Genomic DNA, 57671 nt, shown 5'->3' on the forward strand with positions numbered 1-57671 from the left:
GTATTAATTAATTCTACAGGTGCACTTGATTTGAAAGCTATTCCTAAAACATTAACCATTATTGGCGGAGGAGTTATTGGCACTGAATTTGCTGTTCTTTACCAAGATCTAGGAACAAAAGTTACTATTATTGAAGGCCTTCCTGAAGTTCTATCTGTAATGGATGGAGACATTAAAGAATTTGCTCATAAAATGTTGGTGGATAAAGGTATTAATATTATATTGAATGCAAAAGTTCAAAAATTCGAAAATGGGTCTATTGTTTATGAACAAGACGGAAAAGAACATAAAATTAAATCAGAAAAAGTTCTTGAATCTGTAGGTAGAAGAGCAAATAATTTGGGTCTTGATAAAACACTCGGAATTAAACTGGGTAAAAGAGGTGAATTCTTAGTTAATGATACATTACAAACTTCAATTCCTAATATATTTTCAATTGGTGACTCAAATGCAGTAATCATGCTAGCACATGTAGCTTATAAACATGCTCATGTGGTTGCAAACTTTATTGAAGGTAAACACACAGAATGAGATATTAACAGAGTCCCTTCTTGTGTATATACTCATCCAGAACTTTCTTCAATCGGAAAAACAGAAGAACAATTAAAAATTGAAGGAATCGATTACATAAAATCAGTATGACAAAATGTTAATGTGGGTAGAGTTCTGACTGATACAAAAAACGCCAAAGGGTTTACTAAGCTACTGATAGGAAAAAAATATGGTGAAATTCTTGGTGCACATGTCGTTAATAATAATTCATCAGATATGATTTCCGAAATAGCTACATTAATTGAGACTGAGGGAACTGTTTATGAATTGGCCGCCACAATTCATCCACACCCATCTACTTCTGAAGTTATTTATGAAGCTGCAATCCATGCAGTTGATCAATTAAACAAATTAAGAAAATAAACCATAATAAATATAAATTATCCTCATCTAATGATGCGGACTTTAATAATTAATGCTTTTTTTAATCATTTTCACAAGAAATAAAGATAAAATTAGGTTATGGATAAAAAAATAAAATTTTATATTATTAAATCTTCAAAAATATCCCGTATTAATATGGACATCATTAGCGAAATAAAAAAACAATACCTTTTAGATATTCATATGGATGAATTTGAAAATATAGATGAAGTTATTAAAAATAAACCTCACATAATATTATTCGATGGGTTATTTGAAAAGAAACTACAAACTGAGTTAGTACAAAGAATTCACGAATCCAAATCAAATGCTAGGATTTTAATAAGTCAAAAAAATATAAGCGAAAAAAATGAGGTTCGTTTATTTCAAAAAAATGTTGATTATGTTTTTAATTCCAACTATGGCGACCAATATTTCATTCATAAAATAAGATCAATTCTCCGTCGCTATTCATCTAGCTATTATCTCGAACAAGAAATATCATTTGAAAATTTAATTATTAATTTAATATCAAAAGTTGTATCCGATGATGGACAAACAATTAATCTCACTAATACCGAGTTTAAATTACTAACATTCATGATTGATGGAAAACCATATCTACAAAAAACAATTATTAATGAAGTATGAAAATATGATGAGGACACAACAAAGCTTGTATCCCAATATGTTCATCGGCTTAATAAAAAACTGATTAATTACAAAATATTAAGAAACAGTAATAGAGAATATTATATTAGCCAAAAAACTGATAATAATTTAAAATAACTCAATCAATAGTTATTTTAAATTGTTCTTATTAAGTTTTGTTATTAGAACCAAATAGTGTTATTTTATCTTTAACGGCTTGTACCATAGCATCCACACCAGGAGCAAGAAGTTTTCTTGGATCATAGTTTTTGCCTTGATCAGATTTCCCTGATCTAACAAATTCTCTGATTGCAGCAGCATTTGCTAATTGTAATTCTGTATTAACATTTATTTTGGCAACACCCATTGAAATGGCTTTAGTAATTTGATCAGAAGGTATTCCTGTTCCTCCATGTAATACTAACCCTCTTTGAGCTTCGACTTTTAGTTTTGATAGCACACCAAGGTTTAACCCTTCTCATCCTTCTGGATAAGGTCCATGAATATTATTAATTCCAGCAGCGATCATATCAACACCCAAATCAGCCATAATCTTAACTTCTTTAGGATCAGCAACATCGCCAGATCCTTGAACTCCATCTTCTTCACCGGCTAGTGTACCAACCTCAACCTCAACTGAAGCATCTTGCTTAGCTGCAAGCGCAATTATAGTTTTGGTTTTTTCAATATTTTCTTCAATGGGGAAATGTGATCCATCAAACATAACTGATGTGTATCCAGCTTCAAGAGCTTTCTTGGCGCCTTCGAAAGTTCCGTGATCTAAGTGAATAGCTACAGGAACGGTAATACCCATTGAATCATGCAAGTTTTTTACAAGATTTTTTACAGTTTTAAAACCACCCATATATTTAACGGCTCCCTCTGAGGAACCAATGATAACTGGCGACTTCATTTCTTCGGCAGCTAATAAAATGGCCTTAGTTCATTCTAAATTATTAGTATTTATATGTGGAATAGCATAATGCCCTTCATAAGCCTTCTTAATCATCTCTTTTGCATTAACAAATGCCATATTTCTCCTTGTATCAATTTTTGACAAAAAAATTATACCATTTGATATAACTTTTATATTTTATAATTCTTCCACCGCATTTGCTTTCATAGCTTTTACTTCGCCATATGTAAAGTCTTTTACTAATGCAAATTTACTTTCGTCAACCATGACGTAATCACCACTAATAGTTAATAGAGTATATAGTTCACCAATTTTAGAATCTTTAATCTCTTGCAGAAGGCTCTTTGGATCAGCTTTCTTTCAATCTGCTTTTTTTTCAGCAAAAACATATTTTCATATTTTTGCATACTCCATAGGTTCACCATTCTTGCTTTCTAAAAATTCCATTGTTACTTCTAATGTTGTCTTCATAATATGCACCTCTTTTGATTTATATTATATATTATTTTTGCACGTCAAATATCATTATTACAATCTATTAAATATTGTTAATGAAAATATAGTAAATAATTATATTCATATAATTATGTGTTACAAAAATAAAAATAATTTAAAGAAAAGACTCCGCAAGGTCCCCTCAACTCGTTTGTTACAACTAGGTAATTCGGTCAATATTATTATAGACTATTTTATTAAAATGATTTTTATGTCAGCAGGATTTTCATCAACAATTCGTTTATTCCCTTCTTTCTAATTTCATATTCATGAATTTTAAACACAGTTACCAAAATAAATTTAGTACCAATTTTATCAATGGTGAATTTGGCTTTTCTACTAAATCATAAATTTCTTTTTTTGCCATGATTTTATTTTAAAATTTCATGAAGAAATTGCCCAAAAATATGTCAGATAACTATATTATTTGAAATTCTTTAGAATCAATATAATCAAGTTGAGGCATCATTGCTATATTCATTGTTTTATCAATTGTATTTTCATTTAGAATTTCTTTTTGATCCGAAATTATTCCATAAATTGTAAAAGGAGTTTTGCAACCAACGAGTAATGTAATCTAGAATATCAATCCTTGTAGCTTATCCTTAAGTTGCGTTTGATTGTTGCAATTAGAACCCTTAATTGCATATAATCATTTACACTGCAAAATTAACAAGATTCTTATATAAATTAATCTTGGATTTCCCTATTTTTGTCCACTTAACTTCTGTTAAGGACTTTATGCCGTGATAGGCTTTTATTTTTTTATAGCTGTGTTTACTTCAATAATTTTATCTTTTTGTACTATTCACCCACCAATAACAAGTGGTTTCACTTGATAAGGTAGATGATTTGACTCTTCTAAAAATAATAGTTTTCTATTCTTTATAATATACATGGTATGTAAAATGTCATTATTTGTCATTTGTCATTTGTATTTGGTAAAATATATTTATGAACTGACCAATTGAATTGATTAATGAAGCTAATAAAATATTAGATAGGCTATATGATGACAATGTCTCACCATCAAAAAATAAAGCTTTAAGATTTTTTAATAAAAATCCTGATAATATCAAAATTATAATTTTGGGACAAGATCCTTACCCAACACCAGGTGTAGCAAACGGAATAGCTTTTGCTGTTAATAAAGATATTAAAGAACCTCAATCCCTCAAAAATATATTTAAGGAGTTAATTGAGGTTAGAGGTAGTTTCAAAACCGATAAAACTCTTAAGCATTGAGAAGATCAAGGAGTATTGATGCTAAACACATCTTTAACTGTTGAACATGGTCAACCTAATTCACACACAAAAGCTTGAAAGCCCTTTACAAATAAATTAATTAAGTGGATGGATAATAATCTGAAAATCACATGAGTTCTTTGGGGAAATGAAGCAAAAAAATATGCACCATTATTGGTGAATAAAAAAATAATGGACGCCCACCCATCACCGTTGTCAGTAAGACACAGAATTAAAAATACATTTAAGGAACTAACAAATATAGATTGATAAACTTACTAATTATGTCTAATGGAATTGAATAAAGCATTTAATGATTTCATGTTCACAGCAGTTCATGGAACAATGATATCAGCTTGGGTTTTAGCTTGTGAAATATGTTTGTGGTAAGCTGGTTTAACATCTTTTTCTCAACGATTAATAATATCACTAATTTTTCTTTGTCTTTTATTAACATCTCTCATAACTCTTCGACCTAGTCTTGTATCAGATGGAGTATCAACAAATATCTTAAGTGTTGCTAACTCCATTAGTTCAAGATCTTTGAAAGTGAATAGCCCTTCAAAAATAATTACTCCCTTGGAATTAATTGTTTCATAACCATCTCTAGCATGTTTAGAAAAACAATATATGGGCATCTGAACATCATTACCAGAAAGCAAGTCCTTAATTATTTGTTTTTGTAAATTCATATCAAAGGCTTTCGGTGTATCATAATTAGTTTTTGGACTACCCACTGGCAAGTAGAAGTTATCTTGCGAGACTAGCAAAGCATCATTACCAAACTCTTTCTTTATGGCTTTAGCAACTGTAGATTTGCCTGATGCAGAGCCACCAGTAATAAGAATTAATTTTGACATTAATGTAATTATAAGGAAAAATACAAAAGATTAATAATTTTACTAATTCATTAAAAAATTTATATAACTTTTATAATTATTTATATTCATGTTGTTATCTGTTGCTTTTTATATATTCAAGAAATTCTCTTGCTTCCTTTAATGACTTGCACATAAAACCAGAAGATGAATAATGGCCACCTCCACCCATGTGTTTTGCAAATAAAGAGACATCAATATTTCCTTTTGATCTCAATTCACCGCGATAAATATTAGAGCTAACTTTAGTGACACCTAAATATATTTCAAATCCTTTTTCATTGGAAAACAAAGCAGTCATTTGCCTCAAGTAATCATTAGGAACAATTGTTTCTGTTAATAGGGCACAAATATCATTTTGGACAACTAATTCTTTCCGTAAATTATTGATTGAATTATTCTCATCGGTTGTTAATGCAAGTTTTTTTATTACATCTTTTTTATTTTGTACCAAATGTTCAATAGCTTCTCAAGTATTGGTGGATAAACTTCTCTGGGTCATTTCTTCTGTATCGGTTCATATCGCCACCCACATGGCCTCAGCAGCTCTTTTTGGGATTGTTAAATCTAACTGTTTAGCCATTTCATAAAGAATTTGCCCTGTTGCTGGTCATTTATCTCCACCAATCTCCAATTTTCATTTATTTTCATGATGATGGTGATCTATTTTAATAGAATTAATTGTATTAACTCTTTGATCATGAATTCTGCTTATAGTTGATGTGTCAACAACTATAACTTGAGATGAATTAAAAAACTTATCGGACACTTCTTCTGACTCATCCAAGAAGGAAATAAATCTAGGGGCTTTTTCTCCAGAAATCTTTACTTCCTGGACATTCGTGTTATCCAATATTAGATGTTTCAAAGCAGTGGCAGATCCGGTAGTATCTCCGTCAGCATCTATATGTGACAAAATAGTAATGTTTTTATTTGTTTTAATTTCATTTCATATTTTTTCATACATTTTATTCATACATAAATTATAAAGAAAATAATTTTGGTAATTAGGATTATATTGAATACTTCTCATAAATATGCTTTAAAGCAGATTCCTGAACTATTTTTTCTTTGGCCGCTAAAAATTTATATATTTTCTTCTGAATGTTTTTGTAGGAATCGCTTTCTTGTGAAATATTATTAAGCATTTTCTTATCTTTTGCATTAATAATTTCAAACTTTTTCTCAGCTTTAACTTGTTCTTTTTTGTATTCTGATGCAAATTGTTCTTTAGCGTTTTGCAATTTATCTTTGCCATTTCCTATCTTAACTAACTTCTTACTTACTAAATTATTGTAGTCAACTCAATTTTTTTTCTCAGAAAATTTTAAATTAAATGCCATACAATTCATCAATGATTTCTTCTTGTTTGTCCTTCTTAAAAATTTGTATATGATATTTCTATTTGGAAAAATTCTTCCAGTCATAAGAACTTTTCTGCCAAGAGAAGATATTTGCTCCAGAATTAAAATCATTACAATAATAACAATTATAAACGATGACAACTGACTATAATAAGCAGGATCTGCTGCATAAGTTGCTACAGAATACCCAAATATCGACATCCCGATAGTACCAATTTGAACCGTAGATTTAAGATTTATTTCTACTCTATATAAAGCATTAGATAGTATTTGGGGCATCGCTTCTTTAATTAAGGCCCATCTTGTTACTTGTAATTTTGTAGATCCCATTACTTTTAATGATTCAGCAGGGCCAGAATCTAATGATTCTATTTTTTCATATGTTAGCTTTCCAAGCATCCCTATAGAATGAATTCCCAGTGCAAGAACCCCACCAAACATAAAGTTATTATCTGGAGAAATTATAAAGATAAAGATAATAGCATACACAAATGCAGGAATAGATCTTATGGTGATTATTAATATTTTAAACACTCAAGAAAAATATGGGCCAAGAATATTTTTTGACGCTAACGAACCAAAAACAATTCCAAAGAACGTACCCATAATTGCTGCTAGTGCTGCTATTAAAAGCGCATTAAAAGCAGCATTTATTGGATTTAACGTGCCAACTATTTTAAATAAAGATCAGTCTGGCTGAAATAAGTCGCCCACAAGAGATTTAAAATTTCCAAGACGCTCTGGTGTGGCCATAGCTCATTTGATTTGAATAATCGAGTAAATTAGCACCATTATAAATAATAAACCAAAACCTAACTTCACAATTCAAAATTTTGGGGCAGATTTATAGATATGGTCAATAGCTACTTTTTTAGAATCATTTTTATTGATGGACACTTTGTTAAATGTTTTTTCAATAATATACTTAATAAAGATTTTAGAAAAAATTTCGATCAATACTATTGTTACAATTAAAACAAGAAGAACTATTGTCATATGCCCTCACATTCCAACATCACTGTATCTATCGCTTAAAAGCATACCAATTGTTGAGATATTGATGACTCCAAGAATGGTTGCAAAACGTATTACAATTTCAAAAGCATAAAGGCCATATGATAAAGCCTTTTTCATAAGAAATGGCAACACCGATTGTCTCAATGCTCTAAATCTTGAGTTGCCAAATGCTTGCAGTGCGTTGAATGTTTCCATATCAAGTGTATCAAGTTCTTCAAAAAGTCATTTAGTCATTATTGTTGCAACAAAAACACCTATTGCAAATGTTGCAGTCAATGTAGGCGAAAACATTTGAAACATGATAAATGCAATTACTAGTGGGGGTATTGCCCTCATAATAGACATCACGAATCTAAATGGAGTATATATATATCACTTCTTGACAATATTTTTAGAACTCAATAATGCCAATGGTATCGAAACAATAATACCCAACACTGTTCCGAGCACGGAATAAATAAGTGTGTTTAATAATAATCTTAATGAGTCTCCTAGTGTCTGAGCAATTGTAATGGTTTGTAATCCAATATGTTTATCAGAAAAATCAAAGAATTTGGATAAATTATGAAAAAAAACTGATGAATTCACAAACTTAGGATTAGAAATATAAAAAAGAAATATTACTAAACATGTTATCAAAAGCGAAGACAAAATTACTGGTCAAGCGCTTTTTTTAATTACTCTTTGATCTTTTATTCTAATTGGTTTGTTATGAAAAAAATCAATAATGCTACTCATTATTTAATTCCTTTGTTTTTTTAACTTTTTTTCTTTGCTTTGCTTTTTTTGGTTCTTTAACGACTTTTCTTTTTCTTCAAATTTCTTTTAATTCTTTTTCATCGAAACCTTCTAGTTTACTACCATATATTTTTTTAAGAACCTTTAAATCGACTTTTGTTGAAAGACCATCAAAAACTATTTCACCATTTTTAACCCCAATTATTCTATCGGTGTATTGCAGAGCTAAATCAACATGATGAAGATTAATTATGATTGTTTTGTTTTGTTTTGTGTTAATTCTTAAAAAAGAATCCATAACTGATTTAGCCATAATGGGATCAAGGGCCCCGACAGGTTCATCAGCTAAAATTACTTTTGCTCCTTGAGCAATGGTTCTAGCAAGTGCAACTCTTTGCATCTGCCCACCAGAAAGATTTTCAGCCCTTACATAAGCATTTTCCAGAATGCCTACTTGAGCAAGAGAATCCAACGCAAGCATTTTTTCTTCCTTTTTGAAAATGCCCAATAGAGCCCTAACCTGGTTTATTTGGGCCAATTTAGCTGAAAGGACATTCGTGATTACTTTAGATCCATATAGTAAGTTATACCTTTGGAATACCATTCCAATGTGGGTTTTGTATTCTCTTTCCATTTTACCCTTTAGTTTCTTAACAAGGTATGCATTTTCTTTTGTCTGATTTTCAATGTTACCAATGATTATGTTTCCACTAGTTATTTTAGATATTTTATTAATTGATTTTAACAACGTTGTCTTACCGGCTCCAGATAAACCTATTATCCCAACAAATTCACCTTCAAGAATTTTTAAATTTATATTTCTTAATGCATCATATCCATTGGGATATATAAGCCCAACATCTTCAAACTGAATGTTTCATTTTTTGATGTTCATATTATTAAAATTTCTTTTAATTATTTTGTGAAGTGTGAATTAAATCACAGTTCAGGAAATAGATACGATGATGATGAAGTTATAGATGTATATCCATATGTCACAGTTCCTAAATCAGATAGCGGCATTGAAAAATTGGATTTAGCTTTTACAGCTTCGGATATTTTTCTTGTTATTTCAGAATCAGTTTTACCGTAAATAACTGATTCATACGATCCCGCTTTGTAAATATCATTAGTTCTGTCTGTATAAGTATGTCTAGCAAATAGTGCAGCAAGCACAAAATCATGCAAAGGGTCATTTGTATTTGTTACGGCAGCATTAAAATTAGCTTCTCATGACGGGAACTTGGGAGCACGATCAACAAAATCACTTTCTCCAGATAATGTGTTAGGATCTATATCTTTAAGATCTGATAAATATAAAGAACCAAATTTATCAAGTGCTTGAACAGCAATTGATGAGTCACCAATAGTTGACGTAGGTTTTTTAAGAGTATTTCCTTCTTGAATCATTGTTCCAACAATCGTAGATCTACTAGCTTGTAGTAAAAAATTAGTTGAAGGGGCAATTGTGGCTCATGTATCTACTGGCAAAAATGCAAGATCAATTTGCCTAGATTCTAATTGACGTGCAGCTACGCTATAATTTGCAGATGCAGCAATTGGATTATCTTTTCCAGTTGCATTATCAAAGAAACTCTTCAATGCTACTGCAACAGATTGAACGTCAGTGGGGTTCTTTGATGGAATCATTTGTACTGAGAATCTAGCCTTAGTAGTGCTTAGGGCGTTTTTAACATCTGAAATAGTGGATGTTGAAGTCAAAAGCCTTAAAGCATTTAAATTAGTTACTGAAAAATAATCAGAATCATCATCAGCTGGAGAAGCAGAAATTTCTGGAGCTTCACCCTTTAAAGCATTTGCTTCTTTTGCTACACCATCTTCTAGATATGTAATTTTTGTGTTTTTGTCAAGAGATGTGTAATCATTATGAGAATATACTTTGAATAATGATTTAACTTCACCATCTAGTAAAACTTGGAGTGATGACTCATCAGCTGATAGTCTAACTAATTGCTTAAAAATAATTTGAAATGCCTTTTGATCAGCTGGTTTCATATCACTTCTTGCTTGAAGACCATCATTTGCTATTCTTTTGTGGACGACACCTAAAACTGATACTTTCTCGTCTCCGCCATCCCTTATATTTGCTCTTAAGTCAGAATACCCTCCGGCAAGACTTAATGTTCCTAAAGCGACTTTCCCTATTGAGTCAGCATATCCTGTTGTTAACGTACCTTCAATGTCTTTCATTGTTACACCTAAATTTGATGAACCACATGATAATACCATTGCAACAGGTGATACTATTACACCTATTGTTCCGACCGTCGATAATGTTTTTCTTCCAATCACACTTTCCTCCTTTTAAAATTCTCTATTTCTCTGCAGTATTCCCTACATTTGCATTATACAAAATATTTTTAAATTATTTTATAAAAATAACACATTGTTAAATTTAATGTTAATAAAATCAATTTTACCTATAAAAAAGTTAACTTACCATTGTACAAATATCTTTTAAAATTGATAGTACATGTATAAATATTTTTTATTGATAAAGAATTCATTAGGAATTTATGATATGTATTTTCTATAAAACTAATGACTCTACCAATAGAGAAAAACTGCATAAAATTACTCCTCACAAGAAGTTTTTTAAATATTAGTCTATTCTTCTGGTTTTAAAGTATTCAGTTCTCAAATTAACATCGTAAGAACTAACATATGCCCTTGGAAGAGCTTTATGAAGTTTTCTTAAGACATAATCGGATTCTCTTTTATTAACAGTTAAAACAAATATACTGGACCTACTTTTTTTTAAATTCTTTTTGATTTTATATGAGTACCATGTTCTCTTATCAATGATTGTTCCTAAAATAAGTTTCTTAACAACATCAGCTTGAGAAGTTTGAATTTCTATTTTTGTAATTTTTGTTCTTGGTGCAATAACATTAATCAAAGTGTTTTGAAGAATGATATAAAGAGCTGAAGCGAATAGTTTTACCGATAGGAGTGCTTCTAATCAATAGATTCTGTCAATAATAATTGAGTTAAATATAATACCCGTCAAAACAATAACTACTGCAATACCCATTCCAACTTTACCTAATGATAGTTTATATTTTTCTGATAAATAAGTAACAATAAACTTTGAACCACCAGAAGAAGCCCCCACCACAAATGTAAGCGCAATACCAAACCCATAAATAAAGGCCCCGATTATCCCTGCCATATATCGAGACGCATCCTTCCTAAACATATCTTGTGAAACGAGATCTCCATCTAAATTAGTTTCTCCAACTTGATAGATTGGATATACTTGAATAGCATTATGAATTATAGGCATTTGCATAATAAATGAAAATAAGGATTGTACCAAAATGAAGTACATAGTTAAAAGTGTGTATTTGAGCCCTATGTATTTAAATCCAAAATAAGCCAAAGGAACATTAATACTAAAAAAAATGATATATCCTAATCATTGATTAGTTTCAACATATGGAACGGCATATAAAATTATCTCTTGAATACCCCTTAACCCTCCGGAATATAATTTAGCTGGGTGAATAAATGAATCCAGCGAAAATGTTACAATTAAGGCCGCAATTGTAATAACAAAAATTCTAAAAGCCATCGACGACCTAATCGGTGCGTACATTACGGTAGAATAATTCTTTTTAAGCGTTTTTATAGGGTTTTTTCGTGATACGGTTTTTCTTTTTTTAGAAGGTTGGCTTTTCTTAATGGAGTTCGTGGCTATTGATGTCTTTGGAGTTGAAACATTTTTTTTTGCTTTAGGTTGAGTTTTAATATTTTTTTCATTTGTTCTGATGTTTTTAGAGATGCTTTTGGTGTGTTTGGGTGTGTTTTTGTTATTTTTCATATCTATAATTATAAGGAAATATTGATTTTGTGATATCTTAAGATAAAAAAACAATAAAAATGGGAATTATTCAATATAGTTATTATTATTTTTCTTATGAAATATCATTAATAATTACAATTTATTTTGTGCTAACTCTTCTTTTATTAATCTTAGAACATCAGTAACAACATCAAGATTTTGTTCTGAGAACCCTGCAGAATTAAAATGGCCGCCACCATGCAACATCTTGGCAAATTTAGAAACATCAAAATTGATTTTTGATCTGATAGAACCCCTAAACATATGTTTATCTGTTTTAACCATACCAAAATAAACATCAAATCCTGACATATTCGATAACTCTCCAGTAATTAATCTAAGATAATCGTTATCAACTTCAGTTTCATCATAATATAAGTACCCCACATTATTACTAATGACCATTTTCTTCTTGAGAGATTTTGTTAACTGCATTATCTTTCTAGGAGCTTTTAATGAATTTATAATCATTTTTTTATCAACATCTAATGATTCTAGAATCTTTTTGGTCTTATCTGTAAAATTCCTTTGAGTTAGACCTTCAGTATCAGTCCAAATAGCTACAAAAATTGCAGCCCTTGTTCTTTTAGATATATCAAGGTTATTTGCTTGTGCTAAGTTATAAAGAACCTCACCAGTGGCTGGTCAATGATCTCCACCCACACCTAATAATCACTCTTCTTCTTCGTGATGGTGATCAATTTTGATGGCTTCCTTAGTTACGAGCCTTTTATCAAAAACTCGCTTCTTGTTAGAAGTATCGACCACAACAATCTGAGAATTATTAAAATACTCATCACTGACAATATCATTCTCATCAAAAAGTGATAAGTATGCCGGTACTTTTTCACCAGATATTTTAACATCAATACCACTTGTGTTAGTTAAAATCAATTGCTTTAAAGCAACTGCGCTTCCTACCGTATCCCCATCTGCATTAATATGAGTTAAAATTGTGATTTTTTTATTTTTTATAATTGCTTTTCAAATATCTTTATATAATTGCTTCATGTCAAAATTATAAAAGAAAATTCATGATAATATGGATTTTCAATTATTTGATTATTTCTTCAACACATTTTTTAATTTTGCTCTCATCATGACGAACAGTGTCTTTGTTGACTTCAGTTAATAAATCAAATAATTTAAAAGTAGTTAAGTCATTTTTGATTAATTCTTGATTTGTGTCAATATATGATTTAAGTGTGGCTTTTGTGATTTTTGTATTGGACACAATCACTTCATCAGTAATCCCTTTAAAGGTGTGTTATTCAATTGCTTTGATGTGATCACTTAGAGTCATATTGTCTGTTTCACCATGTTGGGTAAAGGCATTAGCAAAATAGATTATTTTAGCATTTGTGCTTTTAAGAGCTAACTTTATTTTAGGATAAATTAAATTAGCAATTAAAGATGTGTATAAAGAACCAATACCCAAGATAATATAATCGGCATTCTTAATGGCACCAACTGTCCTTAATGTTGCCACACCATTTTTGTAAAAAACTCTTTTAATTGGTTGTTTTGAATGTCCAATTTTAGCTTCACCTTCAACAATACTTCCGTCGGACAGTTCAGCATGCAGATGATTAAAAGTATTGGATACTGGCAAAACAGTCCCAAGGACATTTAACATTTTAGTTGTTCTTTCAATCCCTTTTGAAAAATCTTTTTCCATTAATATTTGTGAAGCAATAATTAAATTACCAATAGCATGTCCATCAAGATCTGTCCCAGTTCCGGAGATACGATATTCCATTGATTTTTCTAATAATTCTCTGTCTCTACTTAAAGATGCAATCACCCTTCTTAAATAACCAATGGCCGGTATATCAAAGTGGGAAGATAAAACCCCTGTTGATCCACCTGAATCAGTAATAGTGACTATAGCAGCAATATCAATATCATTAATATTTCACACCTCGAAGAAGTGTTGGCAGCCCTGTTCCACCACCCAAAATAACTAATTTTTTCATAACATAATTATAAGATAAAGCATTTATTTTTACTCATGTTTTCATTTGTCTACTAAATATGTTTATTCAAAATATTGAATATAAAAATAGATTACATGATTTTTAAGACTCTTTAATTGGTTCTGTTTGAATGGTCTTGAAGTCATAAACAACCTTATTAACTTTCTTGTGTCCGCCTTTAAGGTATCATTTGATAAATTTGGCAACACCTCCGTCTTTATTTGAATGTTTTGTGATAACATTTGCGAATGTTTTTACATTATCTGAAGCATTGTTCATAGCCACACCAACTCCTGCTGTTTTTAACATTTCGACATCGTTAAATCCATCACCAAATGCCACAACATCTTTCATTTTAATATCATAGTATCTAGCCATTTTAATTAAAGCCATATCTTTCCTAGCACTTTTATTGGTAAATTCCAAAATTGGTTCTCTTCCCTCTCCGGTGTCCCAATAGGAGAAACTGACTTCATCTCCATATAAACCATGAAAATATTTTTTAATGTGATCCATATCTTTTGCATATTTTGTTTTAACTTCAATAAGAACACCCGAAGGTTCTCTCACAACATTTTCTCATTTAATAGGAGAAAATAATTCCCCTGTTCCATCACCTTTTATAAATGTTTGGGTAAAAAAATCAACCGTATTATTTTGGATATGAGTTTCATTGGTTATTTCAATAGCAATGTTTTTTGCAATCTTTAAAATTTCTAGTGAAGAAATAATTTTCATAACGGTTGTAGCTTTCATGGTTCTAATAATCGGTAAAAAGTCATAGTCTGTTGGATTATGAATATGCCCACCATTATAATTAGCAACTAGAGTATTGAGGTCTAATTTTTTATAAATATCTTTAGTTGCCTTTCATGGACGACCAGTCAAAATACAAACAACATGCCCTTGCTCTCTAATATTTTTAATTATGTTAATTGTATTTTCAGGTATTTTGCCAAACTGTGAGTTTGATAATAATGTGCCATCTAAGTCAAATGCAAATAATTTTTTATTCATAATTTGGCTCATCAACCATTTCTTTCACATTAATTAAGTCATCTATCACACTATGAACTTCATCTAAGTTCTTAACTTTAGCTCCACATGCTTTGAAGTGACCACCACCACCTCATTTTGTTGCCACTGGGGAAATCTTGGGACCAGATGACCTCATGTGACATCCATAAAACATTTTTCCATCTTCTTCTTCAGGAAGGAAAAATGCCCAAATATTACTTCCTTCAATGTTGCCAATGGTATTTATTTTTATCTTTAAGTTAAATAACCCATACTTAACAACAGTTTTCTTAGAGAAAATGATGTATGCCACATTTTCTTTATACTTAATGTTGTTTAAAATATATCCATGCATATCTAAATCAGCCTTTGTCCTATTGGCCATTAGCCTATTTAAATCATTCATTTTCTTATTGGAAATATTCTCTAGTAGTTCGGAGGTGAATTGAAGAGGCATCGGGTTTGCGGCTGAGTACTTGAAAAAACCAGTATCAGTTAAAATCCCAATCATTAGAAATAAGGAAGTGCCTTCGGAAAACTTAATTTCAAACTCCTTGGCTATTTGGTATGCCTGCATTGCTGAAGCGGGGCAAGTTGGCTCATGTCAAAAAATCGTTGATTTTAAATCCGTTACATTTTGATGGTGATCAAAACAAATAATTTCTTTTGTTTTTAATAATTGATCTATGTTAAGGATTCTAGCGCTAACAGAAACATCTCCAACAATTCCTAAATAAGAATCATCTACTTCAGTTTTAAACATTTTTTTATCAAATTCTAAAAATTTAAAATTTTCCTTAAGATATTCATAATCTGCAACAACAACCACTTCTTTTTTTGGGTATGCTTCTTTAATGGCCATGCCAAGACCAATAGAAGAAGAGATTGAATCTCCATCTGGCTGGATGTGTTGAAATAAAGCTATTTTGTTATTTTCTTTAATTTTGTTAAAAATTTCTTTTTTATAATTCATAATAGAAATTATAAAGAAAAAAGATTGTTTTAAATAGACCGATTAATGTGATTAATAATAAGTGACACGAAATGTGGTAAAAATAGAAAAACATATAACAAAATGCTTTTAATAATGAATTTATGAAAAGAATATTCAAATGATCGGCAAAGAAACTAATAACATATAAAAATGGTCATATTTCGATACATAATGAAAAATAATATATCGCCTCACAAAGTTGCTGAATACAAAAAATATAAAGTAGCTAAGAATTTATAGTTTCACACACAATATTTTTAATTAAACATGTTTTTTATAGTTTGTTTAAAAATTTTACCAATCTCAAGTTAGTTTGAGATATTTTGTTTAGGGATAAGTGTGTCTAATTTTCAGTAATGAAAAAAAATCCACTTATCCCTGAACAAAACAATCTTTCCTTAAAATTTAATGAAAAAACAAATCGAACAAGGGTTAATAAAATATATTTTTATTTAACACTTGAGTATTCAAAAATTATTAATTTGTTTGGAAAAAAGTATAACAATTATAAGATTAACCATATAACTCCATATCCAAAGAAAAGATTCATCCATACTTAATGAGTGGATAAAAGGTTAAAAGAAACATAAATCTTCATAAATTCCTAATGAATTCTTTATCAATAAAAAATATTTATACATGTACTATCAATTTTAAAAGATATTTGTACAATGGTAAGTCAACTTTTTTATAGGTAAAATTGATTTTATTAACATTAAATTTAACAATGTGTTATTTTTATAAAATAATTTAAAAATAGTTTGTATAATGCAAATGTAGGGAATACTGCAGAGAAATAGAGAATTTTAAAAGGAGAAAAATGAAGAAAAAAATATTGCTAGGACTCGGATTCTCACTTGTGCCTCTTTTGCCAATTACAGCAGTAGTTGCATGTGGAAGTGTAATCAACAAAGAAACAGATGAGCAAAAAATTGCAGCTGGTGAAACTAAATTAACAAAGGAATTAGGTGTTTTATCAACCCTTACTTTAGAAAAGTTGATTAGTGCACTACATACCTTGAAAATACCATTTGATGTTATGCATGGAACAACATTAAAAGGTGGTGGCAACATTGGTAACAAATATCATGATATGGACCGTATACTAAAACACTTAAAAACATTAATTGGTCCAATTAAAATCGCGGATATAGTTAGACCATTCACAACAGGTGAACAACCAAATGATGAAAAATTTCACATAGCCACTATAATCACAACTATTCTGAAAAAGGCTTTTGGTGTAGGAAAAAGCATAACAAATACTCAAACAGATAAAACATTAATTCCTAGAGGAGCAACTCTTGCAACCACTGATAAATTTAATTATTCATTTATCCATAATAATCAATTACTGCAAAATGACAAGTTTTGAACTTTACCAAGTACAACATATACAGATAATGTAACGGGGGGTACTCCAAGTGGATATTATTCCAAAGCTGTAGAGGCTATTACTAAAGATACAAAGCATATTTATCCACAAATGACTTTTGAAAACTGATATAACACATATGATAGTTCAATTGAAGATATTCAAAATGATGCAAATCATACATATGCATCTACAGCACCAAAAGATTACTCAGCAAATGGTTCACAATACAATATGTATAAAACAGATAGTGATTTACCTGAATCCGGTTCTTTGCTAAAAACTGGTAATAATAATAATCCTTACAATGCCCTATATAGTGGCGCAGGATTTGCATATCCATCTAAAACATTCAACTTACTAACAGCAGCAACACCAAATGGACAATATATTCCAAACCAATTAGCAAGTAATGGATGAGAACATATGACGCCTCAGTCAAAAATTAAATCAGTTTTAGGCGAAGGAAGCGCTTTATCTAAATTAGCCAGAGCTGACTTACATAATTTAAGACCATCGATTCAAGGTGATTTTAATGCACCAAGAAATAATTATATGTATGGAATGGTTACTGGTGATGGTTGAAAAAATGGAGTAGACTTTGAAATAACAAGCACTACTGATGTGGAAAATGGATCGCTTAAAGTTGTTGAACCAAGAATAAACGTTAGAGGTGATGTCGCCCGTGCTAGTCTTTATATGCATGATAGATACCATATCACTTTTGATAAAGGTTTCTATAAATTAATGATCTTATGGGCTGCTATGGACCCTGTAACACCTCAAGAAATAGCAATTGATACTGCTATTAAAACAAAAATGGGGTTTAGTAATGATTATATTACTGGTAAAAAACAACTTCCTGTTGTTCCGGAAATAAAAAATTTACTAAATGATAATATGGTTGTTGCAGAATATACATCAATTTCCGTTGGGGATACATACCTATCTGGAAATCCAATTGAAGCAAACACGGCTATAGTAAACACGAGTCCAGAAAAAAGTACAAATCAAGTTCAAGAACTAAGCTGAACTGTGAATAACCCAGATATGCACACGTTTACATTGGGAGAAAAACCAAGTGGACTATTTCAAGATTCAGAATTGATTGCTAATAATTTTTATCTAAGAATTCAAAAATTAGATAATACATATCAATATTTGATTGTTACAGATTTTCAGACTAAAGCAATTGTTACCAAAGCTCTTGATGGATCAATTAATATGTTCAAAATATCAATCAATGGAACAATTGATGGTGCAAAAGCTCTTGGAATGGGTGCAGGAAAAAGTCCTAGTTATAATTCAATGGATCTAATTCAAGAAGTGTTAATGATTAAAAACTAAAATATATTATTAATTAGTTTAAGAAAATAAGTGCTATATTAAGTTAGGATATAAAATTAAGACACGACTCTAGAAGGGTTATGTCTTAATTTTATATTCTAACTTACTAGATTTAATCTATACTATTGAAATATTAATTTTGATAAATAAATTATCCTTTAATTGCTGAACCTTGTCGAGAGATTGCTTTCATAATTCTGCGCCTCATAGCGAAGTAAACAATGAACATTGGTAGAATTGCAAGCACAGCCCCAGCAAGTCTAACTTGAGTTAGCAATCTTGTTTGTGCTGGATCTGGATCTTTACCAATTGTAAATTGCCATGTAGACATAACTTGTGTACCTGAACCATCATTTAGAAGAAGACTAGGTCACATATACGAATTCCATGCTGCAAAAGCAGTTAAGATTCCCACGGTTCATATTGTTGGAGTAACCATTGGGACTGCAACTCTAAAAAAATATGTTAATCCTCCTGCACCATCCACCATAGCGGCTTCTTTGGTTCTAAGCGGAATTGCACTAAAGGCATTCTTAAACATTAGGGCTGAAAATACTGAAGCAACAAATGGAAAGGCAAGGGCGGCAATTAACATTGATCCATCTCTCATTTTTAAGTCTGTAACCATTTTAAACTGTCCTGATAATATTGCAACTTCAGGCAACATTAATAATGATAATAAGAAGTATCATAATAGATTTTTACCTTTTCATTTGCTAAATGCAAATGCATAACCCATCATTAATGTGATAAATATTTTGGCTACAATTGACAATAAAGTAACAATGAATGTTAACCACATTGCATCTCAATACCCCGCTTGGAAAGCTGCTGTATAATTGCTCCATTGCAACTTATCTGGTCAAAGATGAATGTCTTGTTTATCAGATATTTCTGCATAAGTCATTAAAGACCCCGAAATCATATAGAAAAATGGAAATAATACAATTGTTCCGATTCCTCCCAATATTATTATTTTAAATAATAAGCTAAGAACAGAAAGTGAAAGTGATGATTTTCCAGCTTGTTTCGAAACTTTTTCTGACTGCTTTTTTATAAAGAAATTATTTCTTAAATTGTTGATTTTTAATTTTAAATGATACACGTTTCTCTCCTATTCATAATGCTGATTTTACAAGTAATTTCATTGATGATTTAACAAAAATAGAGAATGAAATAGCTATTATTACCAAAAATACCGATGCAGCTCCCGCTCTTTTCAGTTCTGAAACGGAAACAAATTTAAATACATATAGCAATAATGACATCCCTCCGTTTGTTTGTGCAATAGCAGGATCATTATTAAACAACGCTAATGGGAAGACCTTGATAGAGCCAATAATTCCCATAGTTATAAGGAAATTTGTTGTTCTTGAAATTGATGGTAATGTTATTTGAAGGAATTGTTTTATTGGGCCAGCACCATCGATTGCTGCGGCTTTGTAATGATCTTTTTCAACACCCAACATAGCTGTTGTAAATATCAAAATATTAAATGCAAGACCCTTCCATACACCCATGGTTACCATAACATAAAGCGCACCATGACCCTCTGTATCATTAAGGTACAGCTTATGAGTATTAAACATTTTATTCATTAAGCCTGAATCATAATCAAATATAAATACAAAAAATAATGATATAGAAATAGCTGAGGTTACATACGGAAGAAAGAACACCGTCTGAAAAAATCCGCTCATCCTTTTTCGCAATAGCGAAGAAATAGCGGATGCTACAACTGCTGAAATTATTAAAACTAATGGAACTGTAATGATTGCATAAATTAGTGAGTTTTTAATAGCACTACCAAATACTTCATCTTCAATAATATACCTAAATGTATCTAATGACCATTTGGTACCAACCATGCTATATGGATCAACACGAGCTTGAAATGCATCCTTTGAAGTGTTAAAAAAGGTGATGATTGTGAATATAGTTAAAATAGTAAAAGCTGGAAGCAATAATAATAGCGGGATTCATAATTTGGTTCTTTTATTGACTCTTAATAAATCAACATCTTTTGTCCTTGCCCCTCTAGAGAGTTTTTGTTTAAGAAACATTAGAAATCCTTTCTCCATTTTGATCAAAAAAGTATAGTGATTGATTAGAAAATCCCAAGAATATTTTTTCTCCAATTTTATAATTCCTTTTTTTCCTTAAAAATACCTTGAATAATCCATATTTTTTGTGTTTAACAGTTGAAAGAATTTCTCTACCAAGAAATTCTAGGTGAATTATTTTTACTTCAATAGCATCTTTATTTCTTTCTATAAAATGCTCAGCCCTTACTCCAAGTTTAACGTTTTTATGGTTAACTAATTTCTTTGTAGCAACCTTGATATTTTCCAAAAATGCATCGCCGTTTTTCTTAATATCTAAATTGAATAATTTCATTACTGGCATTCCAAGAAATTTTGCAACAAAAGTATTTTTCGGTTTTAAATACAGATCCATAGGTGATCCAACTTGTTGAATTAACCCATCGGACATACAAATAATTTTATCAGAGATTGACATAGCTTCTTCTTGATCATGTGTGACAAATACCGCTGTAATACCCAATTCAGTAACAATTTCTTTTATTCATTCTCTGGTAGAGATTCTTAGTTTTGCATCAAGATTTGATAATGGCTCATCAAGTAATAATATGCTTGGTTTTTTTACAATCGCCCTTGCAATTGCAACTCTTTGTTGTTGACCTCCTGATAATTTTGTTGGTTTTTTCTTTAAATTTTTTGTAATACCCACTCTTGCAGCAACATCTAGAACAGCTTGATTTATTGCTGCTTTAATACTTTTTATTTCTTTCTTTTTTTCATTCATTTCTTCAGTCATGTTCGAAGATTTGATTTCATATTTTTTAGTTAAATATTTAACGAAGTTTTGGTAGTATTGTAGCGCTTGCTTTGGAACCACTCTTATGTTTATTTTTGCATCTTTAACTTTATAGTTGTTAATGGACTTATTAGACCCATAATGATTTCTTATCGTGTTTAGCTTAAATTTAAGAGCTTCTTTATCTTTATATTCTAGTCTGGCTTCTTTAATCATTGTAGACAATAAAGAATCTTTTTCTTTATCGTTTCAAGTAATTTTGGCATTATGAATTATTTCTTTATGTTTTGTCATTTTGTTTTTATGTTCAATAGTAACTGATTTAATTTTTTGACTGACATTGTCTCTAATTTCTATTTTTTTAGCCTTAAATTCAATGCTTGTAATTTCTTTATTCTTATACAATTCATTAAATTTTTCATAACTTTTTAAAGCATTTTTATGAGCCAAAGATAATTGACTTTGTTTTCAAAGATCAATATGTTTCGTTTCATTTTGAAGAATAATTATTTCTTTTTTATAGTCAGCAATTAGTGACTGATAGAAAAGATGAACTTCTTTTTGAACACGAGAGATTCTTTCGAACTTCACATTCAGTGAAGCCAATTCCTCTTTAGTTGTCATATCGCCTAGTTTTATTTTAAATATTTCATGATTTATTTTTAAGTTTCTATGTTTAATTTTATTTTTCCATTGTTGATCATTAGATAACGGAAACGAAATGTTTTTATAAACATTCATATGAGGGTAAAGTGCATAATTTTGGAAAACTAATCCAAGTTTTCTTCTTTGAGGGGAATGTTTTGTAATATTATAACCATTAAAGAATATATCTCCTGATGTTGGTGTCAAAAGACCTGCAAGAGCATTTAAAGTTGTGGTTTTCCCACATCCTGAAGGCCCTAATAATGTAACGAGTTCACCTTTATTAATCGTAAAATTAATATTATCTATTGCTAAAGTTTCTCCAAAGTCAACCACGAGGTCTCTAACTTCAATTGAAGGCGCTTGTTTGGCCTTAGCTCTGTTTTCTTTGGCAATGTTTTTTATATATATAAATTTTTTCTCATTTATATCCATATTTATTTGTTACCCTCATTTCTGTCTTCTCATAAATCATATATTGTTATGGCATCACTAATTTCTCTATCGGTTTTGTACCTCACTGGTGCGTCATCTGTTATTCCGTGTTCTATAAGAACACTTTTGTTTGAGAATAAACCAAGTTGTTTCTCGAAGGCATAATTGTAAGAGTCAGCAAATGAAAGACCAATTATGTTCAGTGGATTTGTTTCTGATAACACAACTGTTGCTGAAGATACAGAAGGTAGTGCTAAGGCGTTATAAATTATAGATATAGAATAGTTTTTTAATGAACTAATATCTTCGCCATAAAATATTGAACCAACTATTCTGTTATATGACTTTCCGCCGTTTGTAGAAAATCATATAGCTGATCCTGCAGGCAATAGTTTTCTTGCAAACTCCGTGGCTTTATCGCCTCATTCCCTCTCCTTACCTGTCGTATGAACGAATTCCCCATGAACCCTTTTATGTGTTTCAGGAGTATCAATAAGTGAAATTCTAACATTAAATACATCACTAGGATCATCTGGGTAATGAATTTTTAGAGTATCTCCATCAATTCATGAATCAATTATTGCTTTTCTTAATGGTATCACATGATTCGTTAAATCAAAACTTTCATCCAAGTGTGTAAAAAATGATGGATCATTATGACCGACCACTTTGGATTTTTTGCCCGAACAAGCAATTACTGTAACAGGTGTAAGTAATGATAAAGTTATCACAGGAATTCATAATAATTTTTTAACCATAATTTTTATCTCAACAAAGCCACTGTAAGCTTTTTGATTAAAGCATAAATCTCTTCTGGTGTTTTAGTTCCTCTGGAATGAACATAACCTGATCAATTTTCTCTTAAAACAATATCAAATATACTTTTTCTTACTCTTCCACTAAATAAATCAACCGGAGATTCAAATAATTTTATTCCAGATTCAGCTGTATTTGCATTTTGAAAAGCATCAAATGCAATTTTAGTACCTTCTTTATATGAGTTTCTAACTTTAAAAGCATCTTTGTACGGAATAATATATTGAGATGTTTTTGTAAAATATTCTGCAACAGAAGGGGAATTAGATTCTTTTGTCATAAGATTGTTTTTATCAAAGAATCATTTTATGAATATAGTTGAAGCCATATCCATAACTTTATTTGTTTTTATACCAATAATTGATGGACCTTGACTCATTAAAACACCATTACTATCATCGGCACCAACTTTAAGCGGTGCAGTAGTAAACACAACTTCTTCTTTTTGTAATGTTTGTGCATCTGTTATTTGTTTAACAACAACGCTTGTAGCAGGTACATACATAGATGATTTTCTCTTATCAAATGCATGCACCCCACCAACATATCTATCATAAGTTCCTATTACATCTTCAACAAAATAACCAGCAATAGGAGCATCTACAGTTGTTGCTTCTACTGCAGTATTAATAGCTTCTGACACAATTGCTTCACTAATCTTAATATCATACTTCCCTAGTACTCCGGTATATGTGTTTGGATAAACTGGGTTATTATACTTACCTATTGTTGAAGCAATCGCTCCTTTTGCAAGGTGTGCTGGTAATGGTCTTCCAAATGAAACATCATATTTTCCTAATTTATAATCGTCACCTTTTTCCATGGTGCCTTTTGCTTTTGCTAATTTTACAGATGCTGATGCAGCATTTGTGCCATTAAAGTTATAAGAATAACCTGCTGTTGATCCTATTGAAATTGCAAAATTATGTTTAATCATTTCAGTAGATGTATATGATCCACCTCCATTAATGAACAATCCTCCATTTGAAATAGATGGGTGTAACATTCCAAGAACACTCTTGAGTGTTTCCTCTTCTGTTGATCCTGCATCTTTATATAAATAATCCAATCCTTTTTCATTAGGATCTGATCCCTTTTTAAAGAGAAACTGACTCATATCAGAACCTTTTTTCCCAAATGCCATCGTATATAGCATATTTGTAGGAGCATCATGTCCCATAACATGAATAGAATCATCTTTCCCGTTAAGGCCTGAAAAATATGTTTGTGCAGCAGTAATAAACGCAAGCAACTTTTCATATGATTTAAATGTATCATCATTAACTAACATTGGAGCACCTGTGAGGGATGCCGATCCTGCTGTGTCTTCTTCTCAAGCATTCTCAATATATGTTAGTTCCTCACTTTCCAGTGACTCACTAACTTCTGCAGCTAATATATATTCATTTATTTTTTTAGTTATTGAAGAAACTGGTTTAACAATTGGAGCATTACCAACAGCCTCCCTATATTCAATATCTATTCCAGGTACAAATGTAATCTTATCGCTTGCACTCATAGTTTTAATAATGTTTGCCATTACTGGAATATTGATTGTCATCATATCTGTTGATTTAGAAAATGGGATTGAATAAAATCCCCCTTTATCAACTCCACCTATTTCATCATTTACATCTGTAAATGCTTCTTCAAATTGATCTCTTGATAGACCGTGTATATTAAAATTAAGTTCTTTTTCAATTGACACAAGTTGACCAAGCGCATCTGGATAATCAATGAATAAGTTAGCTACGTTTTTCATATGATTATTTTTGATTTCTTTAAGTTCAATTGGCAGAATTGTTCCATATCCGCCTTGAACATGAACAACTTTAACAGTTTTGAACCCCACTTCATCTTTTTTAGTATCATTATATTGCTTAACAACTGCATCTAATGCTTTATATTGAGGTCCAGATTTAGCCCAAGTAGTTTTAATAACAACTATATCAGAATTATCTACTGAACTTCCTACACACGCCACAGCAACAACAACTGGTGCCAAAGAGGCTCCAATTGCTCCTAATGTCAATACTGATTTATTTAATTTATTCATATTTCTCCTTTTTATTTTTTTCTTTGCCTTAAGACATTTTTTTATAGAAAAAAAAGAGGTGCATTTAAAATAAATTTTAATAGATAAAAATAACAATTTTATACTTATAAAAATTTGGAGATTTCCCCCACAACACTCTTAGATTCTGGCTCATTCCCGGACTTAAGGGTGGGAATAAGTCTCTTGTTCCTCTGCAACATCCTCTTCTACATATATATTATAATGTATAAAGAAAAAAAGAGAAAAAAATAATGTCTAGTATTAACTTGTTGTTAATGTGTATAGTTTTAACATACCGCTGATAATTTTGTAGATGATTATTATTAAAAACAATTTAATTTACCATAATAAAAAAACAAATAATTTTTACTTATTAGAAAATATGTCTGCTTATGTATCGATTTTACAATTGTTTTATAGAATAAAAACAAATGGTCCTTCTTAAGTTAATTAAACCCAAAAGTATTAAATCTACTATCTTAATTATGGATATGCTTGATTGATAAAATACTTTGACAAATGATAAGATGTATAACATATTATTCAACCAACTAGAAGAACATATGAAGAGATCACTAAACATGAGTTATTGTTTGATAAAACTTTTATGAAAAAAGGAGGGGGAATAAATGAAAGCAAAAATTATTGAAGTAAAAGCCAAGCCATCCCGATGTAAAATGAGAACTAAAATAATTTATAACTATTTTAGTTTTTTTCACTTTAGTGAAGTGGCTAATTTCACTTCTTTATCAGAAAAAGAACAATTACAAAATTTTCAATTGAACAACTGATAATTATTAAAATAATGAAATAATTTATAAGATAAAAAATATTTATTCATATTAAAACTCATTATTGTAATTTTACAACATAGGGGTTTTGTACAAATTTTTCTACATTTCCGAAGATCATAATTAAATTGAAAATTTTGTTTTGACTTCATAACTAATAAAATTAGAACCGCTATTATAAGCGTCTTAATTGTTTTTGTGCATTGAGCTTTAATCTTTATTAAATATTTAATTAACTGTTTTAAATTTAAAATATTGCTTATTTAATCTACTTTTCTTTGCGGATTCTATAAATTCATATTTTTTATCTTTCAACATTTTTATTGATTTCTTTAGTTTACGTATTAACTTCTTAAGATTATCCTTTATTCTTTAAGTGTTTTTACTAATTATATTAGTAAAAAGGTATATAAAAAATGAGCTTACTAAAAACTCATCCATTTAATTTATTTTTGATTTAAAAACTTCTTTGGGTATATACCCGACAAGTGTATCAGATAATTTCCCGTCTTTATAAATGAAGGTAGTCGGAACCCCTTGTACTTTCATTTCTGTTGCAAATTCTTGATTATCATCAATTTCTACTTTAAATGTATCAACATCTGTTGATAATTCTTCCAAAATTGGTGCCATCATCTTACATGGTCCACATCAAGCAGCAGTTACATTGATTAATGTGATTCCTTTATCATTTATTTTTCCTTTAACGTCTGACCCTTTTATATATTCAATCATATTTATATCCTAGTTAGTATGCTTTTGCAAATACGACTAGCCTCCTTGTTTTTTTCATTGTTATTATACACCCTTTGAGTTCCTTTAATTTGTAAGAAAATGGAATACATCTTGTTGAGGCCAAAGTCTCTAGTTTAATAAGATCTTCTTCTTTATCTCCTCCGGCAAATGGTGCAACCACAAACTTACCTTTTTGAATTAATTTTTTTAATTCTTCATATGTATCAGCCATAACTGTATTTGTTTTTAATCTATCTTTGGCAACATGTAATAAGTTGGCTTGAATTGCTTTTAGTAATTCATCAGTTTTTGTTTTGATATTTTCTATGTTGACTTGATATTTTTCGAGTGTGTCTCTTCTAACAAAAGTCACTTTGTTTTCTTGCAAATCTCTGGGACCGACTTCAATTCTTAATGGTGTTCCTTGAATTTCTGATTGTCCGGCTTTGAAACCAGGTCCTTTTGAAGATGCTTCTCTTCTAACTCTGAGTTTCCGACCAAGTATTTTCTCTAACTTCATTGCCATTTCTCTTACATCAGGGTTTTTATGACCAAAGACCTCGATGATATCAATTTGTGTGGGCGCAATCATGGGTGGAATAATAATTCCTCTATTGTCTCCGTGAGCCATAATTAAAGCTCCTATTAATCTTGTGGAGACTCCTCAAGAAGTTTGGAAACCATATTCTTGTTTGTTATCTTTGGTTTGAAATTTGATATTCATTGCTTTAGCAAAGTTTTGTCCTAAATAATGAGATGTTCCTGATTGGAGTGCCTTGCCATCTTTCATCATTGCTTCAATAGTGTAAGTAGTAACTGCCCCAGCAAATTTTTCTTTATGAGTTTTCTTGCCAATTAAAACGGGTATTGCTAAATACTTTTCAAGAAATTTGGCATATAGTTTGATCATTTTCCTTGTTATCTTGCGTGCCTCTGCTGAACTGGTATGAACGGTATGTCCTTCTTGTCATAAAAATTCAGAAGTTCTTAAAAATGGCCTAGTTGTTTTTTCTCAACGAATAACATTCGCTCATTGGTTGTATAATTTTGGTAGATCATTATGAGAATTAATTTCTTTTTGAAATAATTCACCAAAAAGCATTTCGGAAGTAGGCCTAATAACATAATGTTCTGAAAGTTCTTTATCGCCAACTTTGGTGATGGTTGCTAATTCAGGAGCAAACCCTTTGATGTGATCTGCTTCTCGATTAAGATATGATTTAGGAATGAGTAGCGGTAAATAGACATTTTGGATATGATTTTTTTTAAAGATGGCATTTAATTCTTTTTGAATATTTTCTCAAATACCATATGAAATTGGTTTAAAGATAATTGATCCTTTTGCTGGACCATACTCAATTAAATCTCCTTGTTTTACAACATCAGTAAACCACTGACTAAAATCTTCTTCTAGTGGTGTAATATTTTTTAATTTTCTCATAAGTTAATAATAACAAAAATACTCAAAAAAAGACCATTTTGGATAAATATTTAACAATTAGTTAGCTTTTTTTCATATCTTACTTTTCCGTAATTTAAATGAATAAATTTTATCCGCTTCTCTATAAAAAATTAAATAACATAATGAATTCAAATAACTTATATATTTTAAATAAAAATATGAAAGGCAAAATATGTTTTAAATATCATAATAGTGTTTAAGACCAATCTCTTCATTCATTTTTTCTTTCATATTATCTGTAGGATTTTCATGAATAATTATTGCACCTAACAATTGAGCCATCTTACTAATAGAAATTAATTGTATAAGGGAATGTGATGTTTGCATATTTGTTAATTCACTATCGACAATAATAAATTGTGGGTCAATTTTTCTCACAACATTTCTGATGGAATCATTAATCTTATTTATTTTAATGGCTAAAGTAAATCCGTTATCTTTTAAGTGCTTAATTATTTCTTTGGAAATGACATTGATTGAATACATATTAATTACATAAATTGCTGTTTTATATTTAAGTTTTTTGTAATTTTCAGCCAATCAATAATCATTAACGTCAATTAAAATAGGCTTAGAAATAGTTTTATCAATTCCCACAATTTCAGCAAATTTGTTAATAAGCAAATTTTTATTTTGAGGATTTCTTAATATTATTTTTTGTAATTCCGCTGTGATACCACTTACTTCAGCTGTGGCATATAAAACTATTTTTCGGTTGTTTTCTAATTTTTTAACAATTATCTCCTTATAAGATATTTCTTTATTTCTAATAGCGTTTCTAAAAATAACATTTGCTTCGGTTACTGCTTTATATTCATCCACATTAAATTCTGGATTATCTTTGCTAATAAATTTTGTGTTGGTTCTAATAGATAAATTAATACAAAAATCTAATGCTCCAATAACTGCATTAACTCTTGATTTAGTATTTATATTTTTTGAAACAACATATGATGTACCGTTATACAAGTTATTAAACCCTAGTATTTTTTCCTTTGATGATATTTTCTTAATAAGCTTTTTAAGAGATTTGTTCAGATTATCTAGATTACTATGACCAAGAGTTAGAATAGCCATACCAGATGTGATAAAGTAATAATTTTTATTTTTATTAGAAAAATATCTAATAGCTTCGAAAAATAATTCTTCAATATTTGAAAAACCATAGTTAAGATTGAAGGCCACAAATCCTATATAAGGAGTTTTTAAATTAACCACATCATTTTTGTCCATTAAGGTTAATTTATTTTTAGTATTTTTTTCTTTTTTAATTGTTCATCAGTTTATGGATAATGTAAAGTTTTCCGAATCAACAACTGGCGCTAATCTAATTTTAATTTTTTTGTATGTCTTTCTGCTTATATCTTTTTTTAAAATAATACCTCCAGCTTCTTGCGATTTTTGCACTGACATAATTAAATTTGTAAATATGCGCTCATTCTTACTTGTATCGAAAATATTGAAAGCTTTATTAAAATCAACTCATATCCCGGCCTTGACATTATTAACTACAGAATGATCATATGCTCGATTCCATTCACGATCAAAACTATTTATCTTGCGACCACGAGAGTCAAATGTATAAATTCTTCTACCATTAACTTTTTCATCATGTCTAATGCTGTTACTTCTAATTCAGATGATTGAACAAATTGTTAGTAATATCAATATTAATGGTAAAGAAATAGATAAACCTATTTTAAGTTGAAATTTTGTTTCCATTATTCACTCTCCCTTTTAATTGATTTATGATCTTTCATCAATGATTTAGTGCCATATGGAGCATTGAATAAAATCTCGGCCAAATCACCACTAATACTTATAATCTTACCTTTTCCAAATTTAGGATGAATAACCATATCATTTTCCTTCAGAGGTTTTTCGTTATTATAATTTTCAGAAAATTTCCTTGGAGCAATAAATTGAGATGTATGCTCTATAATGTCAATACCTAATTCATCAAGGAATCTAGATGGCTTCTTTTGAGTTTTATGATCAATGTTGCTGTAACCTCTTGAGTTGGAAATATATAGCTTCTTCTTTGCTCTTGTGATGGCAACATAAGCTAGTCTTCTTTCTTCTTCTAACCCTAATTTGTAATTTTCTTCAAGTGATCTAGAAGATGGAAATACTCCTTCTGAAAACCCAACAATAAAAACATGATCAAATTCTAAACCTTTTGCTGAATGAACTGTCATAAGTGAAACAAATTCATTGCTAAATTTATCTTGATCACCGTCTGCATACAAGGATATTTCAGTTAAGTATTGATGAATTCCAACATCAGGGTTTTCATTTTCTCATTGCTCAATTGATCTAATTAATTCTTTAATATTTTGGATTTTTGATTCTATTTCAAAACTATTAAAAATCCCATAGTATTTCACTTCGATCAAAAACTTTGATAGAACTTTAGAGATGGAATTAGAGCGAAGGGCTACTCTATATTTATTAACTAAATTAACAAATTTCCCTAATTCGTTTCTTTGATTTGTAGAAACGGGCAAATCTCTAAAGTGCTTTAAAATAGCTTCGGGCAAAGAAAGGTTTTTTTCAGTAGCAAATGCCAACAATTTTGATAATGTTACATTACCAAGTTTTCTTGACGGTACATTAATAACTCGATCAAGAGCCACTTCATCCCAATCATTAATTAACTTTAAAAAAGCAATACTATCCTTAACTTCTTGTCTTTTGTAGAATTTGACACCACCATAAATGATGTAAGGTAAATTAGATAAACTAAATTGCCTTTCAATTGATCGGGAAATATAGTTTGCACGATAAAGAACAGCGATGTTTCTTAAATCAACATTTTTATCTCTTAAAATTCTAATTTGAGAAGCAACTCATTTAGCTTCAGAGCTATCGGAAAATCCATGATAGAAAACAATTTTTTCTCCAATGGCATTATCTGAAAAAAGATTTTTTGACTCCCTATCTTTGTTGTGCTTAATTAGCTTGTTTGCAGCATCTAAAATATTTCTTGTTGAACGATAATTTTGATTCAAGATAACTAAAGCTGCTCCTTCAAAATCCTTTTGGAATTTTCTAAGTAATGTTGAATCAGCATTCCTTCAAGTATAAATTGTTTGGTCTGGATCTCCGACGATTGTAATGTTATTTGTTTTTGCCAAAACTTTAATAATTTCATATTGAATAATGGCTGTATCTTGAAATTCATCTACAAGAATATAGTCAAATTTGTTAGATCATTTTTCTCTAGCTTCAGGGGACTCTTGAAAAACACGAAAGACAAATAACAATAAATCATCAAAGTCAAGTGATTTATATTCTTTAGTTTTAATCTCATAATCACGATAAATACCAGCCATAATTTTTTCAGCATCACCGTCAGAAGCATCTAATAAATCTTCTGGTTTATTAAGTAATATTTTATTGCGTGATATAAAAGCAATCATTTGATTATAAGAAATGATCTTTGGTGAAAGATTGACTTTTTTATATAACGGAGAAAGAATTTGTCTTTGGTCAACTGTATCTAAAATATTGAAATTAGATGGATAACCAAAAAAACCTATTTCCTGTCGCAAGATTTTCACACACATTGAATGATAAGTTGAAATATTTGATTTATTAGCTTCTTCACCAACTAGTTTAATAACACGCTCTTTCATTTCATTAGCTGCCTTATTTGTAAATGTAACTGCTAGTATTTTTCATGGATCTATATTTTTTTCATTAATTAAGTAGGCCAACTTATGAGTAATTGTCATTGTTTTACCAGAACCAGCACCGGCAACAATAGATAAAGGTCCCTCTGTATGTAATACAGCGTTTTTTTGTTGCTCGTTTAGTCCATTTATAAGTTCAGACATTATTCTCCTTTATCGATTCATTTAACTGGGTTATTTTTAGCTTTTGTTGGTTTGATGGTTTTGGCTTTTTTAATAATTGGTATTTCTGTGAACTTATTAATTCAAACGGTTTTAGCAGATGCAAAGTTGTCATGCAAAGATATTCCGTTTTTTCTAATTAACCCTGAAATTCCAAATATTAATTGAATTATAACTATAACTCAAGAAGTTGTGGAAAATATTGCAACTCTAAATGCTTCTCAACCTTTATAAACAATGTCATTTTGTTTATCAATAAGTTTAATAATCAATGTGTGATTGATGAATGTAACCATAATAAAAATTAAAAATATTCAACTTAAACCAAAAAAAGTTTCTCGAATAATAATAGTTTTTTTAAGACTATATTTAAGTGGCACAATTTTTATTCTTGCAATATACATACCAATCGACTTGCCATTTCAATAACAAGGAATGAGTAAAAAAATAATTAAAAAAAGTAACGCCATGAAAATCATAAAGATGTAAAACATTCATGGTTCAATAAATTGTCTCTTATTGTTAATCTCATGAGTCATAAAATATGCCACAATCGTTGTTATGACACTAATGATTGCTAGATCAATTATTCTGGCTATAAGTTTTGGTCAAAATTTTACAATCTTATTTTCTTTTTTCATATTACTTAAATTCTTTATGCAACTTGATTAGAAAAGATGTTCTGGGTTCTATGTGTAAAAACGAAGATTCAGAATTCTTTCTTGCCATATATTGATTAGACTCCAAAAATGCACTAAATTCTTTTTGATTCAATGATTTAAATGATTTTTCAAGCTTCTTCAAAAGAACAGAGTTTTTACTAGCTCCGACAATACCAAATAAGAAGATAGCAATATTGAAAAAAGCGGCATACTCTATTTCCTGACTAAAGATGCGGTATGCTGATGAGATGGTAATGGTGTCCATCAGATATTGTCATTGTTTAATTATTTTAAGCGGATTAAAATTAATTGATACTTTCGATTTTGATATCACTAAAGACTTTGAAACGTTCGAATATGTTTTAGCTACAGCAAAAGCTCTATATGTGTTACTAATAGAAAACCTGGAATTAATACTTATAGATTCGTTGTATTTAGTAGTTTTTTTAAGAATTGAACTTTTAAATAACTTGTTAAAATCAAAGGCATAGGCATATGCAACCACTTCCAAATTATCATGTATATCTACTAATTTTGGTATTTTAAGTCTAATTCTTCCATTAAATTTGATTGGTTCCTTAAATGTTGCTTTAAACTCAATAATATCAGCCTTAGAATTATCTATCACTTCTAATGATTCTTCAACAAAAGTTTTTCTAATAATATCCCCAGTAGACATAATGATAGAATATGCACCTTTTGCTTTATTAATACCAGTTTGAACGGCAGCTGATCTACCAATTCTTGATGAATTGTATATAACTTGCATTTTTTTTTCAATGTTTTTTTTATGCTCTTCAACCACATCTAAAATATGATTTTTATTAGTGTCAATAATTAAAATAACTTCGTAATTCTTTGAAGTTTGAGCTTTAATTATTTTAAAAAATTTATCTAAATCTTTGGATTCTCTATAAACTGGAACTATTATTGATAATTTCATTATCACTCTCCCTTTAAATATAATTTTATCATTATTTATAAATAAAAAACAATAAATGGTTATTTACATTCTTAGGTTTTTTGGTGTTCTAGGAAAAGGAATCGAATCTCTAATGTTATCAAGCCCAGTCACATACATAACTAATCTCTCAAACCCAAGACCAAATCCTGCTGACATAGACCCGCCAAACCTTCTTAAATCAAGATATCATTGTAGATCTTCTTTTTCCATCTTTAATTCATCAAGCTTTGTTTCTAATTTATTTAAGTTCATTTCTCTTTGAGAACCACCAATTAATTCTCCAATTCCTGGAGCCAACACATCAAATGCAGCTACAGAAACACCATCATCATTTTGATGCATATAGAATGATTTAATTTCTTTGGGATAATTAATAACAGCTACCAAACCTCCAACAAATGTGTCCGCTAAATATTTTTCATGTTCTGTATTTAAATCCATTCCAAATTTAATATCTTTATTGTTGAATTGACCTTTGACTTTTCCTATTTCTTTAATAGCGTCTTTATAATCTAAAATAGTTATATTTCTTTGTAAAACTTTATCTAATTTTTCTAATAGTGTTTTGTCAACCAATTTATTTAAAAATTCAAATTCTTTTGGAAGTTTTTTGATAGTTCCTTTAATTACTTTTTTAAGCATCTTATCAGAAAGTTTAATAATTTTTGATAAATCATAAAAAGCAACTTCAGGTTCTAACATTCAAAATTCTGCAGCATGTCTTTTCGTATTTGAAAGTTCAGCTCTAAAAGTGGGGGCGAATGTATAAACTTTCCCAAACCCTTGAGCATAAGCTTCCGCATGTAATTGACCAGTAACACCCAAAGTAGCCCTTCTATTAAAAAATAATCCCTTAGATTCATCATCAACTATAAAAGCTTCGCCAGCTCCTTCGCCATCATTAGATGTAATGATAGGAGATGACATTAATAAAAAGTTCTCATCAGCAAAAAACTTATGAATTTCTTGAGCAAGAGTTGATCTGACTCTCATCACAGCTCTAAATAAATTTGTTCTATGCCTAACATGAGGTATTTCTCTTAAAACATCTTTCGATATGCCTTGTTTTTGAAGAGGGTAGTCTTCATCAGCTATTTTTAAAATAGTAGATTTAACAGAAATAACTTCTAGACTTTGTTTGACATCTGGAGTTAATTTTATTTGACCTTCAATACTAACTGATGATCCGATTCTAACCTTACCAAATGTGATTGCTTCATGTTCTTTCAAAACAACCTGAATATTTTCAAATGTTGAACCATCATTTACTATTAAAAATCTAATGTTATTATTTCCGCGATTAGAAATAACTCAACCCTTGATAGAAGTTGATTCTTCTTTTTTGTTTTCAAATATTTTTTTAATTGACATATTTTCTCCTTAATAAGATCTATGTGGTAAAACTAATTGAATTAATAATTTATTTGATGATGATTTAATTATAAATGGTTTTTGTGGACCATTGAATCCAATTTTAACTTCACCACTAAATCTTGAAATAGCTTCTTTAAGAAACTGACCATTAAAAGCAATTTCTATTTTAGCACCTGTTTTTGAAAAAGAATTTGTTTTCGCAAATAAATCACCGATTTGATCACGTTTTGATTCTAATGCTAAAACATCTTCATCAATTGTTAACTTTACAACAACGTTTGATTCGCTAGTCATAACCATTGCTTTATCTAATAAATTGCTTAATATTTTTGTATTAACTATCACTTCAGTTTCAAAATTATTTGGAATTAAACGTTTAATTTCCGGATAGATTCCGTCGATTAATTTAGAAACAATAGTTGTGTTTTTAAATTGTGTCACAATCTTGGCATCAGTTACCCATAATTTGATATCGTTTTTAACATTAGTGGGAATAAAATGTCTTAAATTTTTAGAAAGAATAGAAATATTAAATTCAATATTAGATTCAACTTCAATTTCTTTACAAGCAAGCCTAAAAGAATTTGTTGCCCCAATGGTTAAAATTTTGTTTTGTAATGATAAATTAACACCATTAAGAATAATTCTTTTATCTCCATCTGATGCTGCAAAAGCAACTTCACTAATAATTTTTTTTAATTCTTCAGCATTAATAATAAATTCTTCACCATAATTATCAAACGAAATAATTGGGTATTCATTAACATCAAGTAGATTAATATGTACTTTAGAATCAAGAGATTCAATAATCACAGATTCTTTTTCTTTGAAAATAGTAATTTCTTCATCTTGTTTTTTAATGATATCAATAAATAATTTACCAGGAATAAGTGCTTTTCCAGGTTCAATTATTTCTAATCCATCATTTTTTTCAATTATTTCTTTAATTGATAAATTACTATTTGAAGTTGTAAATATTATTTGATTTTCTAAAACAACAATCATAATACCTTGCAACGATGTTAAAGCTGAATGAGGATTCAATGCTTTTGCACATGTCTCTAATGTATTTAATAATGTTTTTTTATTAATTTTAATTTTCATATTTTTCCCCTTTTATTTAGTTATTGTTATTTGTTTATTATTATTAGGTCTGTGGATATAGTGGATAACTGCTTATAACCCCATTGATAAAGGGATTTGATTGTGTGAAGTTATCCACCTTATTTTACTGTATTAATGTTACTTTCTAATTTATTTAACGCAGATTTAACTGCTGAATTTAATTTCATACTTGTTTCAATGTTTTGGACTGCACTGATAACTGTTGAGTGATCCCTGTTAAATATATTTCCAATTTCTTTATATGGTTTCTTTAATACACTTCTAACTAATCACATCGTCATTTGTCTAGCAAACGCCACATCTTTTTTTCTTGATTTACTCATCAAAACTTTTTTTGGTATTTTGTAATATTTGGCTACGACATTAATAATTCTTTGTGGGGTTAATTCACTTGGATCGATGGTTAATTCCTTAAAGATAGAACTAATAACAGTATAGGTATATTTAATATTCGATTCAGACATAGTGAAGAAGACAACTCTTTTAACTGCTCCTTCAATAGACCGAATAGATGATGAATTATTCCGAGCTACAAATTTTAATGCTTCTTTTTCTCATTGATCTGGTTTTAGTTTTTGTTCCTTTAATTTAAATTTCAAAATTTTCATTAAATCTTCTATTTCTGGAAAGTGAATTTTTTCAGTTAAACCTGAAACAAACCTAGTGACGAAACGCTCTTCAAATCCTGATAATTCTTGAGGGGTTTTATCAGAGACAACAACAATTTGTTTTTTGTTTTGAGTATGGTAGTTAATGATATTAAATAATACTTTCAATGTAACTTGTCTGTCGCCCAAATATTGAATATCGTCAAATAATAAAATATCAAAATCAACCATAGAATCAATAAACTTAGAAATAGCATCACCACCTTCTCTTGATAACTCTCTAATTGTTCTTGTGAAATTATTTGGTTCAATATAGGCTGCCGAAAATCCTTTATCCAAGAAATCGTTGGCAATTGCATGTAAAAGGTGTGTTTTGCCTAAACCTGAACTTGAAGTTATAAACAGCGGTGAAAATATTCCTGGATTGTTTGAAAGTTTTTTTGCTACATTAACTGTGGTTTCGTTAAATGTTGAAGTAACATAGTTTTTAAAGGTTAATTTTTCTGAAATATACATAGATTTTGAAATAGTTTTTTCACCCATTTGAATATATTCCACTTCACTAGCAACATTAAAAGTGATGTCCATCTTTTTTTCAAATATTTGGTCAATTCCACTTTGAAATTCTTCCATATATGTATCCAACAATAAAATCTTCACTCTATATGAAGAAACTAATATTGATACCTTAGTTTCGTTTATTTGGAATAATTTTAGGTCTCTAATAAAAGAATTAAGAATCATTTCATCTGCTACGATAGCCTCAAGGTATTCAACAAGTAATGAAGTGTTTGTTTGATCAGAAAGTGATGTTTTTATTACAGAATTTTCTTTTTTCATACCTAAAGTATATTACATATAAAACAATATTTTTTAATGTTGATAAATGGGCATTTTTTGTATTGCTTAGAAAGATAGTTATCCACAATCGAAAGCCCTACAAATAAGCTTTTTTAATAGTTATCAACATTATTGATATATTTCTTATTCTTAATGTCCAATTTTTGCTTTTTTATGTTTGATGTTTGATGCTATATTTGTTGATTTAAAAAAAGTTGACTTTTAATGTTTTTTTTAAAAAAATGATATACTTTAAAGGCAACTAAAGGAGTTCCAAATGACAAAGAGAACATATCAACCTAATAAAAGAAAAAGAGCCAAAACACATGGTTTTAGAATCAGAATGGCAAGTGCATCTGGTCGTAGTATATTGAGAAGAAGAAGACTTAAAGGTAGATCTAAATTAACCGTTTCTTCAGAAGCTTAATGTTTAAAAAAAATATTTTAAGAAAGAATTATGATTTTCAGAAAGTAATCAACTTAGGTAATCAAAAAGTTTCAAAATACTTAATACTCTACATGAGAGAAAATCAAAAAGAATTAAAAGTCGGAATTTCAGTTTCTAAAAAGTTTGCAAATGCTGTTTACAGAAATAAGTATAAAAGACAAGTGCGACATTTATTGGATATTTTGAATTTATATTCAAAAAAAATGGATGTTGTATTAATTGTTAGAAGACCATTCCTAAAATTATCATTTACTAGGAAACTAGATGAAATCAAGAAAACATTTGAAGGGATTTAATGAAACAAAATAAGTCTAATAACTATGATTGATTCCAGGTAAAGGGTCCTGGAGAGAAGCGAGATCTAAAAGAAAAATTAAAACTTTTTTGAAAATTTTTCAGAATGTTTCTTTATTTATCGCTTTTTGTCTTTACTATGACTGGTTGTGTACAGGTGCTTATTGTAAAAGTAGATACTAAAATTGGTCGCGGTGTTGAATTTTATGCAAATAAAGACAAAGTCTCACCTCATATTACAAACTTTTCCTTAAAGAACACAAAACATAAACAAACCACTTTAACTGTTGATGATAAAACAACTGTAGTTCATGCATATGAAACATATGACCTAAGAATTGACCCTAAAGACACTATATGAATTGATGACAAGACACTTTTAAAAACAATTAGAGTTGATGTTATAGGGAGACCATTGCAAGATGCATATAAAGGCGCTAATGAAGCTGCTGCCATAACAGGTGATGTTACTATGGCAAATACTCCCAAAGGTCAAGTGCTTAATAATGCAAATGGTTTGCCTATGGTTCTATCAACATTAGGAAACAAAGGCCTTAAATATATTGATTACTTCAAAAATAAAACAGCTAATATTAATAATGGTATTAAGGGAATCGGAAATCATCTATATATAGATCCCATAGAATTGCGGTATGTGGATCCTACATCTATTGTTGCTACGACCGATAAACAATTTTTTGGTCTAGATATTATTAATAGTATTTTGGCAAAAAATGTGACATCTACAATGACTTTAGCGCAATGGATAAAAAAAATACTAAATGATGATTTTCTTGAATTATATGAAACAATTGAAGGTAAACATCAAATTAAAGATGCTAATAATATTATGGGAACATTATATGGATATGCAGGAATAATTGCCCAGATCCCAATGACGAAAGGTGCAACAATTTCTAAATTAACTTTTAGTGAAAATTTTATGCCTGGAGTGGGTTCTAATTTAAAAACTAATTATCGCCCCTTTGTTAGGTGAGGTGATGCATGAAGTGTTGGTCCTTTTTATGGGATATTTGTTTATCCTATCGCAACAATTGCCGCTAAATTAATTGATGGCCTTGGTGACATGGATGGATGAGAAACTCTGATCACAATTTTCATTGTTGTTTGGGCAATACGTGCCTTTACCTTTGCATTGTCATTTAAATCAACTATGCAACAAACTAAAATGCAAGAAATGGCTGGTAAAAAAGCTATCATTGATGCTAAATACGCAAATCATAAAGGTAATAAACAAATGGAACAGCGACAAAAACAGGAAGTCTCGGAACTTTACAAGAAAGAGGGGATCAACCCATTGGGAAGTATTGGGTCAATATTCCTAACTATGCCATTCTTCTTGGCTATGTGGCGTGTTATTGGTGCTCTTCCCCATATAAAGGCAACGGTTTGGATCGGAATTAACTTTTCTGCAACATCATATAAGGAATTAATGACATGGACGGAGTGACAATATTTACCATTAATGATTCTAGCTGCATTCTTTGCAGTCATGCAGCAGTTAATGCCTCGACTGCTCACGCGTAAGCGGAATAATAATAGAATAAATGTTCACCAAAAAGCTGCTATGAAGAAAAATAACAAGACTCAGAACATTATGATGATTGTCTTTGGTATCATGGGATTAGCCTTCTCAGCTGGTATGCAAGTTTACTGAATTGCTGGTGGTATGTGAATGATCCTTCAATCATATGCAACTCATAGATTCTTTATCTACCAACACCGAAGCAAACGTAAAAAGTAGTAAAATAAAACATTTTTTGTGTTTTTTATTAAAACTTTCCTCTTTTTGCTACATATTTAAATAAGGAGATATGTGAAATTACTATTTAGAATTGCTTTATTAATTATGCCTTTTTCATTACTTGGTTGTTCAAACAAGCAAAGCAATGATCACTTAAAAATTATTTCTGTTCATGATGGAGATACTTTTACTGATGAACATAAAACTATTTATAGGCTCTTTGGCGTTGATACTCCAGAAGTGTCTGATCAATACCATAATTTTGAACCAACTACCGGTATTGAAGCTTTATATGCTTATGAGGCCACCATACTTGCGAAATCTTTGATCTTAAATAAAGTTACAAGTATTGACACCATTACGATAGGTAAATTCGGTAGAACAATTGCACAGGTTAGTTTTAATAACAAGGATCTAGCAATCGAGTTGTTAAAAGTTGGTCTTGCGAGAGTTGCCTATATAAGTGTTGATCAAAAAAATCCTTATTTCACAAATAGACACGAATACTATAAACAACTACTAGATGCTCAGTATCACGCTGCTAAAAACAAATTAGGTTTTTGAAGATGGCCAGATAGATATAAAGAAATATTTCCCAAAAGTGCATAAAAATAGTATCTTTATATGGTATTATTAATTAGCAAATAAATATAGGTCAAAGCACCTATGTGGAAGGAATTGTTATGAAAAAAGATATTCATCCTACATCAACCAAACAAGAAATTAAATGCTCAACATGTGATTATGTACACAATATAATTTTAACTGTAAAAGATATTAGTATCGATATATGTTCAAATTGTCACGGTTTTTATACTGGTAATACAGGTGCTGTTAAAGCGACAGGTAGAGTTGAAAGATTCAACAAAATATTGAGCGGACAAAAAAAGACTAAAAAATAGACTAAAGAAAACATTGATTTTATCAATGTTTTTTATGTCGAATTATTTGATTAATAAAGTAATGTTATACTTACCAAATAAAGTTCCATTCAGAGATAATGTATAAGTAAATTCGTCAACACCTTTTCCTGATTTTAATTCCGTCATATAAGAGTTAAGCGTTTGAAGCCCTGCTGGCGTTTGAAAAGCATTATCCAAAGACTTATTTAGAGCTATATTAATCGTCGAGGGGCCCGCAAAGATATTGACAAATTTATTTGATATTTCCACTCTATTGAAAACACCGCTCGATGGATCCTGGAATTCATAAATTTTGAAATTACCTTCTCTAGTAACTTGTACTTCTGAAGAAAATTCAATCTTGTTTTTTTGGCCATTTTGTTCAATGTTAGATGTGAAAGTTAGAGTCATTATTTTAACCTTTCCTTAATTAGTTCTTCTCCAAATAAATAAATAGCCTTTGCCAATTCAGGGCCATGCTCTTGGTAAGTGGTTTCAAGTCTAATTGGCATAAATAAATCTTTACCTTTTACATTACAAATATCTTTTACTAAATTAATTGATTCTTGAATATTTTCTGATGTAAATTCTTTTTTATTAAGTTCCTTTGCAAAGACGCTAACTACTTTAGAGTGTTCTATTTTTTTAACTGATGTATCATCATATATCTTCAAATTATTTTCTAGATCAAGATAAGTTACAGCACTTTGTTTATACGTGTTTAAAAACATTTCAGTTCATTCGCTATCATGAGAAATATGAACAAATTTTAGTAGTTCATTGTTATCCATTTTTTTAATATATTCTTTAGAAAACCAATCCATTTTTTTAATATCAAATTTTGATGGAGATCTTGAAAGTCTGGTTGGATCAAAATCTTTAATTAATTCTTCTTTTGATAAAATTTCCCTCGCATCCTTATGTGTTCATCCAAGCAGAGCAAGAAAATTAACTATAGCATGAGGATTATATCCACTATTTTTATAGTCACTGATAAATTGTTTCATATGAGTATCTCTTTTGGATAATTTTTTGCCTTCCATATTTGTAATGATTGTGAAGTGAGCAAACTTTGGTGCTTCTCATCCAAAGGCATCATATAGAGCTAATTGTTTGGGAGTGTTGGTGATATGTTCTTCTCCACGATGAACATCAGATATTTCCATATCATGATCATCAACAACCGCAGCAAAGTTATAGGTAGGGTAACCATCTGTTTTTTTAATAACAAAATCTCCAATATCATTTGTGTTAACAGCAATTTTTCCCCGAACAATATCTTTTCATTCATATCATTTATCTTTCTTAAGAGAAAGCCTTATTGTATATTCTCCAGCTGTATCTCTTCTTTTTGTTTCTTCCTCTGATATTTTTAGCCAATTTTTATGGTATCTAAAAGAGGCTACGCCGATAGATTCTTGTTCATCTCTTTGTTTGGTTAATTCATCCGTAGAATCATATGCCTTATAAGCTTTTCCAACTTCTAATAATTGATTAATTAATTCATTGTATCTAATTAAGTTTTCACTTTGTCTATATGGTCCATATTTAGCAACAGGGTTAATCGGTGACTCATCAGGAATAATTCCTAACCACTCTAGATTTTCTAATTGTGATTTTTCGCCATCGCTTATATTTCTAGCAATATCTGTATCTTCGATTCTAACTATAAAATCACCATTAAAGTGCTTTGCATATAAATAAGCAAATAATGCTGTTCTTGCTCCACCAATGTGTAAGTATCCAGTAGGTGAAGGAGCGTACCTTGTTCTTGTTCTTTTCATAATATTTATTTTATCATTTATAGATAATGTTTTTATATAATGTAACCAATATGGAAAAACAAATGTACCACTCACTAAAAGAAATATATCAAAAATACTTGGAGTTGAATGATTCTCTTAGTGATTCAAACATCGCGAGCAATATTACAAAATACAAAAAGATTGTCTCTGAGATGAATGCAATTAAGGATGTTTCTATGATGTTTGCAAAATATTTAAAATTAGAAACATCAGTTAAAGATGATAAATATATTTTAAAAACTGAAAAAGATCCTGAGATGATTGAAATGGCCAAAATAGGGATATATGATAATGAACCGCAACTTAGTGATTTTGAAGCGAAGCTCAAAATTCTACTATTACCAAAAGATAAAAATGACGATAAAAATGTAATTATGGAAATTCGGGGAGCTGCTGGTGGAGATGAAGCCAACATCTTTGCTGGAGATTTATTTAATATGTATAAAGGTTGAGCATCTCTAAATGACATGAAAGTAGAGATTTTGGAAACATCAAAAGGTGGATCTGGTGGATTTTCATTACTGATATTTAAAGTTGCTGGCAAAAATGTTTATTCAAAGTTAAAGTATGAATCAGGCGTACATAGAGTTCAAAGAATCCCTGCCACAGAAACACAAGGTAGAGTTCATACTTCAACAACAACAGTCACTGTCATGCCTGAAGTCGATGAATCTGTCATGGAAGAGCTAAAGACATCAGATCTTAAAATTGATACTTATCGCTCTTCAGGAGCAGGGGGGCAGTCGGTTAATACAACTGATTCAGCAGTGAGGATCACTCATATGCCAACGGGAATTGTTGCTTCTTCTCAAGATGGTAAATCACAAATATCTAATAAAGAGCTAGCATTGAAAGTTCTTAAAGCAAGAATTTATGAAAAGCAACTTCAAAAAGAAGACGAAGAAGCTGGAGTATATAGAAAACTTGCGGGTTCTGGTGCTCGTTCTGAGAAAATTAGGACTTATAATTACCCACAAGATAGAGTTACAGACCATAGAATATCATTCTCAACGTCTTTAAAAAATGTTGTGACCGGAAAAATAGATCCAATTATTAGTGCACTCCTAGCAGAAGAGCAAGCTGAAAAAATTAAGGATGCAGGAATTTAATCATGTTTTTTCTTATATCATTTAATTATGAATAAAATAGATCTATTACTTCAAGAAAAAAGAAGACACAGCCTAAAAGAAGAGGTGTCAAAAAAAGAAAAAGCTCTTTTAAATAAAGGTATCCCTATTCAAAAGATTATGGGTTTTATTGATTTTGATAATCTTAAAATTATGATTAATAAAAATGTTTTAATACCAAGATATGAAACTCAAGAAGTTCTTCATAAAGCACTAGAATTTATTGGTTCTACTCATAGTGTTTTGGACCTTTGCTGTGGTAGTGGATATATTGGTCTAACTATAAAACAAAAGACAGGGGCGAGAGTTGTACTTTCTGATATTTCAGATGATGCAATTCAGCAAACAAAAAATAATGCAAAAGCAAATGGTCTGGATGTTCAAGTTATAAAGTCAAATATGTTTAAGTCTATTACTCAAAAATTTGATGTAATTGTTTCTAATCCTCCCTATATACCCAATGGTAGCATTATAGATGCAAGTGTTATTAACAACGAACCCGATATTGCTTTATTTGCTGGAGAAGATGGTAATGATTTTTATAAAATAATAATTAGTGAATCAGAGCAATACCTTAATCCAAATGGCACTATTATTTTTGAAATATCAGAACATAATCAAAAATACATCAAAATGCATGGCTTTAAGGTTTTAAATGATATAAATAAAAAACCTAGAATTGCTTACAAGACTTATAAATAACACAATTATTTTACACTCCAATGGCAATATTTACAAGGTAGATATTCATGATTTTAATCTAACATAAATTATCATAACTAAGTTGTCAATGTTTTATTATTGTTATATGACCATAGGAATCATTGCAGAATATAATCCATTTCATAATGGACATATGCACCGGTTAAAATAAGCCAAAAAAAGGCGACCCGATGAGCAATAATTATTATGTCTAGTAAATATGTACAAAGATAAGAATTAGCCATTAGTTTTTGGTTGTTTGATATTTTATTTGAAATACATAAATTTATAAAATTTATTAATTTATTCAGAGATCTCATGATTGTTTACCTAACAAGTTAGTCATTAAAAGTCTTTTGTTATAGGTTTTATGTCTATATTATGTTTAGATAATCAATTTGATATAAAAATATAGTAATATATTGCAGTGCCATTCATTAATCATAATTTCACTTTATTGTTAAAGGGTTATCAATAAAATAAAGCTTATTTATCTTTATTTTATACGGATATTATGTTTCGATTGCCTCGATACGTTTTTGATGTCTTCCGCCTTCATAACTAGTATTTGCAAATTCTTTAATCATTTTAAAAGCTTTATGAGGTTTAATTTGTCTTCCACCAAGCACAAGTACATTCGCATCATTATGTTGCCTCGCTAAATGCGCATCTTCCACAGATGTAGATCTTGCAGCTCTAATGCCCTTGTGTCTATTCAATGCATATGAGATACCTAATCCCGTCCCGCAAATACCAATCCCCACATAATCCTTATTAGACAGCATAAATTTAGCTAATTTATGTCCATATGTAGCATATGAAACAGAAGCCGTTGCAGAAGCGGTTCCCAAATCTTCAATTTCCCTATCGTTTTTTTCAAAATGCTTGATTATTGCAGATTTTAATTCATATCCACCATGATCAGAAGCTATAACAAATTTGGCCATTATCTTAAAACCTCATTATTTCTGATGTCGATTATTTTGGATGGTCTTTCAGAACCTTCCCCATAATCGTGGTACTCTAATATCTTTGGAAAAGTTTCCTTGGCATCAGCGAGACTAAGGTGTTTTTTGCCGGATTTGTTTGCTGATGTCATATAACATGGTCCCTTTAATCTTAGTAATCCTTGAAGTGCAGGTTTATCAGGAACTCTTACTGCAAGGGTGTCATTGATGACTAGTGTTGTTTGCCCTGGTCATACTTTTTCTGCAAAGTGTGTGGCAATTTCTGTTCAACCCTTTAGTTTTTTTGCATGCACAATTGAGCCCACCATAATGATTAATTTTTTATCATTACTTCTAAATTTGATCTTCATAATAGCTTTTTTGTTTTTGGGTGATACAGGAGCTCCGATGCCTACAACTGTATCTGTTGTTGTTAAAAATAATTCTTTATATATGTTTTCCATAGCAAAATTATACCTTATAGATTGATCCCAATACAAAATTGATAACTACTTTTAAATAATAACTTCTTGGCAATAAAGTGAAATCATTATTAATAAAAACAACGAAAGTACATTGTTGTATTCAATATAAATTGATGGTCTAAAACATTATATAAACAGTAAAACCTATAATTAAAGGCTTTGAATAATTAATTTTCTATATAAACTATAACTAAATACTTAAATAAATTAGACATTCATATATTTTTAATAAAATATCAAACAACCAAAAAACATCACAAAGTTGCTAAACACAAAAACTAATAAAGTCGCAAATAATAGTCAATAAAATAAAGCTAAATAAGCTTTATTTTATTGACTATTATTTGTATAATGTAATTGTAATTAGTCTTACGTTTTTAATATTAATACATATAAAGGAGATTTTATGGCAAACATAAATATATTTGCATTAGGTGGGCAGGATGAGAATGGAAAAAATACTTATGTCATTGAGTTAGAAAACGATATTTACGTAATTAATGCAGGGATGAAAGTTCCAGTTAATAATCTATATGGAATCGATGGCATAATTGCTGATACATCTTATTTACTAAATAGAAAAGACAGAATCAAAGGCATATTCTTAACGCACACACATGATGAAGCTTTTGGTGCTTTGCCATGACTATTAATGGACTTGCCAGGTGTCTCTGTTTATGGTTCTGTTTTTTCCATAAAAGTAGCTCAGGAAAGGGTTTCCAAATACAAAATTGGTCATAATAATTTTAGCTTCAAAGTACTGACAAAAGATAACAAAATTGGGTCTATAAATGTTAAAACATTTGAATTAGCAAATTCTATTGCTGGCTCAATTGCCTTGAATTTTCAAACTTCCGATGGCGATATTATTTTTACTTCTAATTTTACTAATGCTGATTTAGGTGTTTATGGCAAAACAGATTTAGAAAATATAAGAAGTGAATCAAATGATATTCTTGCTTTAATTATGGACGCAAGAAGAGCAAACTATCATGGCAAATCAAGTGAAAAAATGAATGTTATTCCTTTAATTGAAGATAAATTCCAATCTGCAGGAGCTAATCAAAGAATCATTGTTGGTACATATGATGAAGAAATGTATACCATCAGTGAAGTGCTTGATTTAGCTAAAAAATATAATAGACCAGTTGCATTGTATGGCAGAACATTTGCTTTTTTATACAAAATGCTTGATATTAAAGATCAACCTAAATTCATTGATTTTAAAACTATCAATAAAGTTGATAATTGTGTTGTCTTAGTAACCGGAACATGATCAAGACTTTATCAAAGATACGAAAGAATTGCTGATAATAAGGATGTTTTCTTGAAATTTAAAAAAAACGATATTATTATCCAAATCGCTCCTCCTGTTAATGGTCTTGAAGTGGCTGCCACTCAGGCACTAGATTCGGTGGCAAAGATTGCTCCAAATATAATTGATATTTCCGATAAAGATTATTATCCAACTAGACCAACACAAGATGATGTCGAAGAAACAATAAGAATTCTAAAACCAAAATTCTTTTTGCCGATTCAAGCTCTTTATAGATATTTAGTTGTTGCAACAAATGGTGCTATTAAAGGTGGTCTTACAAAAAATAAAACAATTATCATGCAGAATGGTAAAGTGGTTTTCTTTAAAGATAAAGAAATAGCATCACAAAATGGAAGAATTAAAGAATATGGAGATGTGCTTATTGATGGATTTGGTGTTGGAGATATTTCGTATTCTGTTGTTAGGGAAAGACAAATGTTAAGTGCAGGTGGTTTAGTAACAATCACTTCTAGCATTAGTAGAAAGACAAAGAAAATTGTTGGTAAAAATAATATCCAATTTGTTGGTGTTGTTTCCAAAGGTGAAATTAAAGTTCTAGATGAGTTAGTTAATGCAACGGTTATTCAAAAAACTGATGAAATGGGTAAATTTGATTTAAGAGAACTTCAAAATACAATCAGAAAAAGAGTTAGAAAAATTGTATTAAAACTAGTTAACAAGGAACCGTTAGTAGTGGTAACATTTGAATTAGTTTAATAAGTGTTTATTCACTATAATTTAAGTATGAGCAAAAGTACTAGTGTAACAAAATATATATGATATAAAGACAAGAAAATGGTTGCAACAATATTTTTTGTTATTGCTCTTTCTATGCAAATTTTCGCATTCTTTTCTGTTCCTGTATTAACTACAATTCATAAATATACCGTTGGAATGATGATGGGTTTTTATCATCCGTTATTTTATGGATATATTATCTTAACATCGTTATACAACCTTTTTGGTTTGAAAATAAAATTACCTTATTGATTTAAAATATCATCCTGGTCTTATGTTTTTTTGGTGATATCCATTTTATTTATTTCGGTATCAACTGGTTATTACCAGTCCAAAATAGGTTGGTCACAAATTGGTTATAAAACATGAGGTGCCACTTCCAATTGGTGATCACAATTTATATCAAGCAATGATGTCTGAGTTCCAGCCACAACAAATGGGGGATTCATCAGTGCTTTTATGTATTCCTTTTTTTCTATGATCTTTTCAAGCATTGGGGCTTTAGTGTTTTCAATTATTTTAATGACCATATCAACATCACTCCTTTTTTCTGGATCGTTAATTGGTTTATATAAAAACACCTTTAAGCAAAAAAGATATGCTAAAAATAAACATGTACAAATCGAAGAAGAAAAAATAGATATCAAAAAAATAGAAACCGTTGTAACACAAGATGAAGATATATTCCCTTTTGAAGATCCATTTGGAGATGATTAATAATGACTAGAATATTATTAGCTTCAGATAATCATGGTGATAAAAATATTTTAGAAAAAATTTTAAGAAAAGAACAATATAATTTTTCTATTCACCTAGGAGATTCATTACTACCCGAAGAGTATATAAAGGGCAAATTTGATAAGTATGTTTCTGGAAATAATGAATGATTTTCTATTGCAGAAGACAACTTTACGATTGAAGGTTTCAATATATCTATTTTGCATGGACACACAAGGGGTATTAATATGTTTGATATAGTCAATGGTGCACTGAGTATCGCTCATAGCCATAATTCTTCGATTGTTTTGTTTGGCCATACTCATTGCCCCTTTAGTGAAATAACAAACGGGATAACCATAATAAATCCAGGGGCACTATGGGGTCCTAGGAATAATAGTAAAAAAGGGTATGCCATTTTGGTGTTAGATAATGGCAAGATCATTGAGACACAGTTTAAAAATATATAAACAATTTTACAAATATGATATACTTATTTTGTTGTGGTCGCGTAGCTCAGCTGGATAGAGCACGTCCCTTCTAAGGATGTGGCCGAAGGTTCGAATCCTTCCGTGATCACCATTTTTTTATATCTTTTTTACAATATAATTAGACTATGAAAAATTATTATGAAGAAAAAATCACTGAGATCAAATTATTAATAAAAACCGATTTAGAAAAAGCGTTCCATAAACTGAAGGTCGAGTTAGATATGCCTTATATCCCTGAAAAATATGAGCCAAAATTTAGTACCTTATTTTTAGATGTTAAATCTCAATTGGAATCAAAAATTTCACAAAAAAAGATGAGCAATGAAGAAATAATGGAATATCTTTGATCAGATAATGTTTTGCATGAAGCCATCGCCATCAATAATCTCAAAGAAATGAATATTAGAAATTTTAAAGATGAATTAAAAAAATGGATGGAAGAAAAACCAGACTCTAAAAATATTTCTAAAACATTCCTTTATGAATTATTATCTAACCAAGAAGTTGATATCGATATTAAACTAAAAGGTATTATAGTTAATCCTAAAAAAAACAAATCATTATTTGAAGATTTAGAAGTTAAAAAAGCCTTAATGAGCATTGATAAATTGACAGACAAAGATCCCAGTCTTGCTAAACTTTTAACTGAGGAAATTGAAAGATATTTATTAATTACATTTCCCTTAAAAATAAAAAATGGTGATTTTTTAGCTAAACAAATATTCAATATAATTCAAAGTATGTTTGGAAACAATATTGTATTTTCTAAAGAAGAAGAAGAAATTTTAGTGATCATGAATGGACAGAAATAATGTTGCCAATAATCATTTGAATTAACTCATGAACTTCTGGAGGAACATATTCTATATTATTATTTATACCTTTTGTTAGTCTACTGTTGTGAGGATCTCTTAAACTTGTGAAATATTCTGAGGCCATAATTAAAAATACTCGCTATGGTGGAGCCTTTGTTGGTGGAGTTTTACTAGCAGCTGTAACTTCCATGCCAGAATTAATTACTGAGATTGCACAATCATCAGCCGGTTATCCAGGTGCCGGAGTTGCTGATGATATTGGATCTAATGCTTTTTCCGGGTTTCTTATTGCTATATCATTATCGATATTCTACAAGACGGCTTTTGCTTCTACACTGGATAAATTTTCTAAGGCAACATTATTAATTTCTTCATTAGCGTCATTTGTATTATCGTTACTTCTTTTTATAAACAAAGATATTTCTATCGGGAATCATTTAATAATTGGAATAATACCGCTTTGTTTTTTTCTCTTTTATTTAATTACTTTGATATTGCAATATAAGTTTGATAAGCATGTTGGTCAAGTAGTTCTTGATAAAAAAGTAAAAAAAGAAAATATAAAAAAAGTCATTTGCCTTTTCATTGTTTTCTCTTTAATTATTATTTTATTATCGCTATTAGTTAATTGAACTGCAACTTCTATGATTTTAAGATGAGGGTTAAAAGAAGAAGGCGTTGGTGGGATTCTTCTTGCCATAACCACTTCTTTTCCTGAAATTATTGCTTTCATAATTTTATTTAGACATAATCAAAAACCAGCAGCAATTGCTGCTTTAGTTGGATCACACTTCTTCAATATCGGTATATCATTCTTTGGGGATTTATCATACTCAGATGGAGCAACATTTGCTAATAAGGGAGTGGGCAATAATTGACCAATTGCATTAATTGCAGGAATTATTATGTTTCTAATTTTTCTTCAATCCATTTTTCATAAATATAATAATAATTTGTTTAGCATTGCGCTTCCATCACTAGCGGTTTCTACATATATCATAGGTTGAACGTTGATATTAGTTTTATAGTTTTAAAATTAATATTTTTTCTTTATAATTATTTCATTAAATAAGGAGCCCACATGGTAAAAAAAGAATTAAAAAAAGAAACATCAGAAATGTTAATTACAGTTTCTGCAGATGTTAAAGAATGGAAAGAAATACAAAATAATGTTTTTCAAGATCTTGCAAAGAAACTACAAGTTTCAGGATTTAGGAAAGGGAAAGTGCCTCAACAAATAGCTAAAAAGAATATTTCACAGTCAGACATTTTTTCTAAATCAATCACCAAGGCATTGGATGTATTAGTTAAAACGGCAGCAAAAGAAATCAAAAATGAGTTGGTTTTAGACTCACCAACTTATTCTGTGACAAAAGTAACTGAATCACAATTAGAAGTTCAGTTTATTTATCCTATATATCCTGATATTAAGCTATCTGATTATAAAAATTTACAAGCAAAATTTGTTAAAGAAGATGCTCCAAAAGATGTTGTTGACAATGAATTAGAAAAATTAAGAGACAAACATGCTTTGCTTGTGCCAAAGAACGGCGGAATCAAAAAAGGCGATATAGCTAATTTTGATTATGAAGGTTTTGTTGATGAAAAACCTTTTGAAGGAGGGGAAGCTAAGGGTCATGAACTCGAAATTGGTTCAGGTCAATTTATTCCAGGTTTTGAAGATGCAATGATTGGATTGAAAAAAGGCGAAAAGAAAGATCTAAATATCAGTTTTCCTAAAGAATACCCTTCAGAAAATCTTAAAGGTAAGCCTGCTGTCTTTAAAATTAAAATTAACGAAGTTAAAGAAAAACAAAGACCAAAACTTAATGATAATTTTGCTAAGGAAACCGGTATTCCTAATATAAGCACCATGGAAAGTCTAAGAAGTTACATCACAGAAGTAAATCTCGAACAAGTTAGACAAAACGCAAGAAGAAAGTTTCAGATGAGTGCCTTTGCGGAGATTCAAAAAGACACTAAAATTATTGTCCCACAGGGTTTAGTTATGAAAGAAATGCAAGGTGTTGCTAAGAATTTTGAAGATCAAATTAAGAAACAAGGACTTGATATGAAAAAATATATGAAGCTCACAGGAATGAATCAAGAAGCAATCAAGTCACAATATAAAAATGAAGCCGAAAATAGATTAATAGACTCATTAATATTTGCCGAAATTGCTAAAATAGAAAAAATTCAGTTAACTGATAAGGACTATGAAGAAGAATACAAAAAACTTGCTAAAGTTTATGGAAATACAGAAAAAGGAATTAAGGGTGTTATTACAAAAGAACAAATGCAAATTCCTATGACAAATGACAGAGTAATTGATATGTTAATTAAAAACAATGCAGGTACTTTATCCAAAAAAGAAGCAACAAAAAAAAGATAGAGTTTTTGCGGCACCAACGACTCTCTGTGATGATTTATTTATAATTCAAGGTAAAAATCTAATTAATTACTCAATTAAATATAAAGACAAAAAGTTACAGTATAAAATTCTTAATTACTAATAAATTAGGAGAGGAAGTGAAGTATTTACCTAAACATGAAATTAGAGAATTTATTTATATTTTAAATAAGACCTTTATTTTCAAAATTAATTGTACTAGTGAGTTGTTTCTTGAATGCCATTTTAATTATATAGAAGAAAATGTATGGAAGCTTTCAAACTGATTTTGTAACTACATACGATATCAATGATAAAAAATCACAACTATTTTATTTAGAAGTAGTGGTGCTACCTTTGTGCCTGGAAAGGATTCCGTTTCTGAGCCATGGATTCGTATACTCCTTTATACAAAGGAACACATATTCCACCACAAAATGGAGCTGGTGTTTCCCATAAAAGCGCATCACCACAGAAAAAATGAGTTTTATTTGAATTTAATCCACAAAGTGACTATGTTGCTGGAACTGCCAAAGTTGTTCAAGTTATTACATTACCTGTATCTGAAGATACCTTAAAATTAAGGAAGCAGTTATAATGGATGGAGTAAGTTATACTTGATCTTAATACAATAATATTTAATACTAAATGCCATAAACATAATGTATGGCATTTTTCTATTATTTTTTGTGTTCTGCTCACTATTATAAATAATCATAAAAGATTGATATTAATGTTGTTTTGAAATAATTCCATAATGGTTATTATTAAGGTACTATAAATCAGGAAAAATAAATTCTATACTTACAAATTAAAATAAGTTAGGATGATCAGAGGGCAAAATATAGTGAAACAGATGCAAAAAATAGATAGAGCCATTTGAGCTTTTTCTTTATAATTGATATATGAAATTTAAATCTGTAGAATTAAGAAGAGCACAAAGAGAGCTAGTGCTGATAAACGAACTAAGCGACAAAACAAAAGCTTTAACTGATGAGGAGTTGAAGACGAAAACGAATTACTTTAAGGAACAACTTGAAAAGGGTGTAACTCTTGAAAAGATGAGACCAGAGGTTTTTGCTACCATTCGAGAGGCTATTTTTAGGGTTTTAAAAAAAAGACCTTTTGATGTGCAAATGATTGGTGGGTTAATTCTTGACTATGGGTCAGTTGCTGAAATGAAAACTGGCGAAGGTAAGACTATCGCTTCCATTGCGCCTGTCTATTTAAATGCACTGGGTGGTAAAGGGGTTTTAGTTTCCACTGTTAATGAATACCTAACAAAACGTGATGCTGAAGAAATGGGCAAAGTTCATAACTTTATGGGGCTAACTGTGGGCATTAACAAAAGAGACATGCCTGCAAGTGTTAAGAGAGAAGCATATGCAGCCGACATTACTTATTCAGTTCACTCTGAAGTTGGATTTGATTATTTAAAAGATAATATGGTTAAAAAAATGGAAGATAAGGTACAAAGAGGATTTAATTATGCTTTGATTGATGAGGTTGATTCTATTTTAATAGATGAAGCTAAAACACCGCTCATTATAACTGGTGGTGCTGGTACATCCTCACAACTTTATTTACAAGTTGATACTTTTGTTAAGCAACTAAAAAAAGAAGATTACGATATTGATATGGAATCTAAATCTGTCCAACTAGCTTCAAGTGGTATTGATTCCGCCAACAAATTTTTTAATGTTGAAAATTTTTATCACATCAAAAATTCTGATTTGGTTCATAGAGTAACAAATTCCCTGAGAGCAAATTTGGTTATGGCACGTGATGCTGAGTACATTGTTAGAGAAAACAAGATTGAACTTGTTGATTCATTTACAGGTCGTATTATGGAAGGTAGATCTTATTCAGATGGTCTTCATCAAGCTATCCAAGCCAAGGAGTATGTTAAGATTGAAGAAGAAACACAAACAATGGCCACCATTACGTATCAAAATTTATTCAGGATGTTCAAGAAACTATCTGGAATGACCGGTACTGCAAAAACAGAGGAGTCAGAGTTTCTTGATATTTATAATATGAGGGTTACAGTTGTGGATACAAATAAACCACTAGTAAGAATCGACCATCCAGATAAGATATATGTTTCAAAAAAATATAAATATGAGGCAATGATCAAAGATATCGAAGAAAGACAAAAAAAAGGTCAGCCTATTCTTTTAGGAACAGAAGAAGTTTCCGAATCTGAAAGAGTATCAAAATTATTGAAAAAATTGAATATTACTCATACTGTTCTTAATGCCAAACAAAATGAAAGTGAAGCTGAAATTATTTCTAGAGCCGGAGAGGCTCGTGCCGTTACTATTGCAACCAACATGGCCGGACGTGGAACTGATATTCAACTTTCACCAGAATCATTAGCTGCTGGTGGTCTGTGTGTTATCGGAACCAATAAAGCTGAAGCAAGAAGAATAGATAATCAACTCAAAGGTCGTTCTGGTCGTCAAGGCGACATTGGGGAGTCACAATTTTATTTATCTCTTGAAGATACATTACTAGCAAGATTTTCTAATCAAGAAAAACTATTAAAAGCTTTTAAAGGTTATGAGGATAAGCAAATAAAGTCTGGCCAAATTAAAAAAGCTCTTAATCGAGCTCAAGTTAAAATAGAGGGGTTTAATTACGATTCACGTAAAAATGTTTTGCAATATGATGATGTAATCAGGCAGCAACGAGATTTAATTTATGCTCAAAGGGATATTATCATTGGTCACACTGACCTAATTAATGTCATTAATCGAATGGCTAATTCTGTTGTAAAAGAAGTTATTACAGAATTTCCTTCATTTAGAAATAAAGATGATACCATCAACATAGAAAAGATGTGTAAGACGCTTAATTTCCTTTGATTTAACATGGTAGAGTTTAAACTTAAATCAGAAGATTTTGTTGGGAAAATGAATTTAGAAATTATTGAAGAGATCCAAGGACAACTGGCAGATGCTTATTCCACAATAAGAGAAGTAATTGTTGAAAATACTTCTGAAGATTCACTGCATGAAATTGAAAGAGAAATCTTGATAAGAACTTTTGATGATAACTGAAAACTTCATATTGATCAAATGTCCAAACTGAAATCATCATCTTCACTTGCTTCATATGCTCAAAAAAATCCATTTCAAATATATATTGAAGAAGGCGGGAAGTTCTTTAAGGAATTATTAAGAAGAATATCACATAATACAGTTAAATTACTGCTATCAAACAAATATGGTATCAAAAGAAATGATGTAGATGCCCAACAAGTTAAAGCTATGGTTGCTGCTGAATTGCAAAAAGCAGAAGCACAGAAACTAGAGAAAGAAAACAAACAAATTGATCCTGCAGTTGTAGATAAACAAAACGCTGCAAAAAAACAAGTGATTACTAAAAAACCTGTCGAAGTTAAAACAAAGCCAACCAAAACAGTTAATTCTTCTACAAGTTTGGCAAAGAAAGTTATTAAAAAAGAACAATAAAAACTATAAGCATCTAAGAAAAAGACCCCAGTTACAACAAGGAAAACACCTGAGGTAAGAACAAAGTTTCAAGACAAAAAGTCTTTTTTATTTTTTACATATTTTGCAATTTATGTATAATGAGTGTGAATTAAAAATAACAAAACAAAAATAGAAAAGGGAAAAAATGAATAAAATAAATAAATCTTTACTATCATTAAGGACTGTGGGAGCAATAATTCATACCCATCATGCTATAATAAACACAATATATTATTAAAGGAGAATAACGATGCGACACATTATAAAAGAATTACTTGATAAATTTCATTTGGAGTCATTTTCCCCGGGAGCTGATTTAACCAGAGAAATAAAAACTGCATCTATCCATAGAATGGGATTGGAATTAGCTGGAATAAAGACAACAACAGCAACATCAATTATCGCTTGAGGAACTAAGGAAAGCCATTTTTTATTACAAAAAGACAGTGACTATATCGATAAAACTCTAAAAAGCATTATAACAACAAAAACTCCTCTTGTATTTTTATCATCAGGATTTAAAAACAACAAGAAAATTGTAGATATCTGCAAAGACACAAGAACCCCGCTAATTATTTCTGATTTGCACTTGGCCACATTTAATATTATGGTTGGTCCATTTATATCTGCATTTGTAGCACCAACAGTAACTATTCATGCATCACTTGTAATTATTAATGGGTTTGGTGTAATTATTAAGGGAAATTCAGGAATCGGAAAATCAGAAGCGGTTCTAGAGTTGATTCAAAAAGGCCATTCATTTGTATCAGATGATTCTGTTTTACTAAAAATTATTGGAGAAAAATTTTATGGTGAGAGCTCTGTAATTACAAAGGGATTTTTGGAAGTAAGGGGTATAGGTCTTATTAATATTCCCTTAATTTATGGCCTTAAATCTGTAAAAGACATTGCTGAAGTTTCACTTATTATTGAATTAATTGATTCTGAAAAAATACAAGAGGTTGATAGATTAGGTAGAAAAGATATGTCAGAGAAAATTTTAAATTTCATCATACCAAAAATAGAATTACCAGTTAAAAGAGGTCGATCCACTTCTGTTTTGATAGAAGTCGCTGTTGAAGCGTTTGTTGCTAGGCAAAATGGAATGGATCCTGTTGCAACCATCAATGCAAGGAGTAGAAAATAATGAACTATTCAGGATATGATTGAGACAGAGGAGAAAAGACATGAACTTGATCTTTTGTATCCATTTATCCAATTACAATGATG

53 protein-coding genes and 1 tRNA gene (1 of these 54 running past the window's edge) are annotated in these 57671 nt (G+C 29.9%); 23 read left to right on the forward strand and 31 right to left on the reverse strand.

Translation table 4 applies throughout. The annotated features are described in order from the left end of the window. Nucleotides 1-1014 precede the first annotated feature (1014 nt). Complete coding sequence (locus O3I44_RS00010) at nucleotides 1015-1704, forward strand: response regulator transcription factor (RefSeq protein WP_303717151.1); 690 nt, start codon at nucleotides 1015-1017, stop codon at nucleotides 1702-1704. Between the two features lie 31 nt (nucleotides 1705-1735). Here the strand turns inward: O3I44_RS00010 and fba are convergent, their stop codons facing one another. Together fba and rpoE are read right to left on the reverse strand one after the other, a co-directional pair. Then, entirely contained in the window at nucleotides 1736-2599 is an 864-nt protein-coding gene (fba, locus tag O3I44_RS00015) for a class II fructose-1,6-bisphosphate aldolase (protein ID WP_303717152.1), read from the reverse strand. 60 nt (nucleotides 2600-2659) lie between these two features. Next, nucleotides 2660-2953: a DNA-directed RNA polymerase subunit delta gene (gene rpoE, locus O3I44_RS00020; protein ID WP_303717153.1), complete on the reverse strand. Its 294-nt coding sequence runs from the start codon at nucleotides 2951-2953 to the stop codon at nucleotides 2660-2662. 978 nt (nucleotides 2954-3931) lie between these two features. Between rpoE and O3I44_RS00025 the strand changes: the two genes are divergently transcribed. After that, entirely contained in the window at nucleotides 3932-4495 is a 564-nt protein-coding gene (locus O3I44_RS00025; RefSeq protein WP_303717154.1) for a uracil-DNA glycosylase, read from the forward strand. Nucleotides 4496-4500: 5 nt separating this feature from the next. Here the strand turns inward: O3I44_RS00025 and O3I44_RS00030 are convergent, their stop codons facing one another. The 11 genes from O3I44_RS00030 to O3I44_RS00080 all read right to left on the reverse strand — a co-directional run bounded on the left by O3I44_RS00030 (nucleotide 4501) and on the right by O3I44_RS00080 (nucleotide 16050). Beyond that, nucleotides 4501-5082, reverse strand: a complete 582-nt coding sequence (locus tag O3I44_RS00030) for a uridine-cytidine kinase (protein ID WP_303717155.1) — start codon at nucleotides 5080-5082, stop codon at nucleotides 4501-4503. A gap of 94 nt (nucleotides 5083-5176) precedes the next feature. Beyond that, nucleotides 5177-6076, reverse strand: a complete 900-nt coding sequence (locus tag O3I44_RS00035) for a DHH family phosphoesterase (protein WP_303717156.1) — start codon at nucleotides 6074-6076, stop codon at nucleotides 5177-5179. A gap of 37 nt (nucleotides 6077-6113) precedes the next feature. Further along, nucleotides 6114-8219 (reverse strand): PhnE/PtxC family ABC transporter permease, encoded by a 2106-nt coding sequence (locus tag O3I44_RS00040; RefSeq protein WP_303717157.1) that lies wholly within the window; start codon nucleotides 8217-8219, stop codon nucleotides 6114-6116. Beyond that, a complete protein-coding gene (phnC, locus tag O3I44_RS00045) occupies nucleotides 8212-9114 on the reverse strand; it encodes a phosphonate ABC transporter ATP-binding protein (RefSeq protein WP_303717158.1) in 903 nt (300 codons plus the stop codon). The genes O3I44_RS00040 and phnC overlap by 8 nt, the downstream gene beginning before the upstream one ends. A gap of 20 nt (nucleotides 9115-9134) precedes the next feature. Further along, nucleotides 9135-10532, reverse strand: coding sequence for a hypothetical protein (locus O3I44_RS00050; protein ID WP_303717159.1), 1398 nt, complete (start codon nucleotides 10530-10532; stop codon nucleotides 9135-9137). 310 nt (nucleotides 10533-10842) lie between these two features. Continuing rightward, entirely contained in the window at nucleotides 10843-12063 is a 1221-nt protein-coding gene (locus O3I44_RS00055; protein ID WP_303717160.1) for a YitT family protein, read from the reverse strand. A gap of 114 nt (nucleotides 12064-12177) precedes the next feature. Then, on the reverse strand, nucleotides 12178-13095 hold the full coding sequence (locus tag O3I44_RS00060) for a DHH family phosphoesterase (RefSeq protein ID WP_303717161.1): 918 nt from the start codon (nucleotides 13093-13095) through the stop codon (nucleotides 12178-12180). Nucleotides 13096-13138: 43 nt separating this feature from the next. After that, on the reverse strand, nucleotides 13139-13318 hold the full coding sequence (locus tag O3I44_RS00065) for a hypothetical protein (protein ID WP_303717162.1): 180 nt from the start codon (nucleotides 13316-13318) through the stop codon (nucleotides 13139-13141). A gap of 33 nt (nucleotides 13319-13351) precedes the next feature. Next, the gene (locus O3I44_RS00070) at nucleotides 13352-14005 is read right to left on the reverse strand and encodes a gluconeogenesis factor YvcK family protein (protein WP_303717163.1); all 654 of its coding nucleotides are present in this window, start codon (nucleotides 14003-14005) and stop codon (nucleotides 13352-13354) included. A gap of 157 nt (nucleotides 14006-14162) precedes the next feature. Then, complete coding sequence (locus O3I44_RS00075; protein ID WP_303717164.1) at nucleotides 14163-15077, reverse strand: Cof-type HAD-IIB family hydrolase; 915 nt, start codon at nucleotides 15075-15077, stop codon at nucleotides 14163-14165. Beyond that, on the reverse strand, nucleotides 15070-16050 hold the full coding sequence (locus tag O3I44_RS00080) for a DHH family phosphoesterase (RefSeq protein WP_303717165.1): 981 nt from the start codon (nucleotides 16048-16050) through the stop codon (nucleotides 15070-15072). The genes O3I44_RS00075 and O3I44_RS00080 overlap by 8 nt, the downstream gene beginning before the upstream one ends. 841 nt (nucleotides 16051-16891) lie before the next feature. Here O3I44_RS00080 and O3I44_RS00085 point away from each other — a divergent pair. Next, entirely contained in the window at nucleotides 16892-18793 is a 1902-nt protein-coding gene (locus O3I44_RS00085; protein WP_303717166.1) for an endonuclease, read from the forward strand. A gap of 151 nt (nucleotides 18794-18944) precedes the next feature. On the opposite strand, the gene O3I44_RS00090 is transcribed toward O3I44_RS00085, so the two are convergent. From O3I44_RS00090 to O3I44_RS00110, 5 genes are read right to left on the reverse strand one after another with little or no spacing between them, the layout of a single operon-like run. Continuing rightward, nucleotides 18945-19898 (reverse strand): carbohydrate ABC transporter permease, encoded by a 954-nt coding sequence (locus tag O3I44_RS00090; protein WP_303717167.1) that lies wholly within the window; start codon nucleotides 19896-19898, stop codon nucleotides 18945-18947. Further along, the gene (locus O3I44_RS00095; protein WP_303717168.1) at nucleotides 19858-20856 is read right to left on the reverse strand and encodes a carbohydrate ABC transporter permease; all 999 of its coding nucleotides are present in this window, start codon (nucleotides 20854-20856) and stop codon (nucleotides 19858-19860) included. The genes O3I44_RS00090 and O3I44_RS00095 overlap by 41 nt, the downstream gene beginning before the upstream one ends. Beyond that, the gene (locus tag O3I44_RS00100) at nucleotides 20846-22711 is read right to left on the reverse strand and encodes an ATP-binding cassette domain-containing protein (protein WP_303717169.1); all 1866 of its coding nucleotides are present in this window, start codon (nucleotides 22709-22711) and stop codon (nucleotides 20846-20848) included. Before O3I44_RS00100 ends, O3I44_RS00095 begins: the two co-directional genes overlap by 11 nt. Nucleotides 22712-22713: 2 nt before the next feature. Next, a complete protein-coding gene (locus tag O3I44_RS00105) occupies nucleotides 22714-23469 on the reverse strand; it encodes a thermonuclease family protein (RefSeq protein WP_303717170.1) in 756 nt (251 codons plus the stop codon). 5 nt (nucleotides 23470-23474) lie between these two features. Then, on the reverse strand, nucleotides 23475-25583 hold the full coding sequence (locus O3I44_RS00110; RefSeq protein ID WP_303717171.1) for a P68 family surface lipoprotein: 2109 nt from the start codon (nucleotides 25581-25583) through the stop codon (nucleotides 23475-23477). A gap of 629 nt (nucleotides 25584-26212) precedes the next feature. Between O3I44_RS00110 and O3I44_RS00115 the strand changes: the two genes are divergently transcribed. Beyond that, nucleotides 26213-26377, forward strand: coding sequence for a hypothetical protein (locus O3I44_RS00115; protein ID WP_303717172.1), 165 nt, complete (start codon nucleotides 26213-26215; stop codon nucleotides 26375-26377). A gap of 438 nt (nucleotides 26378-26815) precedes the next feature. On the opposite strand, the gene O3I44_RS00120 is transcribed toward O3I44_RS00115, so the two are convergent. From O3I44_RS00120 to dnaA, 9 genes are all read right to left on the reverse strand, one after another. Then, nucleotides 26816-27109 carry a thioredoxin family protein gene (locus tag O3I44_RS00120; protein ID WP_303717173.1) on the reverse strand — a complete coding sequence of 98 codons (294 nt, stop codon included), beginning with the start codon at nucleotides 27107-27109 and terminating at the stop codon, nucleotides 26816-26818. A gap of 13 nt (nucleotides 27110-27122) precedes the next feature. Beyond that, entirely contained in the window at nucleotides 27123-28550 is a 1428-nt protein-coding gene (gene proS, locus O3I44_RS00125) for a proline--tRNA ligase (protein WP_303717174.1), read from the reverse strand. A gap of 198 nt (nucleotides 28551-28748) precedes the next feature. Then, entirely contained in the window at nucleotides 28749-30293 is a 1545-nt protein-coding gene (locus O3I44_RS00130; protein ID WP_303717175.1) for an MHO_4530 family protein, read from the reverse strand. Continuing rightward, a complete protein-coding gene (locus tag O3I44_RS00135) occupies nucleotides 30293-32410 on the reverse strand; it encodes an ATP-dependent helicase (protein ID WP_303717176.1) in 2118 nt (705 codons plus the stop codon). The genes O3I44_RS00130 and O3I44_RS00135 overlap by 1 nt, the downstream gene beginning before the upstream one ends. After that, nucleotides 32410-33069 carry an RDD family protein gene (locus tag O3I44_RS00140; protein WP_303717177.1) on the reverse strand — a complete coding sequence of 220 codons (660 nt, stop codon included), beginning with the start codon at nucleotides 33067-33069 and terminating at the stop codon, nucleotides 32410-32412. The genes O3I44_RS00135 and O3I44_RS00140 overlap by 1 nt, the downstream gene beginning before the upstream one ends. A gap of 1 nt (nucleotide 33070) precedes the next feature. After that, a complete protein-coding gene (locus O3I44_RS00145; protein ID WP_303717178.1) occupies nucleotides 33071-34033 on the reverse strand; it encodes a glycosyltransferase family 2 protein in 963 nt (320 codons plus the stop codon). A gap of 63 nt (nucleotides 34034-34096) precedes the next feature. Next, a complete protein-coding gene (gene asnS, locus O3I44_RS00150; protein WP_303717179.1) occupies nucleotides 34097-35425 on the reverse strand; it encodes an asparagine--tRNA ligase in 1329 nt (442 codons plus the stop codon). 9 nt (nucleotides 35426-35434) lie between these two features. Next, a complete protein-coding gene (dnaN, locus tag O3I44_RS00155; RefSeq protein ID WP_303717180.1) occupies nucleotides 35435-36532 on the reverse strand; it encodes a DNA polymerase III subunit beta in 1098 nt (365 codons plus the stop codon). Nucleotides 36533-36651: 119 nt separating this feature from the next. After that, nucleotides 36652-38001 (reverse strand): chromosomal replication initiator protein DnaA, encoded by a 1350-nt coding sequence (gene dnaA / locus O3I44_RS00160; protein ID WP_303717181.1) that lies wholly within the window; start codon nucleotides 37999-38001, stop codon nucleotides 36652-36654. Between the two features lie 277 nt (nucleotides 38002-38278). Between dnaA and rpmH the strand changes: the two genes are divergently transcribed. The 5 genes from rpmH to rpmE all read left to right on the forward strand — a co-directional run bounded on the left by rpmH (nucleotide 38279) and on the right by rpmE (nucleotide 41410). Beyond that, complete coding sequence (gene rpmH, locus O3I44_RS00165) at nucleotides 38279-38428, forward strand: 50S ribosomal protein L34 (RefSeq protein ID WP_303717182.1); 150 nt, start codon at nucleotides 38279-38281, stop codon at nucleotides 38426-38428. After that, a complete protein-coding gene (gene rnpA, locus O3I44_RS00170; protein WP_303717183.1) occupies nucleotides 38428-38745 on the forward strand; it encodes a ribonuclease P protein component in 318 nt (105 codons plus the stop codon). Before rpmH ends, rnpA begins: the two co-directional genes overlap by 1 nt. Next, nucleotides 38745-40508, forward strand: coding sequence for a membrane protein insertase YidC (gene yidC / locus O3I44_RS00175; RefSeq protein WP_303717184.1), 1764 nt, complete (start codon nucleotides 38745-38747; stop codon nucleotides 40506-40508). Before rnpA ends, yidC begins: the two co-directional genes overlap by 1 nt. 72 nt (nucleotides 40509-40580) lie before the next feature. Continuing rightward, nucleotides 40581-41117 (forward strand): thermonuclease family protein, encoded by a 537-nt coding sequence (locus O3I44_RS00180; protein WP_303717185.1) that lies wholly within the window; start codon nucleotides 40581-40583, stop codon nucleotides 41115-41117. Between the two features lie 74 nt (nucleotides 41118-41191). Then, nucleotides 41192-41410: a 50S ribosomal protein L31 gene (rpmE, locus tag O3I44_RS00185; protein WP_303717186.1), complete on the forward strand. Its 219-nt coding sequence runs from the start codon at nucleotides 41192-41194 to the stop codon at nucleotides 41408-41410. Between the two features lie 42 nt (nucleotides 41411-41452). On the opposite strand, the gene O3I44_RS00190 is transcribed toward rpmE, so the two are convergent. After that, nucleotides 41453-41821 (reverse strand): DUF1934 family protein, encoded by a 369-nt coding sequence (locus O3I44_RS00190; protein WP_303717187.1) that lies wholly within the window; start codon nucleotides 41819-41821, stop codon nucleotides 41453-41455. Next, complete coding sequence (gene gltX / locus O3I44_RS00195) at nucleotides 41821-43194, reverse strand: glutamate--tRNA ligase (protein WP_303717188.1); 1374 nt, start codon at nucleotides 43192-43194, stop codon at nucleotides 41821-41823. Before gltX ends, O3I44_RS00190 begins: the two co-directional genes overlap by 1 nt. A 50-nt stretch (nucleotides 43195-43244) precedes the next feature. On the opposite strand from gltX, the gene prfA reads away from it, so the two are divergent. The 3 genes from prfA (at nucleotide 43245) to O3I44_RS03625 (ending at nucleotide 45216) form a co-directional block, all read left to right on the forward strand. After that, nucleotides 43245-44324, forward strand: a complete 1080-nt coding sequence (gene prfA, locus O3I44_RS00200; protein WP_303717189.1) for a peptide chain release factor 1 — start codon at nucleotides 43245-43247, stop codon at nucleotides 44322-44324. A gap of 27 nt (nucleotides 44325-44351) precedes the next feature. After that, nucleotides 44352-45044, forward strand: coding sequence for a peptide chain release factor N(5)-glutamine methyltransferase (gene prmC / locus O3I44_RS00205; RefSeq protein ID WP_303717190.1), 693 nt, complete (start codon nucleotides 44352-44354; stop codon nucleotides 45042-45044). Nucleotides 45045-45150: 106 nt separating this feature from the next. After that, complete coding sequence (locus O3I44_RS03625) at nucleotides 45151-45216, forward strand: nucleotidyltransferase family protein (protein ID WP_373317552.1); 66 nt, start codon at nucleotides 45151-45153, stop codon at nucleotides 45214-45216. Nucleotides 45217-45556: 340 nt separating this feature from the next. Here O3I44_RS03625 and O3I44_RS00210 read toward each other — a convergent pair whose 3' ends face one another. After that, complete coding sequence (locus O3I44_RS00210) at nucleotides 45557-45991, reverse strand: RpiB/LacA/LacB family sugar-phosphate isomerase (RefSeq protein ID WP_303717191.1); 435 nt, start codon at nucleotides 45989-45991, stop codon at nucleotides 45557-45559. Beyond that, entirely contained in the window at nucleotides 45991-46455 is a 465-nt protein-coding gene (locus O3I44_RS00215; protein ID WP_303717192.1) for an L-threonylcarbamoyladenylate synthase, read from the reverse strand. Before O3I44_RS00215 ends, O3I44_RS00210 begins: the two co-directional genes overlap by 1 nt. 427 nt (nucleotides 46456-46882) lie before the next feature. Here O3I44_RS00215 and O3I44_RS00220 point away from each other — a divergent pair, with 427 nt between their 5' ends. The 11 genes from O3I44_RS00220 to lgt all read left to right on the forward strand — a co-directional run. Then, on the forward strand, nucleotides 46883-48511 hold the full coding sequence (locus tag O3I44_RS00220; RefSeq protein WP_303717193.1) for a ribonuclease J: 1629 nt from the start codon (nucleotides 46883-46885) through the stop codon (nucleotides 48509-48511). Nucleotides 48512-48538: 27 nt separating this feature from the next. Continuing rightward, the gene (locus O3I44_RS00225) at nucleotides 48539-49249 is read left to right on the forward strand and encodes a hypothetical protein (RefSeq protein WP_303717194.1); all 711 of its coding nucleotides are present in this window, start codon (nucleotides 48539-48541) and stop codon (nucleotides 49247-49249) included. Between the two features lie 2 nt (nucleotides 49250-49251). Further along, complete coding sequence (locus O3I44_RS00230; protein WP_303717195.1) at nucleotides 49252-49719, forward strand: YfcE family phosphodiesterase; 468 nt, start codon at nucleotides 49252-49254, stop codon at nucleotides 49717-49719. A 35-nt stretch (nucleotides 49720-49754) separates the two neighbouring features. Further along, nucleotides 49755-49831 (forward strand) — tRNA-Arg (locus tag O3I44_RS00235). Nucleotides 49832-49865: 34 nt separating this feature from the next. Beyond that, nucleotides 49866-50552, forward strand: coding sequence for a DUF3196 family protein (locus O3I44_RS00240; protein WP_303717196.1), 687 nt, complete (start codon nucleotides 49866-49868; stop codon nucleotides 50550-50552). Beyond that, nucleotides 50552-51583, forward strand: coding sequence for a sodium:calcium antiporter (locus O3I44_RS00245; RefSeq protein WP_303717197.1), 1032 nt, complete (start codon nucleotides 50552-50554; stop codon nucleotides 51581-51583). The genes O3I44_RS00240 and O3I44_RS00245 overlap by 1 nt, the downstream gene beginning before the upstream one ends. Before the next feature lie 53 nt (nucleotides 51584-51636). Next, on the forward strand, nucleotides 51637-52947 hold the full coding sequence (tig, locus tag O3I44_RS00250) for a trigger factor (RefSeq protein WP_303717198.1): 1311 nt from the start codon (nucleotides 51637-51639) through the stop codon (nucleotides 52945-52947). A gap of 385 nt (nucleotides 52948-53332) precedes the next feature. Beyond that, on the forward strand, nucleotides 53333-53542 hold the full coding sequence (locus tag O3I44_RS00255) for a hypothetical protein (RefSeq protein ID WP_303717199.1): 210 nt from the start codon (nucleotides 53333-53335) through the stop codon (nucleotides 53540-53542). Nucleotides 53543-53849: 307 nt separating this feature from the next. Next, nucleotides 53850-56420: a preprotein translocase subunit SecA gene (gene secA, locus O3I44_RS00260; protein ID WP_303717200.1), complete on the forward strand. Its 2571-nt coding sequence runs from the start codon at nucleotides 53850-53852 to the stop codon at nucleotides 56418-56420. Between the two features lie 271 nt (nucleotides 56421-56691). Next, the gene (gene hprK / locus O3I44_RS00265; RefSeq protein ID WP_303717201.1) at nucleotides 56692-57588 is read left to right on the forward strand and encodes an HPr(Ser) kinase/phosphatase; all 897 of its coding nucleotides are present in this window, start codon (nucleotides 56692-56694) and stop codon (nucleotides 57586-57588) included. Beyond that, on the forward strand, nucleotides 57588-57671 hold the start of the coding sequence (gene lgt, locus O3I44_RS00270) for a prolipoprotein diacylglyceryl transferase (RefSeq protein ID WP_303717202.1). The gene runs 939 nt beyond the window's last position; only the first 84 of its 1023 coding nucleotides appear in the window; its start codon is at nucleotides 57588-57590; the stop codon falls past the right edge of the window. The genes hprK and lgt overlap by 1 nt, the downstream gene beginning before the upstream one ends.

It is taken from the genome of Candidatus Mycoplasma mahonii (assembly GCF_030550815.1).
Taxonomy (GTDB): Bacteria; Bacillota_I; Bacilli_A; order Mycoplasmatales; family Metamycoplasmataceae; genus Mycoplasma_O; species Mycoplasma_O mahonii.